Here is a 57,671-nt window from a genome sequence, read left to right as displayed (position 1 = left end):
AATAGGGGATTCTATATCGCTATCAAGAAGAATCCTTGTAAAGATTCGCACATGCTTTCGGGAAATATCCCTTCCTCTTAACATCCAATTTTGAACCTCTTCATCAGGGGAGGTTTGGGCAAAACTAAGAGACAGTTTACTTCCGATATGGTTCGTTATACTGTTCATGTATAAATGGGAAATCTCTATGGCGTTTAATGGTCGTTGTTTGCCCAATAGAGAAAATCCACTTAAATATTTATGACTATTTACAAAATCGGTTTGAGTAGGATACGGGATAGAAGGGGCTCGAATATATAATCCCTTTTCGAGTAATAAATCGGTACTCTGGTCAAATAAATCAGAGGTTTCTCGAAGTCCTTTTATAAAATACGTTTTGAGATCTTTCCTCGCCCCCATAGAGGTGAATCCACTATATCCAAGCATCCCTACCCTGGTCATATGGGATAGATAGTTAAGCATAAAAGCATCAGTATATAAACGAGGGGCATTTACATTCACATCCTCATCTGTAAATCCTGTTGGGAGTGGAATCTGTTCCGTTTGAAATAGAGTGGTTAACTCTTCGATATGAGTACAAGAGATGTCATACGCCCACTGAATAAGGGGACGAATATCTTCATCTTCTACCGTTTGTAGGAAATAAGATAATACACATTTGGACATACTATCTTGCATATAGTTAGTCCAAATACAAGCTATTTCGGCTGAAGTCAGCTGTGTAGGATGTTTCGTCATAATTTAGATACCTCCAGAGAATAATGGTGCAGGGTATGGATATATTCTTTGCAGGTTGAATCTAAATTATGACGAAGGCCAAGGGATACTATCCCTTGGCCTTTATTGATAAAGTTATGTTTAATAAGCTTTCTCTGTTTAATGGTGAATGCTTTTTCATGTAGTCCCTAATGAGCAGTAGGTGAATCACTAAAGTAATTATCATCTTTTCTAGTTCACATAATAGGCCTTATTAGAAGAGAAAAATATTTATTTTGTTAAAAAGTATTATATTTTAAGTTTCATCTTTAGCTTTTAAGGGTAAAACACTAGGTGGATTGGAATTCCTCAAGAAACAGATCTGAAAAGACGGTTTCTTTTTTTATGTATATGAAATACAAACTAGTTCACATAATGGTGATTCCAAGAAGTGAAAAAGTGCAAGTCTGTTCAGTAACAGTGAGTTTGCACTTTTTCTTTTCTCTGGATACCATCCAACATCATCAAAACCCCTAACGCAGTGTTTTTTAAAATCGTATGTCAACCGGTTGACGTATGAAAACGATTGACATATAATATTTTGAAGGGGCTTTCATTGATTGTTCTTTTAAGTTTTAAATTCCTGTCCTTATAAATCATGATTTAAATTAGATACTATCAGGAGATGCCTAGTATGAAAGACTATATGCTTGAATTTTTTCCCTTTTCTTATTTTAAAATAAATAGCAAAGGTTCAATTTTAGATAGTTCTAAACGAGCCCATGCTCTATTTAATATCCCGTTAGATCTATTAACCATTATTCATATAGATGACCAGCCAAGGGCTTTAGAACTTCTAACATCATTTGCTCATAACGAACCATTAACAACAAGTTTGCGTTTGCGAATGGTCAATGGTTCATTTATTGATTTTACGTGTACAATTAACTGGGAACAAAGTATAGGGCATTTAGTTTGTATCGAAAAAACACCTCTTGTAAGTTAATTTATTGACCTAAGTCTAAAAAATAAAGAACCGCAATGATTCATTAATATTTCTTATAAACAACTCTATATTAATAATAAAGCCTTTTGCATGGGGGACTCTTAATAATTACATCTTTTTTGGAGTGAAAGGTTCCTCCTTTTTGTATAAAATAAAGTGTTATATATCTTTTGAAATTAAATATATATTATTTCACTCTTTGAGCAAACTATTCAAGGTGTGTAATATATCGCTCTTAAAAGTTGATGTGTATTAGAAAAAACTACTGACTCGCAGTAGTTTTTTCTGTTTTTACGCTTTATAAAATCCTTATTTTTAGTTCACATAATGTTGATTATAGGTAGTACCTATGAGTGTTAAATTTTTATATTTAATAATAAAATAACCAATTGAGATACATTATTTATTTTTGCATGAGAAAAATATAAGGAGGCATAAAAAATATGATCCATTCTTTTTTACTAGTTGGCCAATCAAATATGGCTGGACGTGGATTTCTAAAGGATGTTCCAATGATTTGCAATGAACGTATAAAAGTTCTACGAAATGGAAGATGGCAAATCATGATGGAACCTATAAACTACGATCGAGCTTTTGCAGGGGTTGGTCCTTCGGCTTCTTTTGCAGCTGCATGGTGTAGAAAAAATGAAGATAAAGAAATAGGTTTAGTACCTTGTGCTGAAGGTGGTACAAGTCTAGATGCTTGGTCAGTAGAAGGACCACTGTTTGAACATGCTATCCTACAAGCAAAACTTGCAAAGCGAAGCAGTAAGTTGGAGGGAATTTTATGGCATCAGGGTGAAAATGAATGTTCTTCAGGACTTTCTAAACTTTATCATGAGAAATTTTTAAAAATTGTTGAGGCATTTCGTCGTGAACTTTGTGAGCCAGATATACCTATTATCATAGGTGGAATTGGTAACTATTTAGGAAGTGGTTTTCTTGGTCATTACTTTCCAGAACATTCTGAGGTTAATCAGGAATTACTGGAATTTGCTAAAAAGGAAAAGAACTGTTATTTTGCAACAGCATTAGGACTAACATCTAACCCTGACGGTATTCATTTAAATGCAGTTTCGCAGAGAATATTTGGTCTTCGATATTTTGAAGCATATGATAAACGAAAGCATATATTAGAACCCCTAGAAGGTGAAGAAAATGCTATTAATATCGATAGTGAAAGACCTTTAACAAAGGCTGAAAAGACTGCAATACTAGAAAAACAATTTGCTGGAGGAGAGATATCTTTAGAAGAGTATCAATCGCAGTTGATGAGTTAAAATCCAGAAAACGGATATTTTAATTGAGTAAAGGGGGAGGTTTTTCTGTTTTTAGTTTATAAATGAAATACAGATTAAGTTAACATAATAGATCTTATCAGTACTAATAAAAAAAGCTCTTCTTAAGAGCTTTTTTTAGATATAACATATATTTTTCTTTTACCATCCTTTTTGATTTCTTAATGTTGTAATATGGGCAATATGATGCTTCCCATGCCAAGCATAAGTAGCTATCAACTGCTCAACAGTTACTTTACCGTTTTCAGGATGTTGAACAATTTTCTTTAAATCCTTTTCTTCAAGTGAGTTTAATATTTTATGAAGACGTTCATGTAAAGCAGAAAGAAGGTGGAGGGATACTTCAATAGATAAATCATTATCAGGAAGCTTTGCCCAAGACACCTCATCATATGTATTAATAATAGGATCTCGCTCTGTTAAGCCTAATTTAAAACGAATATAACCATTTAAATGTGAGTCAGCTAAATGGTGGACAACTTGACTCAATTTCCACCCTCCTTCACGGTAGGGAGTAGCTAGTTGCTCTTCTGATAGCCCTTTTACGGCTTCTGATAATTGTTTTGGAGCATTTCCAATGTCACTAATCCAACCTTGGATATCTTCTTTTTGGATATTTTCTTTTACTGTAAACTTTCCAATAGGATATTGATTAAACATATTTGTTCATCCCTTTCTATTTTTACCACTATCTATTATAACAACTATATCTACTTATAATTCGAAAGATTTGGAACAGGATTTCCAATAAAGAATCTAAAATTATATATACATCCTAGTTAACATAAAATATGTTCCAGATAGTAAAAAAGCGCAAACCTGTTTAACAAAAATCATTTGGCTCTTTTCCCCATTATGAACAAGCACAATTAACGTACCCATTAAATTCCTTTTCCCTCTATAAAAAGTAAAGATAAGCAGATAGTTCGCAAAATGAACGTCCGTAAAAGTGTGCTTTTACGGATGTTTCTTTTTTATAAGGAATCTAGCAATTTTGATGTTCATTTAAGTTAGAAAAAAAATTACGAACGTCCTCTGAAATTTATATACTTTAGAAATTTATATACTTTAATGGATGCTTTTAAAGAAAAATAAGTAGTGAAGTACAAAAGTATAATAACGGAGAATAGAAAGTTTGCATACATACTAGTAGGCAATCGAAATGAAGATCTTCAACTTTAACTCATAGAGGAAGCTGGAAGACCTTCTCGAGATATTTTTATTGATAAACAACGTGAGAAGAACTTCAATCGAGAACAGTATTAACTTATGAAACGGAGGATCTGGAAAGGGAATATTTTTTATATTCACTTCTTAAATTTTTTTGGACGCACAAAGAAAAATTTTATAATAATGGAATGATATAATTCAGGGGATTGAGGGGGATATCGTGATTATAGATAGGCCATTGCTGGACACTACTCAGTATAAAGACAGTTTTGGGACCTTTATTGCAGATTCGGTTTTACAAATCCTTTCTTGGGTGGCACAAGAGGAAGGAGATCATATCCGTAAACCTCAGCATAAGGGAATGGATGCTGCGATAAAAAATGGTGTGTTTTTTGGACGACCTAAAGCTAAGATTAGTCACGAATTTATTGAATCTTATAAAAGGTGGAAGACTAAAGAGATTACGGCTGTTCAAGCGATGAAAGAAGCTAAGGTAATCAAGAGGTAGAGAATTAAATATTCTATATAAAAACCTCCTACAACTACCATAGGTGTCCTTGTTATACTGTGGCCTAAAACTCATTAAAGATAGTAAACACAAAAAAGATAGTTGGGTTCTAGCCAATCTTAATCTAGGTTTTAAGTACAATTGATTTTCTGGAATGAAATAATAAACCTCCTTACAAATACATTAAAGTATAAAAGTGTGGTGGCATAATAATAACTACCAACAGGTTGGTAATGTTTCAATTTAAATAGATTTTGCTTCTTCATCCTAATTATATTTTTGAGTACTAGTATTAGTATGTCCAAGTTTTGGTGAAGTGATTTGAAGTTTTTACACCAGAATTTTTTATCCTTTCTTACATTATCTTTCTCCTAGAATCAAAGTTTAACCTTAACTGCATTATGTTTTCTTTTTGTATGGTTAATGATATGATTTTCACAAGTCTGTTTTACTTGAGAATTTTTTTACACTTACAAAATACCTGAAAAAGAACTCTTTATAATATATAAAGGATCCTATCCTCTCTTAATCAACAATAGGAAGTGATACAAATGGATAAAACAAAGCAGCCTTATGGAACGGTTCTTATTAAAGCCTCCCATATCTTAGATTTTTTATCGAGTTGCGATGAACCACAGTCTTTGAATAAGATTGCCAAAGAAACTGGTTTAACGAATTCTACAGCTTTAAAAATACTAGACACTTTACTCATGATAGGTTATGTCCAAAAAAACGCGGAGTTAAAGAAGTTTAGTCTCGGTTTATCAATTATTAAATATGCTAATAAATCAATAAATAATTTAGATATTAAAAAAATTGCACAACCGCATTTAGAAGAGTTACAAAGAGTAACAAATGAAACAGTTCACTTAGGTATTCAAGATAAAGATAGTATTATTTATATCACAAAAATAGAGAGTAAAAATCCTATATGTCTCTATTCAAAAGTTGGCAATAGTATTCCTATGTATTGTTCAGCAATGGGAAAAGCTATTTTAGCCTATTCATCAGATGAAGAGATTAAAAATTATTTAGATCGTAATCCATTAAATAAATTAACGAACAATACCATTACAAATAAGTCTGAATTTATGGAAGAGATTTTGAAGGTTAGGGAAATGGGTTATGCTTATGATAATGGTGAACATGAAGAAGATGTATTTTGTATTGGAGCTTCTATTACTTTGAATCACAAAAATTATGGGGCGTTTAGTGTTAGTATTCCTAAATATAGACTGACTGAAGAGTTTCAAAAACAAATTATTGAAGCAATAAAAATTTGCGAAAATAATATCTTAAACGATCTTCGTTAACAGAGAAATTGAATTAGAGTTAAATTTAGCCAAGGATTTCCTTATAGAAATCCTTGGCTTTTATATATTTGTAAATTCTTTGTCATAACATACGAAAACTTAGTTTATATAACCTAGTTTCTTGGAGATACACTCACTGCATTCTTTTGCATATTTGCCGTAGATGTTGATTTCTTTTTCTGGAAAGCGAAGTGTTGGCACAGAAATACTGAGGGCACCAACCACATTCTTAGAAAAGTCAAAAATGGGAGCTGCCACACATCTTATCCCAATTTCAGTTTCTTCATTATCAATTGCGTAGCCATTTTCCCTTATCGATACTAATTGCTCTAAAAAATCATCAATTTTTGTAATCGTGTAAGGGGTATTTTGCACAATTTCACTTTTATTCCATACATCTATTACTTTTTCCTTATTAGAAAATGCAAGAATGGCCTTCCCTACAGCTGTACGATACATCGGATTCTTCTTTCCTACCCATGTATGCATTCTTATTGTGTTAGTAGATTCAACTTTATGTATATAGACGATCTCAGTTCCTTCTTCAACAACAAGATGGATTGTTTCCTTTGTTAATTGAGCCAATTTTTCAAGATCAGGTTTTGCCTCCTCTAATAAATTAAGGTCTTGTATTCTTTTATTCCCCATTTCAAATAATTTGAAAGTACATCTGTATTTATTTGAATCTTTTACTTGTTCAATATATCCATTACTCACAAGCGTTGATACTAATCGATACACTGTTGTTTTATTTAAATTTAAAGATTTACATATATCAGTAATACCAATTTGATTGTGTTGAGACACAATTCCTAAAATCGCTAACGCTCTATCCACAGATTGAACAGTGTCACTCTTAATCAATATTGCCACATCCCATAATAGATAATTTGTTTAACGTTACTATTAATTATAGAGCTTTCCTACTTAAAAATCTATTACTCATTATCAATGGGAAGAGGGAGTATCTATTTCAAAAAATCAAATTCTTAATGAATCTATGATTATAAGATAAAAAAATATCCATATTATGATGGTTTGATGCAAAAATATAAAGTGATAAAAATGTCTGTTTTATTTTGATTATATTCCATATATATGTTTATGTTTTTGTTTTTTGTGTATAATCTTTTGAAAATATGAAAAACATATTGATATCCAATGATTTTTTTCGTATAATGAAATAAGAATTCACAATGTGAAACAAAAAGTTGGTTAATAAATTATAGTAATCTAGATTAAGAGATAGGCATGGAGTGTCAGAATTGAAAGCGCGTTCAGTATTTCGGACGAATATTCTTATTTATTTCATAATTGTGAATCTAGATACTTTTTGTAAAGAACAAAACGAGTAAAGAGATAGGTCAAACTATAAAAAGTATGAGAGGTATCATTTATTTTTGCTTGGAGGGAACAGCATGATTCAAAATAAAGCATTTATTGAAAAAGAAGAAGTAGTAAGCTATATCCATTTACTAATGAATAATCTTTCACAGATTAAAGATAATACTGGGGAATTTTTGCTGCATTTTGATGACGTAGTAGTAGATGACAAGAGTTGGGCAGTGTGGAATTGGCCACAAGGTGTAGGATTATATGGAATACATAAATATTCAAGACTATCAGGCGATCAAAAAGCTTTAAAGATTGTAACAGATTGGTTTAAAGATAGATTCGAAGAAGGAGTTCCGCCTAAAAATGTAAATACAATGGCTCCGCTTTTAACATTGGCCTTTTTATATGAAGAAACAAAGGATAAATCACTTATTCCCCATCTTGAAGAGTGGGCAGAATGGGTAATGCATGATATGCCACGTACAAAAGAAAACGGACTGCAACATATGACATATGGGCCGGAAAATAAAAATCAGCTATGGGATGATACGTTAATGATGACTGTATTACCATTAGCAAAGATAGGGATGCTTTTCAATAAACAGGAATATATAGAAGAAGCTAAAAAACAATTCTTAATCCACATTAAATATTTAAGTGATCGAAAAACAGGCCTATGGTTCCATGGATGGACGTTTGAAGGAAATCACAACTATGCAGAAGCCTTATGGGGAAGAGGGAACTGTTGGATTACCATTGCAATTCCGGAAATCATCGAAATATTGGAGTTAAAAGAAGGGGATTTCTTTAGAGAATTCTTGATTGATACGTTAAAGAGACAAGTAGAAACATTGACTCAGTACCAAGATGAAAGCGGTTTATGGCATACATTGATAAATGATAAAACATCTTATCTTGAAGCATCTGCCACAGCAGGGTTTACCTATGGAATTTTAAAATCTGTTCATAAAGGCTATATAAGCCAAGAATATAAGGACGTTGCTTATAAAGCAATTCAAGGAATGCTAAGAGAAGTAAGTAAAGATGGAGCTTTACAAAAAGTTTCAGTTGGAACAGGTATGGGAGATACCTTAGATTTTTATAAGGAAATCAAAATAACAACAATGCCGTATGGACAGTCACTAGCAGTTCTCTGCTTAGCTGAATTTTTACATTCCTATAGTTAATTAGAAGAGGGGCATTACGAATACTCATTAGAAGTAATACTTCATGAGTATTCGTAATTTAACTATACGAAGTCAATTTTATCATTAAATTCAAAGTAGATATTCAGTTCACATCTATATGAAAGCGCTTCTAATATATGACGGGGGAGAAAATGGGGATGGAGAAGAGAAAGATAAAACTTGTTAATTATTTAGCGTATGGATCCACCGATTTTTTAGGTGCAGGTGCTTTTGCTTTAACAGCAGCTTGGCTATTGTATTTCTATACAACATTTTGTGGGCTAACTCCAGTTCAAGCCGGATCTATTTTTGCAATTGCTCGTTTTGTCGATGCTATAGCAGCTCCGGTAATGGGCTATATAACAGACAACTTTCATAAAACTAAACTTGGGAAGAAATTTGGAAGAAGAAGATTCTTTCTATTGATTTCCATTCCTTTAGTGCTTTGTTATTCCTTAATTTGGGTCAGTGGAATGAGTTATTGGTACTACTTACTTACATATATCGCCTTTGAAATTGTGTATACAATGGTGTTAATTCCTTATGAAACATTAGCATCAGAAATGACGACAGATTTTAAAAAGCGTGCAAAGTTCACTGGTGCCAGAATGTTTACTGCTCAGCTATCAGCCGTATTTGCTGCATTTATTCCAGGAAGGCTAGTTGAAGCATTAGGAAAAGATGATCCTATGACTTTCCTTTATGCAGGAACTATTTTTACAGTCATTTTTGTTTGTGTATTAACATTTGTTTACAAATTCACATGGGAAAGACCTTTAGAAGATATATTAAATGAAGAAGTACAGGGAGAAAAAATCCCATTTTTTGAGAATGTAAAGAAGGTATATATAGATCTAATTTCAACCTTGAGAGTCAGAGTATTTAGACAACATTTAGGGATGTATTTAGGGGCTTATCTAAGCCAAGATATCTTTAATGCAGTCTTTACATATTTCATTGTTTTCTCCCTTTCACAAGATGCAGTTGCAGCCTCAAATTTAATGACAGTTATGTATCTGCTGCAAATCTTTGGGGTATGGCTGGCTATGACTATGACTCTAAAATTAAATCCAGCTCCAGCATATAGATTAGCAATTTCTCTGTTTATGATAGGTGTCATTGGATACTTAGTTGTTTATTATGCTAATCCGTCTAATTTGATGTTAATGTTGTTTATTTTGATAGGTGTAGCGGGCCTTGGAAGAGGTGGATTGAACTTTATTCCTTGGAACAACTATCCTTTCATTCCAGATGTAGATGAAGTACTTACAGGGCAAAGAAGAGAAGGAGTATTTGCAGGTATGATGACATTTATACGCAAAGCTTCTCAAGCACTTGCTGTGTTCCTTGTTAGTTTTATTCTACAAGAAGCTGGTTTTGTTTCAGGAAAAGATGTTCAATCAGCTTCAGCACTCAATGCTATCGTAGCAATTTTAACAATAGGAACTTTAATTTTTCTTGTTGGAGGTTTTTTAATCTCTTACCGTTACAAGTTAACAAAAGAGAATCATACGATCTTATTAAATGAAATTAGCAGGTTGAAAAGCGGGGGTTCTATGAGTCACGTTGATGCTACCACACGTAAAGTAGTTGAACAATTATCAGGGTGGCAGTATGAAAAGCTTTGGGGGAATAATCCAGTTGGATATAAAAATAGAGTTGCTTATAGAAGTCTTCAAGATAAAAAGAAGTCAAAAACAAGTTAAACAACCGTTTTTAATGTGAAATTCCATTATAGAAGTTTTAAATAGCCTTATTAATGATTGAAATTTCAAATATTTTAATATATAATTAGAATCGTTAATTTCCAAATAGGAAATATAATTTCTTATTTGGAAATATTGATATCCTATTTCTCTGGAGGATGACTCAAAAATGAATATATTATCTAAACTTTCTGATTGTGGAGTAGTTGCAGTTGTAAGAGGCGATTCAACAGAAGAAGCTATCCGTATTTCTGAAGCATGTATAAAAGGAGGCATAAAGGGTATCGAAGTTACCTTTACTGTTCAAGATGCAGATACCGTAATCAAAGAGCTTGTCTCTATCTATGATAACAATGACAACGTCATTATCGGTGCGGGAACAGTACTTGATGCCCAAACAGCACGTATTGCAATTTTGGCTGGGGCTGAGTTTATTGTAAGTCCAAGCTTTGATAAAGAAACGGCAAAACTATGTAACTTATATAAAATTCCTTACATGCCTGGTTGCATGACAATTACAGAAATGAAAACTGCATTAGAATATGGCGCAGACATTGTGAAATTATTCCCAGGAAGCGCCTTTGGTCCTGATTTTGTTAAAGCAGTAAAAGCACCGCTTCCTCAAGTCAATATTATGCCAACAGGAGGTGTAAACTTAGAAAATATTAAAGAATGGATTCAAAATGGTTGTACGGCTGTAGGAGTAGGAGGCAATTTGATTGCTCCAGCGAAAACAGGGGACTTTGAACAAATTACCTTACTTGCCCGTCAGTATGTAGAAAAAGTGCAAGAGGCAAGGGTGGGTTAATGATGAAAAAAGTGGTAACACTTGGTGAGATTATGCTTCGTCTTTCTACTGATACTGGAGAGCGCCTTTGGCAGTCAGATAAGTTGACAATGCACTATGGAGGCGGGGAAGCAAATGTGGGAATTTCACTTTCACATTTTGGACACGATGTTTACTTCGTTAGTAAAGTACCAGATAATGCGCTTGGCCGTGGAGTTAATCGTCATCTCCAATCTCATGGAGTTTATATGGATTATGTTCTAACAGGGGGAGAAAGGTTAGGTACTTATTATCTAGAGAGTGGTGTAGGAGAACGGAGTGCGAAGGTGATGTACGATCGAAAATACTCTAGTTTTTCTACTCTAACAATAGAAGAGTTGAATTTAGAAGAAATTTTTCATGAGGCAACACTATTTCATGTTTCAGGAATCACTTTAGCTCTGTCTCCTAGTTTACGAGAATTAACTCTTCTAGCTTTAAAGAAGGCGAAAGAAAAAGGGATCAAAACAAGCTTTGATTTTAATTATCGCGCAACTCTTTGGAGTCACAAAGAAGCATCTGAAGCCATTCAGTCTCTTTTGCCTTATGTAGATATTTGTTTTTGCGGGGAACTGGATGCTATTCATTTACTTTCAATAGAGAAAGCAGCCGAGTCTTTATCAGAAACAGAAAGGATTAAATACTATTACGATAGAATCAAAGAAATGTATCCGAATATTCAGTATACGAGTTCAACTGTCCGTCATGTTATTTCTGCTTCAGTAAATACATTACAAGGGAATTTGTATGGGGATGGAAAGTTGTATCAAAGCAAGGTTCATCACATCGACCAAATTGTTGATCGAGTTGGCGGTGGAGATGCATTTGCAGCAGGTGTACTTCATGGAATAATCAATCAATCACCTTTACAACAAATCATTTCATTTGCAACAGCTGCTTCTGTGTTAAAGCATACAGTTCATGGTGATTGTAATGCTTTTTCTGAAGAAGAGATTCTAGAATTTGTAGCTAATGAAAAAGGAAAGATTGTCCGATAAGAAGAGAATTAAAAATTTTATGACTAAAAAACGATATTAAATGATAAAGGAGAATGAATAATGGAAACTCGTTACGCTCATCATCCCGAAGATGTAAAACATCAAACAACAGAGGAATTAAGAAAGAACTTTTTAGTTGAAACTCTTTTTGAGAAAGATCGTGTTCACTTAACATACACACACAATGATCGAATGATTTTTGGCGGGGTTACTCCTGGAACAGAGGAACTAACAATTCAATTAGACAAGGAACTTGGCGTAAACTACTTTTTAGAACGTCGAGAGCTTGGCATTATTAATATTGGAGACGAAGGTACTGTTATTCTTGACGGAGTAGAATATGAAATGAAAGGCCGTGACGGTTTATATGTTGGACGCGGTACAAAAGATGTTCGATTCCGTTCAAAAGATGCTAACAAACCAGCTAAATTTTATATCAACTCAACACCAGCACATCATACTTATCCAACAGTGAAAATTGATATAAAAGAAATTGATCCGCTTCATAAAGGTGAACAAGCAACATTAAATGAGCGCAATATTTATCAATATATTCATCCAAACGTTTGTGAAAGTTGCCAACTTCAAATGGGATTAACGATGCTTTCACCAGGAAGTGTATGGAATACAATGCCTTGTCATACTCATGAGCGACGTATGGAAGTCTACTTATATTTTGATATGGAACCAGATACTCGTGTATTCCATTTTATGGGTAAACCAGATGAAACAAGACATTTGGTTATGAAAAATGAACAAGCAACCATTTCACCAAGTTGGTCTATTCATACTGGAACAGCTACAAGTAACTACACATTTATTTGGGGCATGTGTGGAGAGAATATTACTTATGATGATATGGATCATGTGGAAATGGAAGATCTAAGATAAGTTAGTTAATACCTAACTAAGAGAAAACAAATAGTATCCTAACATACGCGATACTATTTGTTTCTCTTTAATGTAAAATGTAAGTTTTTGATTTGTGAAGCTAAAAATATGAGATTGAAACATCAAGAATACATAAAATTGGGGGAGTTAAGCAATGTCGAATAATTTGAACTCATTTTCAATGGACTTCTTCCGTCTTGACGGGAAAGTGGCAATCATTACTGGTGGGAACAAAGGGCTAGGTCAAGGATGTGCGGTGGCACTTGCTAAAGCAGGCGCGGACGTGTTCATTGTAACACATGGAAAAGAGTGGGATGAAACACGAGCTCTTGTGGAGGAAGCTGGAGGAAATGTTCACTTCCATCAAGCAGATTTATCAGATCGCTCCTCTATTAAACAAGTAGTTTCAGAGTGTCTTAACGTATATAAAAAGATTGATATTTTAATTAATAATGCAGGAACAATTCGTCGTGCCCCTATCTTTCAATATAAAGAAGAAGATTGGGATGCAGTAATGGCGATTAATCAAGATGCAGTTTATTTCTTAAGTCAAGAAGTCGCAAAAGTAATGGCTGAACAACAAAGCGGTAAAATTATTAATATCGCTTCCATGCTTTCTTTCCAAGGAGGAAAATTTGTTCCTTCCTATACAGCAAGCAAACATGCTGTAACAGGTTTGACAAAATCATTTGCTAATGAGCTTGCTGAACATAACATCCAAGTGAACGCCATTGCACCTGGATATGTAGAAACAGCGAATACAGCTCCTATCCGTACAGATGAACAGCGTAACAAAGAAATTTTAAGCCGTATTCCTGCTGGACGCTGGGCAACTCCAGTAGATTTAATGGGAACAGCTGTATTCTTGGCAAGTCAAGCTTCTGACTATATGAACGGGCATATTTTAGCCGTTGATGGCGGTTGGTTAGCTCGATAACTCTATTTCTATAGAGTAGATCATTAAAAATTATATGAGCTGTATCGCATTAGTGATACAGCTTTATTATATTACATCTGATAGGATGGACACTAAAAATAAAAAGGATGATATAAATGAATCTAGGCATAAGAGGTCATGATATTGAAAAGAATGGTTTAGAGGAATTAGTAGAAGAAATTGAAAAAAAGGGGCTTACATCTGTACAGTTAGCTTTAAGTAAATCTTTAGATTATGTAAATACAGATTTAGGAAGTTTAAGCCCTGGTCTTGCTCATTATGTAGGAAGTACCTTTCAGAAACACGGTATTCAAATTGCTGTATTAGGCTGTTATATTAATATGATTCATCCTGATAAAGTGGAAAGACGAAAAGGCTTAGAAAGATTTAAAGAACATATAAGATATGCAAGAGATTTCGGATGCAGTATTGTAGGAACGGAAACTGGTAATGTAAATGCTGAAATTTTTTATACTACAGAAAACTTCAAAGAAGAACCATTCCAAGAAGTAGTCGAAAGTGTCCGTGAACTTGTAGAAGAAGCGGAAAAATTTGGCGTAATCGTAGGAATCGAAGCGGGAGTAAATCATCCTATTTATTCATCAAAAGTGATGAGAAGACTTTTAGATTGTGTGAATTCCAATAATCTACAAGTGATTTTTGATCCCGTAAATTTACTGACAATAGATAATTATAAAAAACAGGACGAGATTTTTGAAGAAGCATTTAACTTATTTGGAGATAGAATGGTCATCCTACACGCCAAAGACTTTATTATAGAGAATCAAATGTTAAAACCAGCTGCTGTTGGTAAAGGATTATTAAATTATGACCTAGTGATGAAATTAATAAAGGAGAAAAAACCGTTTATAAATATCTTAATGGAAGATACAAAAGAACCTTTTATAGATGAAAGTATTGTTTTTTTAAGAGAGAAGTATAATCAAGGTTAAGGAACAATAGGCGTAAATATTTTTTGATCTAGTTTTTATTTTCGTATTTCTAGGTAGATTTTAAAAGACTAAATAAAACTTTAAAGTGAAAATGAACTCATCAAAGGTCCTTTGTTTTGGCAAAGGACTTTTTTTATTGATGAAATCTAGATTACTTTTATCAACAATTTGAAGTATATTTGTATTAATATAGGGATCTTAATGAATTTCAAAAATTTTACTTTAGTTTATCCAAAACATTTTTACATTATCATTTTTAATTGTTAATAATAATAGGTAATCAAAACTCCAATGTAAACTCTAGAATAGTTAGAAACCCATACTTTAAAATGAGTATACAAAATGAAGAAAGATGGTAAAAAAGGAGAACTTCTATGCAGGATGAGCTTTTAAATGAGTTATTAAAGATAACAGAAGAAGAGGAAATAATCTTACAAAACAGAAGAGAGATCAAAAAAGAGCTTTATACAAATCAGTCCAATTTTATTATTGAAAGTGAAAAATTTCTCAGTAAAGATAAGATGATTATGGTCCGCCAACATACACGCTTTGTTGATTTTCCTAAACATAAACACAATTATATTGAAATCAATTATGTTTATAATGGAGAATTAAATCAAAAGGTAGGGAATCAAAAAATAAGTTTAAAACAAGGAGAGCTGTTATTTTTAAATCAGCATATTGAACATGAAATTGCCGCATGTGCAACAGAAGATATCATTATTAATTTCATTATTCAACCTCAATTTTTTGATTTCATCTTCTCTTTCTTAACAACTGAAAATAGAATTAGTAATTTTCTAATCAACAGCTTATATAATAGCACTCAAAACGGACAATTTCTCTACTTTAAAGTTTCAGAAGTGGAAAGTATTCAAGAGTTAATAAAAAAAATTATTATGGAAATTATGTCTTCTGCCTTTATGTCTGAATCAACGGTTAAATTATATATGGGTCTTTTAATCGTTGAGTTAATTAAACACGCTGATAAGGCTGAACATACAGAAGATTATCCTGTCCATCACTATTTAATCGTTGAGTCTTTAAAGTATATCGATGAAAATTTTCAAAAAGCTTCGTTATATGAGTTATCTTCTCAATTAAATCAACCCCACTATGCTTTAAGTAAAGAAATTAAAAAGGCTACAAATTATACCTTTAAAGAGTTACTTCAAGAAAAACGTTTGAGCAAATCAAGAGAGTTATTAGAAAGTACAGATATGCCAATTACGACAATAATAGATCAAGTTGGGTACGATAATGTTAGTTATTTCTATCGAATTTTTAAAAATAAATATAATCAGACACCAAAACAATTTAGAGAACATTTAGCGAAGAAATAAAGAGCTAAATGTTCTTTTTATGGAGTTTTTATCCAGGTGAACACTATCATCATAAAACGGAAACCTTTTTATATTATACGCTTTGATTCTAAAAGAACGTGTCCCATAAATTTATTTAGGATAACAGAAGACATCTATAACAATTAAAAGACGAATGTAATGTATTTTTGCAAATAAGGACAATAAATAAATAATTTTAGTCATTATTTACTCTTTCAATCTGTTTTAAGATAAGAACATAAGCAAACGCTTTCAGATGAAGGGTGATAGTAATGAAGAAATGTTGTTTAGCTGTTGATATTGGTGCATCTAGTGGTCGATTGATTGCCAGCCACCTCGAAAATGGACAATTAAAACTAAATGAAATTCATCGTTTTGAAAATAAAATTGTCCGAAAAGATGACCAATTTTGCTGGGAACTTGATCGATTATTTTTAGAAATAAAAAAAGGGATTAAAAAATGTCAAGGCAAAGGTTTGAAGCCTGAAAGTATAGGGATTGATACGTGGGCAGTTGACTTTATCCTACTGGATGAGAATGAAAAACCTTTGACTAATTCCGTTGCTTATCGGGATCCACGAACAGATGGAATGATGGATGAAGTCTTTAAAATCATAATGAAAGAACGACTATATTTAGAAACAGGTATTCAGTTTCAAAAATTTAATACGATTTATCAACTTTATTCTATTAAACAAAATAATCCAGAGATATTAGATAAGGCAGCATCTTTCCTTATGGTTCCTGACTATTTTAATTATCTACTGACAGGAAAAAAGGCAAATGAATATACAAATGCTACGTCGACTCAATTAGTTAATGCATTTACAAAGAAATGGGATGACGAAATTCTAGATCAATTAGGCATTAAAAGAGAGATCTTTCAGGAGATTCACAATCCTAAAACAGTGTTAGGAACGCTGAAAGAGGATCTCAGAGAGGAATTTGGCTTTGATATGAAAGTTATTCTGCCTGCAACACATGATACAGGCTCAGCCGTCATCTCGGTTCCAGAGCTAGACGAGACCATCTATATAAGTTCAGGGACATGGTCTTTAATCGGAGTCGAAAACTATTTTCCGATTTGTGTTACAAAGGCTCTAGATTACAATTTTACGAATGAAGGCGGTATTGATTATCGCTATCGATTCCTAAAGAACATTATGGGACTTTGGATGATACAGGAAGTAAAAAGAAATTATCAGGATCAATATTCGTTTGCCGAGTTAGTTGATTTAGCTCGCCAAGTTCAAGAATTCAAATCTACTGTTAATGTAGATGATCCAAGGTTTTTAAAGCCAGAAAATATGATTGAGGAAATTCAACGCTACTGTCAAGAGACAAATCAAGCGATACCAACTACACCTGGCGAAGTAGCCAAGTGTGTATATGATAGTTTGGTATGCAGTTATCAACAAGCTATTAATCAAATTGAAGAGATATTTGAAAGAAAATTCGAAAAGATTAATGTCATCGGTGGCGGTTGTCAAAATGAAATGTTAAATCAACTAATTGCTGATACAACAAAAAAAATAGTATACGCAGGTCCAGTAGAGGCAACGGCCATTGGAAATATTGTCTCACAATTAATGGCAGTGGGCGAAATTGAAGATATAAACGAAGCAAGAACAATTATTAAGCATTCCTTTGAAGTGAAAAAGTTTTCACCTTCAATCATTACAGCATAAGAAAGGAAGAATATAAAATGACACTTAATGAAAAGTATGAGATTGCGAAAAAGGAATATGAAAAATGGGGAATCGATGTTGATCATGTATTGGAACAGTTAAAAAATGTACCTATTTCGATTCATTGTTGGCAAGGAGATGACGTTGCTGGATTTGAGGTAAATAAAGGAGAGTTATCAGGTGGTATTGATGTAACAGGAAATTATCCAGGTAAAGCAAGAACACCTGAGGAATTAAGAGCAGACCTTGAGAAAGCGCTATCTCTAATTCCCGGAAAACACCGTGTGAACTTACATGCCATTTATGCGGAAACAAATGGAGAAGCAGTAGAAAGAGATCAATTAGAGCCGAAACACTTTGAAAACTGGGTGAAATGGGCGAAAGAACATGGCTTAGGCTTAGATTTCAATCCAACGTTATTTTCACATGAAAAAGCAGCAGATGGTTTAACATTATCACATCCTGAAGAGGAAATTAGAGAATTCTGGATTAACCATTGTATTGCTAGCCGTAAAATTGGTGAGTATTTTGGTAAAGAATTAGGCACGCCATCTTTAACAAACGTTTGGATTCCAGATGGCTATAAAGATGTTCCAAGTGATCGCCTAACGCCTCGTCAAAGACTAAAAAAATCACTAGATACGATTTTTAGCGAAGAAATAAATGAAGAATATAACCTAGATGCTGTTGAAAGTAAGTTATTTGGAATTGGCTCTGAGTCTTACGTGGTAGGGTCACATGAATTTTACTTTGGATATGCATTAAAAAATAATAAGTTATGTTTATTAGATACAGGACATTTCCATCCAACTGAAACGGTATCAAACAAAATTTCATCTATGTTACTTTATAGTGATAAACTTGCCCTACATGTATCTCGACCTGTTCGTTGGGATAGTGATCATGTTGTGACATTAGATGACGAATTACGTGAGCTTGCTCTTGAAATCGTTCGAAATGATGCATTGGATAAAGTCATGATTGGTTTGGATTTCTTTGATGCTAGTATTAACCGTGTAGCAGCATGGACAATCGGCACAAGAAATATGATTAAAGCATTACTATATGCAATGTTAGTGCCAAATGAACATTTAAAACAGTTACAGGAAGATGGAAACTTTACAGAAAGATTAGCATTAATGGAAGAATTTAAAACCTATCCTTTTGGTGCAATCTGGGATTATTACTGTGAAAAAATGGGAGTTCCAGTGAAAGAAACATGGTTAGAAGACGTGAAGCAATACGAGCAAGATGTATTAGTAAAAAGAGACTCTGTTTTAGCCTAAAATATTGATTAAAAACGATATAGTAAATTTATAAATAGGTATAGCCAGGGGGGAGGATCTAATAGATCAATTCCCCTGTTTTATATTTTAACAATTCTTTCTTATATAAATAAAGAGCAAGACTAAGCTTTTTTATATTAATAGAATAAGAACAATTTTAAAGGTGTTAGGATGATGGCATGTGGAGTATAAATCAATTCGCCCAAAAAAGATATATGAAGAAATATCAGACCTTATTCTTTCTATGATACGAGAAGGGACGTTAAAACCCGGGGATAAGCTGCTTTCTGTTCATCAGCTTGCAGAACAATTCGGAGTTGGAAGATCTGCTGTGCGTGAAGCATTAAGTGCTGTTCGTGCGATGGGATTAATTGAGATGCGACAAGGAGAAGGGACCTATGTAAAAAAATTTGATCCTTCTCATTTACTAATACCTCTACATTCTCACCTTTTATTGCAACAAGAAGATCTTGTTCACTTATTTGAAGTTCGAAAAATCGTTGAAGTGGGAGCTGTACAAGCCGCAGCTATAAAGCGTACTAAAGAAAATTTAAAGGAAATGGAACACTGGATTGACAAAGGAAAAGATGTGGCGGGTGATAAAGAAGATGAAAGTTCTATTGATTTTCACTTTCATCTAACAATTGTTAAGGCTTCTCATAATCCGATTCTATTAGAACTTATGAGCCATATCTCAAAAATAATCGAAAAAACGATTCATGAAACCTATCATTCCATTTTATATGAAGAACAAATAACCAAAAATTTATTCTATGGACATCTAGCTATTTATGAAGCTATTAAAAAACAGGATGTTGAGAGTGCAAGCAAGGCAATGATGAATCATTTAATAGAAAGTGAAAAACTACAGTCTGTTTTAAGACATCATAAAGATGAATATAGCGCGATCTGAAGAACTTTTCTAGATTGCATGTATCATTTTCATCATTACCTTTACCTTTTATCTATTAATAGTCAGATGACCAGATGAATTTAAGTATATGTTGAGAGGAGATTTAAAAATGAAAGTGAGTCTATTTATCACATGCTTAGTCGATACCTTCCAATCAAATGTTGGTAAAGCAACAGTCGAGTTACTTGAGCGTCTTGGTTGTGAAGTTTCATTCCCTACCTCACAGGTTTGTTGCGGTCAGCCTGCTTATAATAGCGGCTATGTTGCCGAAGCTAAGAAAGCCGCAAAAAATATGATTCAAACTTTTGAAGATGCGGAGTACGTAGTGACGCCTTCTGGGTCTTGTGCAACTATGTTCCATGAATATTCACATATGTTTACAGGAGATGTTCAATGGGAGGAAAGAGCTAAGCGCCTTGCCGAAAAAACATATGAACTAACTCAATTTATTGTAGACGTTTTAAAAATTACCGATGTGGGAGCACGTTTAAAAGGAAAAGCAACTTATCATACATCTTGTCATATGACACGTTTGTTAGGCGTTAAAGAAGCACCTTTTACGCTACTTTCTAATGTAAAAGAATTAGAAGTTGAGCAACTTCCGAACTCCCAAAACTGCTGTGGATTTGGTGGAACTTTCTCTGTCAAAATGATGCCAATATCTGAACAAATGGTAGACGAGAAAGTAGCGAGTGTTAGGAAAACAGGAGCGGACTATTTAATTAGTGCAGACTGTGGGTGTTTAATGAATATCGGGGGAAGAATGGAGCGTTTAGGAGAATCAGCAAAAGTATTGCATATTGCGGAGGTATTAAATAGCCGTTAAATACAAGAAGGGGGAATAAAAAATGAGCATGAAAATCAGCGATAAAAAGTTTAATGAACGTGTTAATAAAGGTATCCAAGATTCTACAATGCGTGAAGCCGTATCTACAGCTCAAGAGCGCTTGTATACACGCCGTTTGGCAGCTAGTGATGAGCTTGGAAACTGGGAAGACTGGCGTGAGCTAGGAGAGCAAATTCGTCAACACACATTGGAAAATCTAGACTATTACTTAATGCAATTAAGTGAAAGTGTTACAAAACGTGGGGGCCATATATTTTTTGCAAAAACAAAAGAAGAAGCAGCTCAATATATTAAGGAAGTAGCAGAAAAAAAGCAAGCTAAAAAAGTTGTTAAGTCTAAATCAATGGTAACGGAAGAAATTGAAATGAATAAAACACTCGAAGGTATAGGATGTGAAGTAGTAGAGAGTGACCTTGGTGAATATATCTTACAAGTTGATAATCATGAGCCACCTTCTCATATTGTAGCCCCAGCTCTTCATATGAAAAAAGAACAAATTCGAGATGTATTTCAAGAAAAATTGGGTTATAAGCAATCAGAAGACCCTTACGAAATGACAAAATTTGTTCGTGAAATCCTGCGTGAAAAATTTCTTGAAGCAGAAATTGGTGTAACAGGCTGTAACTTTGCAGTTGCAAATACCGGTTCTATTTGTCTAGTAACAAATGAAGGAAATGCAGACCTTGTTACAGCTATTCCTAAAACGCAAATTGCTGTAATGGGAATGGAGCGTCTTGTACCAACAATGGAAGAACTCGATGTACTTGTTGGATTGCTATGTCGAAGTGCAGTAGGGCAAAAGCTAACAAGCTATATTACGACAGTGGGGCCTAAATATGAGGAAGAAGCAGACGGTCCAGAAGAATTTCACCTTGTTGTAGTGGATAATGGCCGTTCTGAAATTTTAGGATCTGAGTTTCGCCAAGTTTTACAATGTATTCGTTGTGCAGCCTGTATTAACGTATGCCCAGTATATCGTCATGTAGGGGGGCATTCTTATGGCTCTATCTATCCAGGGCCGATTGGTGCAGTGTTAAGTCCATTATTAGGCGGTTATGACGATTATAAGGAGCTTCCATATGCATCGAGCCTTTGCGGGGCATGTACAGATGCTTGTCCAGTTAAAATCCCATTGCATGAACTGCTTGTAAAACATCGTCAAGTCATCGTTGAAAAAGAAGGGCGTGCTCCTCTCGCTGAGAAACTTGCCATGAAAATGTTTGGCATGGGAGCTTCATCTGCTGCTCTATACAAATTAGGAACAAAAATGGCACCTACAGCTATGAAGCCTATTGTATCAGGAGACCGAGTGTCTAAAGGAATTGGACCTTTAAAAAATTGGACAGAGATTCGTGAGTTTCCAGCTCCAAGTAAAGAACGTTTCCGGGACTGGTTTGAGGATCATAAAAAGGACGGTGAAAAATAATGAAAGGAACATCTCAAAATCAAGAAGTTTTTTTAAATCATATTGCTGAACAACTTGGGCGTGAAAGACGAAAGAGTGGGGTTACACGGCCAGATTGGAAGAATAACGTGAATTGGGAAGTAATGAAAGGAGCCACAGAAAAAGAATTAATCGCTACGTTTACAGAGCATTGCAGTAAAATTCATACTGTTGTGCTTGAAACAACAAAGGCTAACTTATCCGAAACATTAAAACAAATTGTTTCTGAGCATGGAGGTGGTCCTGTGATGACTGCTGATGATTCACGCTTTGAAGAATATGGATTAACCAATTTGCTTGAGGAACAATGGCCAAAAGAAGAAATAGAAGTAAGCGTTTGGGATTCAACTAAAGGGCGCGAAGAGAACCATGCCTTAGCTGAAAAAGCTAACTTCGGTATTGTATTCAGTGATTATGCACTTGCAGAATCAGGAACAATTGTTGTAAAAACTCATATAGGACAAGGACGTGCCCTACACTTTTTACCAACTATTTATGTGGCTATTATTCCACGCGAGACTATTGTGCCACGGATTACGCAAGCCGTTCATGATCTAAATCAACAGGTGGAAAAGGGAGAAGATATTGCTTCTTGTATTAACTTTATCTCTGGACCAAGTAATTCTGCAGATATCGAAATGAATTTGGTCGTGGGGGTGCATGGCCCCTTAAAAGCTTTTTATTTAATTGTGTAATAATAGGTTAAATACAAATAGAGATTCTAACTAGAATCTCTATTTGTATTTGTAAGGCGATAGATAAAGGGAAAATAAACGAGCAATTAAAATCAATCATGTATATAACTCGACTGAACAAATAATACATACAGAGGGATTCATAAAGGAGCGAATGTTTAAGTTAGAAAAAGGTAATGGTTTGTTTAAAGAAAGGAGACAGGCTTGCAAAGCTGTTCAATTTATAAAAAATGATAGAAGCTAAAAATCCGATGCACATCATATATATAGGAATTCAAGAAGGTGAAGAAGGGACTCTCTGTGTGAATAGAGTAGATGATAAAAAGCTCTGGGAGACTTTTTTAGATGCAGAGTAAATCAATAACCTAGAATAAAATAGCCAAGCTCCGTTTAGGGGCTTGGCTATTTTGGATTCTATTCCTTATTTAGTGTATTCTTTTAAGCACTGTATCGTTCTTCTTCAATTTCTTTTAATGATTTTCCTCTTGTTTCTGGAGCCATTACTAATCCAATGACTGCTGCAATTAGTAGGAATCCAATCATAATAGAACCTGATACTTTAAATCCTAATGTAGAAATCATAGTTGGAATCGCAAGTGAAATAATACCAACAGCTACACGTGCTGTACAAAAAAGAAATCCTTGTGCTTTTGCACGATATTTTGTATGAAATAACTCACTTGCCCATAGGCCATAGAAGGCTTGAGCACCAAAGCCTGCTGCAGTTCCCCAAAGTATGACAAATATAAGCAGTTCAGTCATTCCCATTCCACCATATGTGAGAACAGCCCAAGCGGCAATCCCCATGGCAGCTCCTACTCCATATAATATACGTCTGTTTACTTTATCCCCTAATTTAATAAAAACAAAGTATGATCCTAGAACGGTTAGAATCCATAAAAATGCTTGTAATAAATTTGCTTGTTTTGATGAAAGCCCTCCAACAGTTTCATAAATATAAGGCATGAAGTACCCCATTACACCAGCTACGAGGTTCCAGAAGCAATAGATGCCAAGCAATAAAACAATGGCATGACGATTTGCCTTGATTGTGAATAATTCTTTAATTGGGCTTTCTAGCTTTTTACCTTTTGCTTTTTGGCTTACTTCTTTTTGTTTTTCTTCTTCCCAAATTTTTGATTCATTGATTTGCTGTTGCATAATCCACGTAATTAAAGCGATTACAAATAACTGACCAAAAATAATTCTACTTCCTAATAGACCTAATGGAGCTAATGCTACAGAAAGAAGTAACGAGATAGCGGGACCAATAGACCACGCTAACTGTCCCCATCCTACACGAGATGCACGTTCATTTTCAGGTGCTTCTTCTGCTATATACGTCCAAGCAGCAGGAATGGCAGCCCCTACAGCTAATCCTGTAATGACATAGCCTATTAATAACATCGGAAAGTTAAAAGATAGAATCGTTAATAAGACACCAAACATATATACAAGTAAATCATATTTATAAATTAACTTACGACCATACTTATCAACCAGAATGCCTCCTAATAATGCTCCTGCTGCTGAAGCGAAACCATTGGCACTCAGTGCTCCTAGTAACCCTAGTTTAAAGTCATCTAGATTTAAATATTCCATCCAAAGCGTTAGCCCACCAGCAGCAGCTACAATGGATCCTGCTTCTAAATAGTTAGACATTGCTACAGTAAGAGTAGACTTTAATCCACCTTTAGTATTACTGGCCATATTCAAAACTCCCCTCAAATTCATCCAAACAATGATATAAATGTTTGGATTACTGTGATTTTCTTGCTGACTGTATCTTCTTAAAGAGTTATGCTAAGTAAAACAATTCATCTAAGTCCACAGAACGGGGACTATTATCAGAATTTGTCTCCATTAAAGGCTCCATGTAATCCCACCACTTTTTACAAATGGCGCTTTCAGCCATCTTGTTCCATTTATCTTCATCTTCAACTTCTAAATAAGCAAACAATTTTCCAGTTTCTTTTTCTAAGAAAATTGAATAGTTATGAGCGCCATGTTCTTTTAATGCTTCTACCATTTCTGGCCATATCTCATCGTGTCGACGTTTGTATTCGTCAAATTGATCTTTATAAACAAACATAATACTTGCTTTTCTAATCATTACTATCACCTCAAATAATTTATATCGCTATTAAGATAGCGCTTACAACGAATATGTGTTATGACATGGATATTTTCAAAATCATACTTATTAAATTGAGCTAGGGATAGGGCTTTGAATTCGGTTACAAATCCAAGGGTTCTTAATACCTTACTTACTAGTTTTTACTTGTTTAAAAATAATTTTCTACCTAATAGGAATAAATGGACTCAAAGTATAAATTGTCACTCTCCTTAAGAAAAATCTTTAAATAGTTTGTTTATAGTATACATATTAACACAAAAACAAAATGAAACAACAATTATTTTTGTTTTATTTTTGTTTTTTGTTAAAAATTGTTTGTTTATAAAGAAGGCAAACTTACTTATGGATAAGTTTGCCGAATAAAATAGCTTATAGAATTTTACTTAACTGTGTACAGTAGCTTCTTTAAAAAAGTAAGAAGCAGACTCATTACCCCAATTTACGGCTGTTACAGCTATATTTTTCTCCGTAAGTATTTCTTTTAAAGTGTTGTCTAATTTGGCATCTACAATAATTTGATTAATATTGTGTAAGGAAGTAATATGAGAAAAATCTCGATGTCCAAACTTACTTGAATCAACCATCAGTATTGTCTCAGCTGATCTTTCAATCATTTTCCTTTTTAATAATGCTTGCCATTCATTTGAATCGCTTAACCCATTCTTTAAATCAAGTCCCTTACAAGAAAGAAAAGTTTTGTCAACGTGATAATTATCAAGGGAACGTTCTGCTAAAGGTCCAACGTAAGATAATGATTTAGGAAGCAGTATGCCTCCTGTTGATATAACTTCAATTTTTTCTTTTTTACTAAGTTCCATTGCTACTTTAATCGAATTTGTAATAACGGTAAGTGGGAAATCAGGAAGGGATCTTGCCATATACCATGCAGTAGTGCTAGCGTCAAGGATAATCCGATCTCCACTTTTTACTTGATTAACAGCTTCACGGGCAATTATTTTCTTTTCTATTACATTTATGATTTCTCGTTCAGAAAAATCCACTTCTAGATTTTTTTCCTGAATACTGAGAGCCCCTCCATGACTTCGTCGCAACTGCTTTTCTTTTTCAAGCTTCTCAAGATCACGTCGAATTGTTTCTTCTGTTACGGAAAATATTTCACTTAGTTCAGAAACACGGATGGTCGTTCGTAAGTTTACTAAGTCCACTATCTTTTTTTGTCTTTCAGCTACTAGCATTTCTAACTTCCCTTCTTTTTTACAGTTTTAAAAAATCATGAATATTAAATCAGAAACAAATATATTGATTGTTTTTTGTTTGTTTTTGTTTCATCATATCATATTTCTTAAACGGAGAGAGATTCCCTATAATTAAAAGTATTTTTTCTTATATAAAACAGATTAATTACTACTATTATTTATTAACCAGCTAATATTACAAGTTGGAATACTCTATAAATAAATGTTTAGTATATAAAAAACAAAGATGAAATGATGCTTAAAAAATAAAAAAACAAAACAAAACAAAAAAATATTGTTTATTTATGTTGACTTTTTTCTTTGGAAAACATATCATGGTTTTGTAAATACTTTGATTCAAATATCTAAAGTAGTAGTTATTATATATAAACCCCAGAATTAAAAAGCTATTTATAATATCTCTTAAAGAGAATAAAAGGAGAGATGATGAAGTGAAAGAGGTTATGACAAAGAAAGACATATTAAAAGCTCCTTTCCTCCAAGAAATGATGAAAACTACCGCAAATCTTTACCGATTAGGGTGGGATGAACGTAATGGGGGAAATATTAGTTATCTATTGGAAGAAGAGGAAGTAGCTACGTATTTAAACATTAATGATATTAAGCGTACAGTATCAATGATCTTTGATGGTTCTCCTTTAGCTGGAAAGTATTTTATTGTAACTGGTTCAGGTAAATACTTCAAAAATGTAATCGATAACCCAGCTGAAAATCTTGGTATCATTCGTATAACTGAGGATGGGAGATCCCTTGATATTCTATGGGGATTAGAAGACGGGGGAGTACCAACAAGTGAACTTCCTTCCCATTTAATGAGCCATATTGAACGATTGAAAGTGGATCCAGATCATCGTGTTATTATGCATTGCCATGCAACTAACCTTATTGGAATGACTTTCACTCATAGCTTAGATGAGAATGCCTTTACGAAAACATTATGGCAAATGTGCACAGAATGTATTGTTGTATTTCCAGAAGGAATTGGTATTATTCCATGGATGGTTCCAGGAACTGATTCAATCGGGGAAGCAACTGCAGAAAAAATGAAAGATGTTCGTTCTGTTATCTGGCCTCATCATGGGGTATTTGGAGCCGGAACTACGATGGATGAAACATTTGGTTTAATTGAAACAGCTGAAAAAGCTGCAGAGGTATATACAATCGTATGTGCACAAGGCGGAGTTAAGCAAACGATTACAGATCAACAGCTTCAAGACCTAGCAGATGCATTTAATGTTGTGCCAAAACAGGGAATTTTAAACTTATAAAAATAAACGTAGATAAAATTCACAATTAATAGGGGGACTTGGGAAATGAGCACACAAACAGATGTCAAACAATATCAAATGTATATCAATGGAGAGTTCACGAATTCTAGTTCCAATGAATTCATCCAAGTAATAAATCCAGCAACAGAAGAAATTATTTCAGAAGTACCAAGCTGCACAATAGAAGAAGTTAAAGAAGCTATCAATTTTGCAGAAGAAGCACAAAAAGAGTGGAAGAAAAAACCTGCTGCTGAAAGAGCAAAATATTTCACTCGTTTAGCTGAAGAAATTCGAAATAATAAAGATCATCTAGCACGTGTTATTTCAGAAGAACAAGGAAAAGTACTTGCTCTCTCTACTACAGAAGTTGAATTTACAGCTGACTATATTGATTACATGGCAGGATCAGCAAGAACTTACGAAGGAGAAATTCTTCAAAGTGACAGACCAAATGAAAACATTATGATTTTTAAGGAACCAATTGGTGTTGTAGCTGGATTTTTACCATGGAATTTCCCATTCTTTCTTGTAGCTAGAAAAGTTGCTCCTGCATTAGTGACAGGTAATACAATTGTCATTAAACCTAGCAGTGATACGCCAAATAATGCGATTGAGTTTGCGAAATTAGTGGAAAAAGTAGGCATTCCAAAAGGTGTATTTAACCTTGTAACAGGACGAGGTGGCACAGTCGGCAATGAACTTGCTTCAAATGAAAAAATTGGTTTAGTAAGCTTAACAGGTAGCGTAAATGCGGGTGTAAGTGTTATGGAAGCAGCTGCTAAAAACGTAACAAAAGTAAGTCTAGAGCTTGGTGGAAAAGCACCAGCTATTGTAGCAGAGGATGCAGACATCGATTTAGCAGTTAAGGCGATTGTGGACTCACGTATTATTAATACAGGGCAAGTGTGTAACTGTGCTGAACGTGTATATGTTCATGAAAATATCGCGGATACATTTATTGAAAAAATCGTTGCGGCAATGAAAAAGGTGAAATTCGGTAATCCACTTGAAGATAAAGACTTAGATATGGGGCCACTTACGAACAAACAAGCAGTAGAGTCTGTTGACTCAATGGTGAAAAAAGCAGTGGAAGAAGGGGCTCAAGTATTAACAGGTGGAAAACGCGGGGATGCAAAAGTCGGCTATTATTATGAACCAACTGTTCTTGTGAACGTAAAGCAAGATTCACAAATCGTACAAGAAGAAGTATTTGGACCTGTTCTTCCAATTCTGACATTTAAAGATCTAGACGAAGCGATTGAACTTGCAAATGACTGCCAGTATGGCTTAACATCTTCTATTTTTACACAGAATCTAGATACAGCAATGCGCGCTGCAAATGAATTACTATTTGGTGAAACATATATCAACCGTGAAAACTTTGAAGCTATTCAGGGCTTCCATGCAGGTCGTAAAAAATCTGGAATTGGTGGAGCCGATGGTAAGCATGGTTTAGAAGAATTTTTACAAACTCATGTTGTTTATCTTCAACATAATCCAAATAAAAAGTAATATAAGAGAAATATAATTTAATATTGAGAGCAATATTAATAACTTGCAACATATTTTAGGACTAATTCACAAATCTGTGAATTAGTCCTTTTTTTCATGTGGATGATTTTAATGGAGAATCCTTTTAATCAGAAAATGGCAGTAACCTTCCCCTAAATATAGGTTGAATAACCTGCTTTGTTTCGATGACATTAGATACAAAGAAGAAAAAAGCCCAGAGGAAACTTCTATTGAAGCTTCTTCTGGGCCTATTTTAGTTTTCTTACTGACTGATATCCTATATTAAAGTTTTTAAATCTTCTTTTGTAAAGGCCGTTAGCTCTTCCGTTTTACCGTCACGAATTTTAGTTACCCATGCAGGGTCATTCAGTAGTGCTCGACCAATTGCTACAAGGTCAAACTCTTCGTCTTCTAGACGTTGAACTAATTCATCAATACTTGCAGGTTGACTTCCTTGGCCTTTTGTAAGTAGATCCATAAATTCAGAATCTAATCCAACAGAGCCAACTGTAATAGCAGGTTTGCCCGTTAGTTTACGAGTCCAGCCTGCCAAGTTAAGGTCAGAGCCTTCAAATTCTGGTTCCCAAAATCGACGAGTTGACGCATGGAAAATATCAACGCCAGCTTCCACAAGTGGTGTGAGAAAACGTTTTAGTTCGTCAGGGTTTTTTGCTAGTTTGAAATTGTAGTCGTTAGCTTTCCATTGAGAAAATCTAAAAATGATAGGGAAGTCAGGACCAACAGCCTCACGTACGGCTTTAATAACTTCTACTCCAAAGCGAGTGCGTTGAACTAAATCCCCGCCATATTCATCATTACGTTTATTAAAGGAATCGGCGAAGAATTGGTCAATTAGGTAGCCATGAGCTCCGTGAATTTCAACTGCGTCAAAACCAATTTTTTTAGCATTAGCAGCAGCTTGCCCATAAGCATTCACAATGTCCTTAATTTCTTGCACACTAAGCGGTTCAGATACTTGTTCACCACTAAAGTTGATGCCTGAAGGTCCAACAGGAGTGGCATCTGAATCAGGGAAATGCTCTTTTTGACGAGCCATTCCTGTATGCCAAATCTGTGGAGCAATTTTTCCGCCAGCTTCATGCACTTCTTGAACGACACGTGCCCAACCGTTTAACGCTTCTTCTCCGTAAAAATGGGGAACATCATGTTCCGCTCCTGCAGCAGGATGTTCAATAAGTACTCCTTCAGTAATAATTAATCCAACTTCATTTTCTGCTCTGCGACGGTAGTAAGAGGCAACATCAGATCCTGGAATTCCGTTTGGTGAAAAACTACGAGTCATAGGTGCCATTACGATACGGTTTTTAAGTTTTAGATTTTCAAGTTCAAAAGGCTTAAACAAAGGTTCAATAGATTTTTGCGAATTCATAATTTTTCTACTTCCTTTACTTGTTAATTTAAGTTTGCGTTTTTTTGAAAAAATTCATTTGTTGGTAGAAAATCAATATTACGATTTAGTACATAAGTAATTTATTGCATGCGCACGCATATAAATTATCATCCCTTTAGTTATCCTGTCAAATAATATGTTTAGTGTCTAATTTTACTATTTAATATGCCTCGTATTTAAACATACTTAGTGTATTGGAGTATAAATTATCACTATATATCTTTCTTTGTCAACATATATACTCTTAACCAGGACGGTAGAGTAGATGAACAATCTATACTTGAGCAGTTGTGAATACGTATATGGAGTGAAAAAGCCGATTCCGTAATAGAGGAATCGGCTTTTTATTTATGCAGGTCAAATATTAATCAACCCACTGAACAACTTCATCTTGGCTCTGTCTAGATTTTTCGCGGTGTGGTTCTTCAGCTCTGTATCCGAATGCTGCCATAACGGATACACCAAAGTTTTCACGATCTAGCAAGCCTTCATTCTCTAAGACTTCATTTACTTTTTCCATATGGAAGCCTTCAATTGGACAAGAATCAATTCCAATTAATGCTGCAGCTGTTAACATATTACCGAGTGCAATGTATGTTTGTTTGCTAGCCCAGTCAAACAGCGCTCGTTCACTTTCGTATAGGTTAAGGTTAACACCCTGGAAGTGTTGATAAGCTTTGACCATTTGCTCCATCTTATCCTGAGGAACTTTTTTCACATTTTTTAAAATATGTTGCCCATAATCTGACTCAGGAGTGGCATTTTTGCGTGCAAGAATAATAACGAAGTGACTAGCTGTTGGAAACTGACCTTGAGCTCCGGAGCTTACTTCACGTAATTTTTCACGAATTTCGCGATTTTGAACGACTAAAAATCTCCATGGCTCATATCCAATTGAACTTGGTGATAAGCGGCCAGCTTCTAGAATGATATTAAAGTCTTCTTCTGAAATTTTTTTCGTTGGATCGAATGCTTTTGTCGCATGACGAAAGCTAAAGGCATCCATAAGGTCTTGTTTTTTTGTTGTATCATTAATCATAATAAATCCACCTTTCTTAGCTTTTTCATACATCATCCCATAAGTAAAAAACATAACTAACAGTAATCTTCAATACGTGTATATTGTAATGGACTAAACCATTTTAGTAAAATAAATACAACTGGATAAAGGTTTTAGAAAAAAGGAATGAATAAGAGAAGTCAAGCTACAAAACCTTACAAGCTAATGTTCGGCGGGATTCTGGAGCTATGTGAAATGGCTTAATAATTAAGAAGATAGCTTTGGAAGAGCAAGGAAATTGTTAGTATGACCTAACCTTTAAGAAAACTAAATCTGTTATGAAAATAGTGGTGATAATGATGGGGAAAAAAGTAGACAAAACAAACGTCATGCGGATTCTTGATCAGAAAAAGATTTCGTATCGCGATTATTCTTTCGATAGTACAAAGCTTCAAGGAATTGAAGTTGCCAACTATTTTAAAGAAAATTCTGAACAGGTATTTAAAACGCTCGTTACAGTAGGGAAATCAAAAGAACATTATGTCTTTATGGTTCCAATTGCAAAAGAGCTAGATTTAAAAAAAGGGGCAAAAGCAGTAGGAGAGAAGTCAATTGAGATGATTCTGCAAAAAGACCTTCTACCTCTTACAGGATATGTACATGGAGGCTGTTCCCCTATAGGAATGAAAAAACAGTTTAAAACGTTTATCGATGCCACGGCGAAAAACTTTAATACCATTTATTTTTCTGGTGGACGTGTAGGACATCAAGTCCAAGTATCACCAAGTGATCTGCAAAAAGTAATCAGAATTACTTTTGCGTCAATTACAAAAGATACGTGAAACTAGGACAAGCTAAGTGGAATGATAAAAATTATACAAGCTGATTATTTAAAAAATCGTACGTAGTGTCTTTAGTAGTTCGATTTTTGCGGAAGTCTAAGTGTAATGAAAGTTCGGAATGTGTACCTTTTAACAGAAGGTTGCTTGTGAATAAAACAAAACTATTCCCGTTCTCGTTACTGCTATGAAATGCAGCTCAAATAATTTCATAATGAATAATCTACTAAAGGAGTTAACTTAAAAGTTAACTCCTTTACGTTTGTTATAGGAAAACTTAAAAATAGGTCTGCTGTCATATTTACATGATATATAAAGGAAAACAGGGAGTTTGTTTAGAAACTAGAAGAGAAAGGGAAAAAGATGTATACGTATGAAGAATGATTGTTTTAAATAACCCTATTTCATTGTTAAAAGACCTTCTGTCTTAGAAAGCTAGATTCTTTGATTATTTATGAAAAAGGAGCGAGTATAATGAAACAAAATACAGCGGGATTTTTTTCAAGACATACATTTTCTACTCCAGAGGAAAATTGGAACGGACGGTTTGAATGGTATGACAAAATGAGAAAGACTTCTCCTATTACATACAATGAAGAAGAGAAGTGCTGGGATATATTTTTATATGAAGATATTGAAGCAATTATTAAAAATAAGGAAGTATTCTCTTCCCAGCGACCTGTTCAACAAGGAGAACCAAACATTCTCAGTCTTGATCCTCCTCGTCATACTCAATTACGTTCACTTGTGAGCAAAGCTTTTACCCCAAGAGAATTAAATTTATGGAAACCTCGAATTGAACAAATTACGGAAAACCTTATAGATGATATGAAAGGAAAAACAACGTTTGACTTAATTAAAGATTTAGCGTATCCATTACCTGTTATGGTTATTGCTGATATTCTTGGAGTCCCTGAAGAAGATATGGGGGACTTTAAACGCTGGTCTGATTTATTAGTTGCAGGACCAGAAGATTCATCAGCAGAGGCACTTCAAAGATTACAAAAGCTTCGTACGCAAAGTATTACTGAAATGGATACGTATTTTGAGGAGATTATTAAATACAAAAGAACTCATCCTAAGGAAGACATTATTTCTATTTTAATAGATGCTGAAATAGAAGGGCAAAAGCTAACAGACGGTGAGATTGTCTCATTTTGCCGCTTGCTGTTAGCAGCAGGTAATGAAACAACAACAAATCTTATTGGAAATACCCTGTATGGATTGTTAGAAGAACCGAGCCATTATCAAGAGATCCAGCAAAATCCTGAACATATTACATTAGCCATTGAAGAAGGATTACGTTACCGTTCACCTGTTCAAGCCCTTCATAGAATTGCGAAAGAAGATAAGGAAATAAGAGGGCAGAACATAAGAAAGGGAGACTCTGTGACCCTATGGATTGGATCAGCTAATCGTGATGAAAATAAGTTTGAAAACGCCGATCAGTTCATTATTAATCGAAAACCTAATCCACATCTATCATTTGGAAAGGGAATTCATTTCTGTTTAGGTGCCCCTTTAGCTAGAATGGAAGGCCAAATTGCTTTTGAACAATTAACAAAGGAATTTTCAAAAGTCTGTATCCCACATAATTTTGAATTATTGCCTATTCAAAGTGCATTTGTGTTTGGACTTAAAGAATTTCCGCTAGAAGTACAAGAGCATTAGAGTTTTGGACAGTTTCTATATTTAGGAATACAATGTAGCATATGAACTTTGATAATTATTTTTTCTTAATCTAGGGGAAATAGCCTGTTTTCAGATTAAAAATGAATATGAAGAATTCTACAATTTTTTGTTTAGGTTTTGATAAATATAAAAGTTGATGAAGAGGGATTAAAAGAGAATTCTTTATGATAATAATGAAAAACACAACTGGATAACAAGCCTATTAAATAGAAGATGTTCTCGCTTAGAGGAGTTGCTGTAGCAACTCCTCTAAGACTGTAGACAAAAGCCGGAAATCGACGTTCCGGCTTTTTGTCTTACACTCTCCAATTTTTAGTATCGCTCATCAAGAAATTTCACTGCTAGTTCAAAGGCAGCAATGCGTCGCTGTATTAACGTATGCTGTGAGCTGCCTGGTTTTGCCTTATCATAAAACTTACCCAACATCGGAAGCATTCCTGCTAAAACATTTCGTGCTTCCTTGCTTTCTGTCATATCGTATTCAAAAGACTTTTCCCGCCAAACAGACTGCAAAACCGCCAATCCCACCTTTGCGGCTTTTAATCGTTTTATCAACGTCTTACGGGCCGGAACATTTGGTGCCATACTATCTAACGCATGCTCAGACTTTCGGATAACGGACTCGAATGCTGCGATTGCATGGTTTTGTTCTACTGCACTTACTTCTGACATCATTTCCTCCTAACATAACCTAATCTATGAAGCTGTTAGGTTCACAGACATTCTAACTTTTTTTAGAGTTATTGCATTAGCGATTATATATTCAATTATATAAGCTGACAAGGAGGAATCCATCATGAATAATGTGTATTCGATGGAAAAACAGATGAATAAGAATTTCCTAAGATTCGTTTTTCAAAAAAGATAAAAGTTATATATGATACGAAAACAGGAGGAATTAAAGATGTTATTTAATGAAAAAGGTGACGCTAGGAATTACTCGAGAGGTAGGAGATCAAGAAGTGATTTTATCGGTCTAAGGAGAGAAAGTGACCGTTTCTCTCTCCAGGAAGGACGCCAAAGAGCTTTATCAATATGTGCAAGTTCAGGAGAATTGGTTAGTTCCAATCCATACTGAGACGCAGGAGCTCTTTTTAGAATATAAGGATCCATGGAATGAAGAAGAAATGGAGGAACTAATGGAGATTAGTCGATCTCAAGAGGTGAATGGGGATGAGTAAAACATATTTTTGCAATTAATCCATATTGTTAAATAAGCTTTTAGAACAAGACAGATTTGCGTGGGAAGATTATTTAGTAAAGGGATTTTAGGGGGGAAGCTGAAGATTAGATTTATAAGAAATTTAGGGGGGAAAATATGCAAAATATAGTGGAGAGCATCCATCATTGGATAAAAAGATTACCAGAGGAGTACAACTCTATGTCTGAAGAGGAAATTTCTAACCGACCATTACCAAATAAATGGTCTAAAAAAGAGATTTTAGGTCATCTATGTGACTCTGCCATAAATAACATTGGAAGATTTATAAAAATTCAATATGAAGAACCAGTATATAGGATTCAATCGTATAATCAAGACCAATGGGTAAAGGTTCAGGGCTATCAAGATCGACCACTTGATGAAATAGTAAACCTTTTTCAGGCGTTAAATAAGCAAATTGCTACTATTATTAAGAATATACCTAATGACAAACTATCCAACCCTTGTGATATAGGAAATAATTGACAACAGACACTAGAGTGGCTTATAAAAGATTATCTTGAGCATATGGAACACCATATTCACAATGGAATCTTAAGTAAATATTGAATAAATCTTTAGTGTTCCTTTATGAAAAATGGCTGTCAAATCATGAATGAGTATAAAGGGGGGAAGGTAAATTAATATTGACATGAAACCAAAAGGTTTTATCGCAGAAGACCAGGAAAGTTAATTGCCGATCTTTTTTGTTCCTCAACTAACGATTGCGTTAGTTGAGGAACATCTATATAACCCAAATAAGAAGAACAGCAATTATAAGACTTTGAATGAGATGAATTACATATACTGTTCCTCTGTTTTTTCCCTTTTTTGAACTGCATCCCCATTGTTAGACACCACTTACTTTAACGAGTTGGTCTTATTAAAATGCACCTTTCAATGTTAACGATTAACTAATTCCTTTCATCCTAAAACGTTCACCTTTATAATGAAACAAAAGGATTCAAAAATCAGCGACACTATTATTAATATCAGTGAGGAAATTTGGATAGTGCCTGTAAGTACTTGGATGGCGCCTGTCGTCTTCTAAGATATGGAATGATATAAGAGGTGGAAGTAAGTGAAAACAGTTGTTGTGATTGGTGGCGGTATAACGGGATTATCGGCCATGTATGAATTACAAAAATGGAAAAAGGCGAATGGAGAAGATATAAGGATAGTTCTCGCTGAAGCGTCCAATCAGCTTGGCGGGAAAATCCGAACAGTCAAACGAAATGGGTTTTTGATGGAAGCAGGTGCGGATTCGATTGTGTCCCGTAAATTGGAAACAATGCCTGTGATTGAAGAACTTGGTTTAGAAAAGGATGTTGTTTACAATGCGACAGGCCGTTCTTATATATACACTGACGGAGAATTGAAGCCCATTCCGGATGATGCTGTCTTCGGAATTCCTGCAAGCATAGAATCGTTGGCGAAGAGCACGCTCGTTTCTGCCGAAGGAAAAGTAGCGGCATTGAAGGATTTGTATACAACCAATAAAATATTTACGAAAAACGATTCTATCGGTGCCTTTCTTGAGCATTTTCTTGGAACAGAGTTGGTTGAAAAACAAATTGCCCCTGTTCTTTCCGGTGTCTATTCCGGAACACTCAGTGACTTAACCATTGCCTCTACCCTTCCGTATTTGATTGACTATAAGGAAGAATACGGAAGTATTATAAAAGGGCTTGAAGCTAATAAACAGAAATTTAAAGGAGGGGAAAGAAAGTTTCTTTCTTTTCAAAATGGCTTAGATACATTGATTGATGCGTTTGAAGAAAATCTTGTTGATGCTGAGATTTTGAAAAATACCAAAGTCCATAAAATTGAAAAAGAAAACAGCCATTATCATGTGTCTCTAAACAATCAGGAAAGGATCGAAGCGGACTATATCATCCTTAGCATTCCACATACAGCTGCTGAATCTTTAATTAATGATCCGGGTCTTAAAAGCGAATTTACTGGATTGAAAAGCAGTTCACTAATTAGTGTGTATCTTGGCTTTGACGTGCCTGACAGTATCCTTCCCGCGGATGGAACGGGCTTCATCACTGCGAATATTAATGAATTGTTCTGCAATGCCTGTACATGGACAAGCCGAAAATGGGGCCATACCTCAAAATCCGGCAATCTGCTAGTCAGACTTTTTTATAAAAGCAGTCATCCTTCATTCGCTTCATTAAAGAACATGAACAAAGAAGAATTGCTTGATATTGCCCTAGGCGATATTCACAAAAGCTTAGGGATTGACGCTGAGCCAATAGCCAGTGAAGTAACCAATTGGACGGACCAAATGCCGAATTATTTGATTATCCATCCGCAAAGTGTAGAAGCTCTGGAAAGCAAAATGGCAGCCGACTATCCTGGAATCATCCTTGCCGGTTGTTCCTATTACGGAGTGGGCATCCCTGACTGTATCAAAAATGGAGCAGATTCAGCAAAGAAGCTTATACAGATGTTTTAATATAGAAAAAGGAGGTGCCCCTAAAAGGTATACTTTTGAGGCATCTTCTTTTTTTGTTTATGCAAAATTTAATTACTTTACCCAATTAGAAATTATAAGTGGGTTTTAACCAATTTTGTTTTAAAGTTACATTCGCATAAAATTTTAAATTTGTAGCAAAGAAAAAATTCAGAGCGTGTTCCTGTACATTATTAAAGGAAATTTCTATATGTATTGAGTGCATAAACCTGTTGGTTTTTATGTGCTTTTTTTATGTTGGGGAACAAAAGAAAGCTTGCTAACTCAATGATGTATAAAATCCTACATAACAAGAAAAAGAAAAGGTTATGGAATCCTTTGGAGGACAAGGAGTTATGAAATGTCCACCTTCTCCTAAGATCGATTATGTTAACTAACCTTGTATATCATATACAATCTATAAAATAGAAAAACCTACTGTTTCCGAGACAGTAGGTTTTTTTCTGCTTTTTCAACATCTGAAATTTTAATCTACATAAATATTGAATTTGGTAATAGGACAAGAAAAATGTTCATTAAATAAATTGAAAAGATTATAAAAAGAGAGAGATTATTGAGGATTGAAAGGGGGAAAAAGTTTGATTAAAAAAGGATTTATACTCTTTATTTTGGTTTTTCTTGTGTTCTTTAGTGCGGGGGGAATTACTAGTTCTGCAGCAGGCAGTAAATTTATCATTGTTAATAAGGCAAACAATCAGCTTGCTTATTATGAAAATAGCTATTTGAAGAAAGTCTTTAGAGTAGGAACAGGGAGAACTCAATCTTTAACACCGGAAGGTACATTTAAGATTGTGAATAAGATTGTGAATAGACCTTACTATACGGGAAACATCCCAGGGGGCGATCCAAGAAATCCGCTTGGGAACCGATGGCTTGGTTTGAATGCGCGCGGAACATGGGGTACAACTTATGCGATTCATGGTAATAATAATCCGAGTTCAATTGGTTATTATGTAAGCAGTGGATGTATTCGTATGTATGATAATGATGTAGAGTGGTTATTTAGCCAAGTGCCAACCAATACAACTGTTATCATTACAACTTCTGGAAAATCATTCGATTCTATTGCAACAGCATATGGACTTATAGGATCAGGCAATAATAACAATGGATCAACCCCAGGACCTTCTACCGGAACTATTTTAAAGGAAGGTAGTCGAGGTAGCGAAGTGCAAATTCTTCAGCGTAAGTTAACATCTCTTGGATATAACACTAAAGGAGTAGACGGAATTTTTGGTGCGAATACCGATCAGGCTGTTCGTCAATTTCAAAAAGCACGCCATTTAGCAGTAGATGGAATTGTGGGTCCTGCAACAAAAAAAGCACTTGGGATTTGATAAAGTGAGGAGATAAATAACTTTTTGAAAAGGAATAATGAATCTCAACCAATGAGAAAAGATATTGAAAGAAACAAAAGGTTATATTGTGTATTCAGAAAAATTCACTTCTCTTTTATTATATTCAATTGAGGTTGGGTAACCAGACGCCTAACCTTTTTTAATGCTTATAATCTTCATTATGTAAACTGAAATTGTATAGAACATAGATTATATAAGGAAGAATAATTTAGTTTATATGGGATTATATTGTGTTTTCATGGAGTGAGAAGTTTATTGATAAATGAACCAATATTTAGTCTTCCATTTGTTTCTTCTCTCTTTGTGATAGGTGGTCTTATCGAGGTTATTTACCTCAATTTACAACTTTATACACTTTTGACGAGTTTCTTCTTAATTATATTGTCCTTGCTAAAACTAATCTCATGTTCCTTCATTAATTTATAATAGGTTGTCTTTAAATAACTAAAAGGACATTTATTTGCTTCTCTCAATAGAGACAGTAAAAGAAACAGGCTTATTGTTATGTTTTTTTACTGTCTTTTATTTTAGTAACAATATCTGTTCTAAAAATGTTTGTAAAAGTGCACTTTTACAAACATTATTTATTAAACAAATTTATTTTTGCAAAATGCTTTTTCCCTGAAAGTGAATAGCTGCTAAATAAAAACAAAAAGAAAGTATTCATTCAATCCTTACCTTATACAAGGTGGGGTTCTTTTTATTCATAAAGTCTATGAGCAAATGATAGGGAATAGATTAGAAAAAATTCTTTTGACAAATCGTATACATTTGTATACAGTGGAAATATAAGGAATGTATACAAGTGTATACGAAAGGGTGTCTATGAATGAAGGATTTTAAGGAGCATATGAAAGGTGAAAAGCATCGAGGAGGTCATAAAAGAGGGAGTCATGGTGCTAAAACATTTCGAAGAGGTCGAGCGTTAGATTTTTTAGAAAGACTACATATAAAACGAACAACATTAAAACAACAGCTTGATTCACCAGAATACGCAGAAATTAAGCAAGTTATTCTTGGTGAGTTGAAAGCGATTGAGTTAGTTATTGATGAATTTACGAGACATTTTGAGCTCCACGAAACAGAGGAGAGAGAGCTCTCTAGAGAGAAAATAGAGAAAGAAGAAAAAAAATGACTTTATTGAAAAAACAAATTTTTGCTCAAGGAGACGAATGAAAATGAGTGGAATAAAAGGATATATAAAACCTTATTGGAAATTCGTTATTCTCGGCCCTCTTTTTATGTTGTTTGAAGTGTTTTTTGATTTACTACAGCCAAGATTAGCCGCTTATATTGTAAACAATGGAGTAGTAGAGCGAGATTTCAATGTTATCGAACATACAGGAATACTCATGGTTTTGGTAGCATTGCTTTCCTTAATAGCGGGGGTCGGATGTAACATCTTTGCAAGTCGTGCGTCGCAAAATATAGGGGGAGATATTCGAGAAGCTCTGTACAAGAAAGTGCAAACCTTCTCATTTCAGGATATAGATAAGTTTAAATCAGGATCTTTAATTACGCGCATGACAAATGATGTTGTGCAAGTCCAAACATTAGTACAAGTTGCGCTTCAAGGTCTTGTGCGAGCACCATGTTTACTCATTGGTAGTGTCATTATGGCATTATTGATGAACCTTCGGCTTGGTCTTATTTTGCTTGGGACTCTTGTTGTACTCATTGGCGTTCTCATTGTCCTTATGCGTTTTTCTTATCCGCTGTTTTCAAAAGTTCAACAAAAACTAGATATGGTAAATACGAGAATACAAGAAAACCTAGCAGGTATTCGCGTTGTAAAAGCTTTTGTACGATCAGGTTATGAAACAAAGAGATTTCACAATGTTAATAGAGGTTACACGCAAAGCTCTATAAAAGCTTCACGTTTTATTGCCTTGAATGCTCCTATTATGACGCTCATTATGAACGTTTGTCTTGTTGGTATTCTCTTATATAGCGGTCCTCTTGTTTGGAGAGATTCTGTTAAAGTAGGAGACTTGGTTGCTTTTATTAACTATGTAGCGCAAGCTCTTTCTTCGTTAATTATGGTAAGCGGCCGATTGGTGGACGTGTCTCGTGCGAATGTATCAGCACAACGTATCCAGGACGTTTTGTCTACTGAACCTAGCATTGTAGACGCTAAAAGTGAGGGGGAATCTGCACTTCTAGGAGAACATATCTCATTTAAACATGTAAACTTTTCGTATAATAATAGTAAAACAGCAGAGGATTCAATATTACGAGATATCAACTTTGAGGCTTCTCGGGGAGAGACTGTTGCTATTATTGGATCTACAGGGGCTGGAAAATCAACGCTTGTGCAGTTAATTCCAAGGTTGTATGATGTGACATCAGGATCTGTTGTCATCGATGGGAGAGATATTCGAAATATTCCGCTTGCAGAACTTCGGCACAATATTGGAATGGTTCTTCAAGATTCCTTTTTATTTACGAGATCTATAAGAGATAATATTTCACTTGGTAAAGTAGATGCAAAAGAAGAAGACATTATAGAGGTTGCTAAAATAGCCCAAGTACACGATTTTATCTCCAAACTACCTCATGGTTATGACACAAAGGTTGGCCAAAAAGGGGTTAATTTATCTGGAGGCCAAAAGCAACGTATTTCAATTGCTAGAACACTGCTAATTAAGCCTTCTATTTTAATTATGGATGATAGTACAAGTGCTTTGGATTCTGAAACAGAAAGAAAATTGCGCAATGCTTTAAAAGGATTAATAAAGGATAATATAACATTCATCATTGCACAGCGAATCTCATCTTGTATAGATGCTGAAAAGATTCTCGTAATGGATGAGGGAACGATTGTAGGAAGCGGTGCACATCAAGAGCTATTAGAGAATTGTACTGTTTACCAAGATATTTATCGCTCTCAGTTTGGTGAAAGGGAGGTGTCTTATGAGCACAAATAATCATGGGGGGTCCAAAGACATTACTAACCTAGCACAAATGGGGCTTCAGCCTGGTAAAGGTCCACGACCAGGCACAATTAAAGGTGAAAAATCTAAGGATGTAAAAGGGACATTACGTAGAATATGGCAGTATTTAAAAAAGCAACGCCGTAGTTTGTTGTCAGTTATCATCTACACGGCGATAACTTCCCTTTTGCTGCTTCTTGGTCCATATCTTATCGGTAAAATGATTGATAACTATATTGTTCCACATCGATGGCACGGGCTTGTAAAAATGAGTTTTGTCTTGTTAGGAATTTATGTCCTTGGAGCAGTATTTACATGGCTTCAGCAATATACGGCTGCAAGTTTATCACAAGAAACAGTACGAGAAATGCGGCAAGATTTATTTGAGAAATATCAAGCATTGCCAGTTAAATTTTTTGATCAGAAGACACATGGCGAACTAATGAGCCGAACAACAAATGATATTACAAATGTGTCAAATACCCTTAATCAAACAGTCATTCAACTTATTTCAAGTATCTTTATGTTAGTTGGTAGTATTGTAATGATGCTTAGTTTAAGTCTTTGGATGACACTTGTTACAATGCTTACTGTGCCAATCATTGTGTTCATTACAAAGCAAATTACCAAATATACGCGTCGCTATTTTTCAGAGCAGCAAAAAAGTTTAGGAGAAGTGAACGGGTTTGTGCAGGAAAGTATTTCAGGATTAAGAATTGTTAAAGGATTTGGAAGAGAAGATAAATTTATTGAAGAATTTCAAGACATGAATGAGAACCTAAGATCAATTGGTGTTAAAGCTCAAAGTCTTTCTGGCTCAATGGGGCCTATTATGAATACAATGCGCAACTTAAGTTTCTTAATTATTGCGGTAAGCGGTGGGGTTTTTGCTTATCACGAGATGATTACAATTGGTATTATTGTTAGTTTTCTTAACTATTCCAATCAATTCAGTCAACCGCTTAACCAGCTCGCTAACCAATATAATATGCTTCAATCCGCTATTGCAGGAGCTGAACGTGTATTTGAAATACTAGATATGAAGTCTGAGGATGGAGAAAAAAGTAATGCAGGATCTCATTCGGAATTTAAAGGGGACGTTACGTTTAACAATGTGTATTTCAGTTACAATGAGGATGTAGCAATATTAAAAAATCTTTCGCTCCACGCTAAACCCGGTCAAAAGATTGCTCTAGTCGGACCAACAGGGGCAGGAAAAACAACGATTATTAATCTATTAACCCGTTTTTACGATATTCAATCAGGACAGATTTTAATCGATGGAAAAGACATATATACATTAGACAAGAAGGAGATGAGAAAACAAATTGGTCTTGTTTTGCAAGATGCTTATGTGTTTTCTGGGACGATTCGGGAAAATATTCGGTATGGTCGTCTAGAGGCAACAGACAAGGAAGTAGAAGACGCTGCAAGGCTTGCTAATGCAGATTCCTTTATAAGAAAGCTGCCAAAAGGGTATGACACATCTTTAAGCGCAGAAGGAAGTAATTTAAGTCAAGGACAAAGACAGCTGTTGACAATTGCTCGAGCCCTGCTTGCGAATCCTTCTATCCTTATATTAGATGAGGCAACAAGCAGTGTTGATACAAGAACAGAGCTTCATATTCAAGAAGCAATGGAAACTTTAATGAAGGGTAGAACAAGCTTTGTAATTGCTCATCGACTTAGTACAATTAAAGATGCAGATACTATTCTAGTTATTAACAACGGCAAGATTATGGAAGAGGGATCACATGAAGAGTTATTAGAGAAGAATGGGTTTTATGCTAACCTCTATAATAACCAGCATGGTCAAGGTCATGTGAGTTGAAATAACTGAGAAAGCGCAGAAGGGGTATTAATCTGCCGGACAGTTGAAAGAAGATAAAAAGACAATCTTACAAGTAAGATTGTCTTTTTATGGTTCAGTTCATTTTTTAATACCTCTAGAAAGTATCATGTGAACATTTTCTAATAATATAACATTAGTTCTACGAGTGAAAAATTTTGAGGGATTCATTTATGTTATCTTTTCAGCTGGCACATTGTCATGTAACAAAAGTAACAAGCTTTAGTTTATTCCACCTAAAGCCTTTTTGTTTTACCTAAATAATAGATATCATATAAGTTCAAAAAACTAAGTCTATTTCCAAACCCGTTTTAATTTGAACATTTCTTGTAAATAACCCCAAACAGATACTGGAGACATAATCATCTGATAACAAAGAACAAATAAGATAAATCCTAATGTGTTCCTCCTTACTTTTAAGCCAAGATTTTTAAATACATAGTTTCTTTGATAAGTATAAAGCAAACTATAACTAATGATAGTTAGGGGTAAAACTAAGAGAGTTAAGGGTCCTACAATCCAATAGAAACCAAAGAAAGCGAGAATCAATCCCGGAATCCAGCAAAAAGTATAAACAAAATCTAAATACGGCATCATAAAGTTGATTCCTGTGAGATATTTTGTATACAACTGTGGTTGGTTCCATGGTTTAATTTCGATTAAGCCTTCAATCATTCCTCTTGCCCATCGTGAGCGCTGCTTAACAAAATGGCTAAGCGTAGGAGGGGCATCTGTAAAAGCTACAGCTAAAGGTTCGAAATATACTTTCCATTGATTGTGTAAGAGTCTCCACGTTAAGACGATGTCTTCTCCAATAGCATCTGGCCAGCCTTGAACTTCTCGTACACACTCCGTTTTATATAAGCTAAAAGCACCTTGTGCAACAAGTGTACCTTGGTATAATCCTTGCAGTCTTTTTATAGAAGCGATCCCTAGAAAATAGTCCCACTCTTGTATTCTAGTCCAAATGGTTTCACGACTGTTACGGACAAGCATAGATCCAGCTACTGCAGATACGTTAGAAGGGCTATTTTTAATTCTTGATACAAGATAACGAATAGAAGATGGATGAAGCAACGTATCCGCATCTAACGTAATTACATATGGAGTCATCACATGCTGCAAGCCTTTGTTCAAGGCATGAAATTTGCCAGGCTTATATTCATGTAACAGAGTAATATCTAAGTTTAATTCTTTTTTTGCTCTTATAATTTCTTGATCTGTATGATCTGTTGAATTATTATTAATCACAATTATATGTATTTTTCCCAAATAATCTTGATTAGCTACATATTGTAATGTGTTGAAAATAGACTTTTCCTCATTATAAGCGGCAATGAGCATTGTCACTGAATCAGAAGGATATTGATCCCTTAAGACAGGTTGTCTATCTAATAATAAACTCGCTATAAGAAAAGCATTCATATAACCTGGGACATAGGCTATTCCTCCAATAATTAAGATTGCTAGTGGAAGAGAAACGATAGAGGATAAGTCTCTTAGCCATGGCAAGGAAAGGTACAAAGCAAAAATAGTCCATCCAATTGCTAGGGCATGACTTACCCAAAATTTCGTAGTAACGGTTACATAAAATCGATTATTTCTAGGTTTGAAACTAGGTTTTATAGGTGATAAATTCGGTTGCATTTGTTTACCTCTGATATTGATAATTTTACATAAGTAGTATTTTACTCCTACTAATTCTAAAAATCTATCTTTTTTTTAGGTAAAAATGTCCAGGGGATTTCTATTGAAAAGTAAGGTGTGAATATATTTAACTTCTTATTAACTAGATATTGACAAGAGAATAAATGAGATATAACATAAATATAGTTTAGTTAACTTAACTTAATTATTTTAATTTAAAGAAACAAACCTGAAAATAACGTGTTTATACAAGGAGATTTCTAATGTATACTTTGTCAAAAAATAAAAAATTTATGTTTCTTTTAGGTGCTGAACTTTTTTCAGTATTAGGTTATTCCATGTTTCTCCTCACTATATCTTGGTATATAGTTGATCAGTTAAAACAACCGCAATATATGGGGCTTCTTTTAGCCATTGCCTCGTTGCCACGTATGTTCACAATGATAGTGGGGGGAGTAATGGCCGATCGCACCCAAAAGTCTAAAATCCTTTTTAGCACAGGAATAGCAAAAACCATTCTTATAGGGGTTCTCCTTTATGCTTATCTTGATGGAAATCTTACATTTCCTATCCTCTTAGTTGTTTCGTTTCTACTTGGTTGTTTGGATGGACTGTTTTTTCCTGCTTTGTCTTCTTTAATACCAGTGCTAGTAGAGAAAAAGGAGCTTCAAGGCGCAAATACAATGATCCATAGTTCTCAAGAGTTAGTTTTTTTAATAGGACCAGTCATTGCGGGAGCTTTAATTAACTACTATTCCTTTTCTGTTACTTTTATCATAAGCATGATTAGTATGTTAATTTATTCATTGCTTGTTTTTCCCACTATTATTAAGGATGAAAAACCTTTGTCTACTGGGGAAAAAAGTACAGTTTTTAGAGAACTTCAAGAAGGGTATAATTATGTTCGGGCTTCACCTTTATATATAGTAGGAATCGGAATTATCATTGTCATTAATTTCTTCATTTTTGGACCTCTTTTTCTAAGCTTACCTCTCTTAGCGAAAGAAGAGGGGGGGACAGCTCTTCACTTAAGCTTTCTAGAGGCAGGTTTTTCAATAGGTTCTCTCGTAGCTACAGTGATGTTACTGATCGTTACACTTCATAAAAATCGCGGGAAGTTAACATTAAATTCATTAATAACAAGCGCAATTCTTATGTGTGTGTTCAGTCAAATCCCTTCTATATGGGGCCTCATTCCAATGGTGAGTTTAATTGGTTTCTTAGGTTTCATGACCTTTATACCAACAGATGTGATGATTCAAGAGCACACAGATCCAAAAATGATGGGAAGAGTTATGGGAATTGTTTTCTTAGCTCAAACAGCCTTCGATCCTATTTCTCAGACGTTGTTTTCCTTTTTAATGACATTAGGTATTTCTGTTCGCTACTTATTATTTGGATTTGCTGCTATGGGAGTGGTTTTTTCTCTCTTTATCTTTATGAAGGCTAAGAATTGGCGTATGATGCATTAATTATCTTATAGCTAAAATGGTTTTAGTGAATGGGGGGTAACAGTTGTAAGCTAAATTACACTGTTGGGAAAGAGAAAAACCTTAATTAGTTTATATGAAGGATAGAGTGAAAAGATATTTTGAAATTTCTATTGTATACTATATCCAAAGTGATGGAGGGGATAAGCAGTGTTAAATATCAATCATATCTGTTTTTCGGTTTCGAACTTAGACTCATCTATACATTTCTATGAAAATATACTTCAAGCTAAATTACTTGTTAAAGGAAGAAAGCTAGCTTATTTCGATTTAAATGGTTTATGGATTGCCTTAAATACAGAGGAAGATATTCCAAGAAATGAGATTCAACATTCCTATACTCACATTGCATTTACGGTGAACGATAAAGAATTTGAAAATTTTAAAAAGCTGCTAATAAAAAATAATGTCCATATTTTATCTGGAAGGGAAAGAGACGAGAGAGACAAGAAATCCATATACTTTACAGATCCTGATGGACATAAATTTGAATTTCATACAGGGAGTCTACAAGATCGTTTAGAGTATTATAAAGAAGATAAAGCACACATGGAATTTTACATTTAAATTGCTAACTTTCTTAGTGGAAATCATTTAAGAAACAAAGGATTATTCTATATATTTCTTCTTTAGAAAGAGAACAACTATATTGAGCTATATCAAGAACCATAATTCTGGGATATAAAATAATAGAGGATAATGTTCTCCTAGTTAAAACGAAAAGCCTTACTACCATGAAAATGGGGAGTAAGGCTTTTTTAGTGATCTAATGTTTTTTCATGGAAAACTTTGTTGCGTAGGAGACTTATGCGTTTATTTTTTGAGCACGTATACGTTTGATATCTTCTCTTGGTGGAAATCCAAACATACGAGAATATTCCCGACTGAACTGTGATGGACTTTCATAGCCGACTCTGAAGGCTACTTCACCGGCATCTGATGACTCTGCTAATAGTAGGAGTCGGGCTTCTTGTAGTCTCAACTGTTTTTGAAACTGAATAGGACTCATAGCTGTGACTTCTTTAAAATGGCGGTGAAATGACGAAACGCTCATATTTGCTCTTTCAGCAAGATCTTGAATGCGCAGAGGGGAATCATAGTTATGGATAATATGTTCAATAACATCTCTGATTTTGTAAGTATCGCTGCCTTCTATTGCGATTTGTTCGAGTGTAGCACCATGCTTACCTTTTAGAATCTTATACAGAATTTCCTTCATGAATAGGGGAGCAAGCGTTGGAATGTCTTCTGGACTGTCTAATAGACGAACTAGCCTTGTAACCGCATCTAATAGGGATGGTTCTGTTTGACTAACAAATAATGCTCGCTTTGGATCTTTCCTATGACGAACTTGATTTTCGCAGCTATTCAAAACATCTAAGATTTGATTTGGCGTAAATTCAAGTTTGAGAGCTAAATATGGAGCATGCATGTGAAGAAGCTTTTATAACTTGCCCTGTCACAGGTAAGTCAACAGATGACACAAGGTAATCAGCAGGCCCGTATTTAAAGCGTTCTTGTGCTAGAAGCACTTCTTTTTCACCTTGAACAATAACGCAAAAAGAAGGCTTGTAAACAACATGAAGCGGCTCAGTAATATGAGATTCGTTAATGAAAAATAGCGATGGGATAGCGGTCTGATAAATACCGTCTTTCTTAGAATAATGCTTAATGACTTTTGCAAGCTCATCGTTTTGTTTATATACGTGTTCAAACATAGCATTCTCCTTATTCCTTCATTCTTACTAGCTTTATTATAAGGTATATTTGTTTATTGTATAAATAGCTGTGAGAGGATTAGGCAAACATTTGCAATGAATGTGATAACGGTTTCTCTCTTGTTTATTTCATAATAAGAATACGAAAACAGATAAATCGTGTGAAAGTTCAAAGTAACAATCATACAAGGGAAAGGAAGATGAATCATGAGAAAGCGTACATTAGGAAATAGTGGTCTAGAAGTTTCGTCTATTGGACTCGGTTGTATGGGGATGAGCTATGGATATGGACCTCCTTCAGATAAAAAGGAAATGATTTCGGTTATTCAAGATGCTGTTGAACGCGGTGTTACTTTCTTTGATGCTGCTGAAGTATATGGACCATATACAAATGAAGAGCTTGTAGGAGAAGCTCTCCTTCCTTTTAAAGATCAAGTTGTTATTGCTACAAAGTTTGGATTCCATATTCAAAATGGAAAACAGGTTGGAATGAATAGTCGGCCAGAACAGATTAAGAAAGCGGTAGAAGACTCGTTAAAACGCCTTAGAGTGGAAGCTATTGATCTATATTATCAGCATAGAGTAGACCCGGGTGTTCCGATTGAAGAGGTAGCAGGAGCTGTGAAAGATTTAATTCAAGAAGGAAAAGTAAAACATTGGGGATTATCAGAGGCCGGCGTGAAGACGATTCGCCGCGCTCATGCTGTTCATCCGCTTGCTGCTGTTCAAAGTGAATATTCCTTATGGTGGAGACGCCCTGAAGAAGAGTTATTACCTTCCTTAGAAGAGCTTGGAATAGGGTTTGTTCCGTTCAGTCCATTAGGGAAAGGGTATTTAACAGGGCGCTTTAACGCTAATTCAACGTTTGAAGGTGACGATTTCCGCAGCATTCTTCCTCGCTTTACTTCAGAGGCTCTCCAAGCAAACGAAGTGTTAATCCAGTTACTTCAAAAAGTTGCCGAGCGGAAGGGAGCTACAATGGCTCAAATCGCCCTTGCTTGGTTGCTTGCTCAAAAAACATGGATTGTGCCTATTCCAGGGACAACAAAGTTAAATCGACTAGAAGAAAACTTAAATTCCGCTAACATTAAACTAACATCTGAAGAGCTGGATGATATAAATTCCGCAACTTCAAAAATTACGTTGATGGGAGACCTTTATCCAGAAGAGCTAGAGAAGAGAACAGGACTTTAAGTCGGAATTAAGATCATAATGAATAGAAAGTGAAAGAGGAGTTACGGAGTTTATGGAGAGGCTTTTACGTTTTATTTAGTAAAGAGACCAAAAATAAAATACACTAATCCTCTATCTTTCTAGCTTATATAAATGAAAGTGATAAATATAGCTATAGAAATAAGGTGAGAGAAGATGTTAATGAAAAAGCTTACTGTTCAGCTTCCTCGTGGACTTCAAGCTAGACATACAGCAATATTTGTGCGTAAGGCTTCATCATTTAAAAGTGAAATAATGCTTTCTAAGAATGGAAAAACAGCAAATGGAAAAGATCTTATGGAAATCATGGATTTAGTTATTAAAGAGGGAGATGAAGTCACCTTAATGGTAAACGGGGGAGATGAATGGGAGGCAAACCGAATTTTAGAAGAATTTCTTTTAAATAGTAACTCACAAACTCCTATGCATAGAAGTTAAAAAACAAAGTAAAAATCTAACCGATGAAAAGCTTGTTAATGTAGGAAATAGTGAGGATAATAGAAAAGGAGATCAAGAAAGTAGAACTTCTCTTAGATCGTAACTTGCTGGATTTTCGTTCCACTACTTGCTTCAATTAAACAAAGAGAATATCTTCTTCTTTACTAAATTGATGATAAAGAATGCTGTGACAATTACTAGGATGCAAATTTTTCATATAGAAAGCCTGAAGATAACTCATGGACAGTTTCTTTCAGGCTTTTTTCTATTGCGACATAGGATAAACACCAATTAGCTTTTTCCGTAGAGCAAACCTAACGTATTTCTATATGTATATATAATACATTTATTCAAAAATATGTTGACAATACATTGGTTACCATTTTATATTTTAGTTAATTAAAATATGGTGAATAGGAATGGATCTCTTAATGTAGGGCGTTGAATCTAGGCTATTATCTTTAAGAAATACAGAAATATAGCATCACGTTTGATAAGAAACGGTACTCATGTATATGATATTCATCTATTTCTTACTTATGTACTCAAGTTAGTTATATAACTAACTAAAGCGTTTTTTGAAAATCCTGATATTTATCCTTTTTAGAGAGATCACAACCTAAGAAGAAAGAAATGCTTTCTCCTTATAGGAGTGTTCGTAAGAAAATGCTTGATAGTGGAGGGGTTGCAAAGCAGTATAAGGATATAAAAAATAGAAGAATTTCTTGTTATTGCTTATCTCCTATCCTAGTTATTGGACTAACAATTAAATAAAGGAGAGGTTCATATGGCCGAGCCGAATGTGATTACAAAAAAAGATCTAATCCAATCTGCAAAGAAATGCATAGTAGAAAATGGGATAAATAAATTGACTTTAAAAGCAGTAGCAGAAGGTGCAGGTGTAACACAAGGCACTGTATATTACCATTTTAAAACAAAAGAACAGCTTATGATTGAGATTGTAAAGGATATGTGTGAAACATCATGGGAAGAGTTAGAGGAAAAGAAAAAAGTATCTAAAAAACAAGGATTAGAGTGGATTCAAGCTGCCATGAAATCTGCTTATAACAGAAATACGAAAGGTTCTTTCTATCATCCTTTATTTCTATCACTAATTGTAACAGGGCTACACAATGATAAAGTTAAAGAACTTATTAGTGAATTGTTGAAATATGAAAATAAATCTCTTCAACAACAGATGGAAGCATTAATAGGAGCAAATGAATTTTATGGCCTTTCAATAGAAGTATGGAGCACCCTCATGAATGCGTTAATAGATGGTTTGGCCATACAATCTTTAATGGTTGAAGATTTTGATGCAGAGCGTGTATTTAAAGGTCTTGAGTCCCTCTTCATAAAGCAAGTAGAATCTGTTCAATCTTATAGAGCAGAGGGTTAAACCTCAAAAGGAGAGTGAGAGAATATGTTTTTTCTAACTTGGGGATTTTTAGTTTGGTTAGGAGCCACAGCTTTATTTAGATTTTTAGGACATTTTTTCTTCTCGCTAGAAACCCCCGTATTGTTAGTCGCTTCATATATTTTGGTTATTCCTTTCATATTAATTCTTACTTTACCCATTTATAGATACAAACAATTAGATTCATATAATCGATTAAAAGCAGCCATTTTAATCGCTTTACCAGGTATGTTACTTGATGTTGTATCTTTAATTTATTTCTCAGATATCTTTATAAATTTGGATAGTAGAATGGATAGAATTTTCGGTTCTTGGCTTTTATTAGCTTATTCTTTCATTCTTCTTTCAGGATTTACAATAGAAAAACAAACGAATAAAGATAAAAGGTGTCAAAGCTAATTTAGAAGCTGTTGGAATGATGATTTCTTCTAACAGCTTCTATTTGTATAAGCGGTTGTAACGAAAAAGTGAAATAAGGATTAGTGGAATTAAATTTATTTTTAAAGAAAATAAACAGGTGATGAAGATGAGACTGAAGAATTCAGCAAAAGCTATATTAATACATAATGGAAAGTTATTAGTAACAACTTATAAAGAGGGGGAGGAGATTTATCATCTTCTTCCAGGTGGAGGACAAAGAATTGGAGAAACCTTAGATAATACGCTAAAGAGGGAGTGTATGGAAGAGACAGGCATTGAAGTGAAAGTAAACAATCTTTGGTTTATACGGGAATGTTTTATGGAGGAAGAGATACATAGAGTAGAGTTTATGTATTCTTGTTCGCTAGTATCATTTACTAACTTAAAGTTAAACGACTTTAATATGGATGATAATCAAACAGGAGTTTCTTGGTTGAAGATAGAGGAATTATTAACTCATCCTTTGTTTCCGGTTGGTATTAGAAAACGTATTATAGAATGTTATGAAGGTAACTTCTCAAGCTCAATTTATTTAGGAGAAATTCATTGAATGTAAACAATAAAAGTTTAAGAGGGGAACTTTTATACACTGGTTATTTTAAGATAAAATCATGTGTGATGAGTGGAGGTATGAATAGTGGAGGGTATACCTGAAAAAGTAGAAGCTTGTTTAACGGACTATATAAAACATATAGAGAAACAACTTCCAAGAGATCTTTTAGTAGGTGTGTATCTTTATGGATCGATTTCTTTAGGTGCTTTCGATGAAGAAAAAAGCGATATAGACTTTATCACACTATTAAAAAGGGACTTAACGAAAGAAGAAGGAAAATGTGTAAAATCCATTCATCAAAGTTTGAATGTAAATTCTTTAGGACAAAGAATGGATGGTATGTATCTTTCAATAGATCATATAGGTAAAACTAATGGTGAATTGTCTCCTTATTTTTACTGTTCAGACGGAAAAGTAAAGAAAGGGTACTGGGATATAAATGCTGTTACATGGTGGATGTTAGAAAACAACGGAATAAAAGTGCAAGGAAAAAGAATATCCGATTTAAGCATTCGTTCGAAATGGAATCATGTAGTAGAAAATATGAAGTTCAATATTGATACATATTGGCTAAACAAAGCGAAACATAAAATCATGTTTGTTTTTGATGATATGGTTGAATTTTGTGTTTTAACACTTAGTAGAATTTTAAGTACGTTAGAAGTTAAAAAAATCTTAACAAAGGTAGAAGCCTTAAAAAAAGTGAAAGAGATTCTTCCTCAAAGATGGCATTTGCTCTTAGAAGAAGGGTGGCGTTTGCGACATAACCCTAAATCAACCTCTTTGTATCAGTCTAGAGTGAAAAGAGCAGTAGAATGTAGAAAGTTCATTTTTTTTGTTTATCAATTTTGTCATGACTGCTATTTTGATGATGTTAGGGAGATGAAAAAAGGGTGGGAGAACAATATCTGAAAAATAGTAAGGTGATATTTTAAATATTGGGCACTGTTTATATAGATAAAATACCCCTTTATCAAAATAAAGGGGTTGAAAATCATCATTTTGTAATATAGAATGAAATTATTCTAAAATAAGGAGGATTATTAAAAAATGACAGCTTCTATGAGACTACGTATCCATGCTTTGAACAAATAATTGAATATGTTCAAGGACTCTGTTTAATAATGGCAGAGTAAACAGGATAAGTCTGCTCATTTTTAATAATCTTCAACGGAGACTGTAATATGCGACATTAACAACAAGGATGATTTATTTGTCTTTCTTTTGTTATGTTTAAAAATGTGCTCTTTTCCATCCAATGATATATGAATTGGATTTCTCACTGTGTTATAGAGTGTAAAACATAGTTGAGGAATGTTTACTTCAAGCTGCAGACAGAGAATTCTGCAGCTTTTTTCATGTTTAAAAACCCAATTTATATCCGTTCATAACCAGTAAATTGTGTTATTGATTATAAGAATTCGGGCTGAATAGAATAGAAAGAGCAGCGGAAAAACTTAAAAAGGTATGGAGGAATTTATATGAATAAAGTAGAGATTAAAGCATTAGCAAAACGTAAAGGCTTAAATATAAACGAAAAAACAATAAGATTAAATGAATCAGGTCTTGATTTTCAGGTTGCACATGTAGAAGATGAGCAAGGACAAAAATGGATTTTACGAATTCCGCGAAGACTGAATTCTATGGCAAAAGCAGATCAAGAGAAGACGGTATTAGATGCTGTTAATCAATATACAACAATTCAAGCACCATATTGGGAGATTTTCACTGATGAGGTTGTAGCGTATAAGTCGCTAGACGGAGTGCCTGCTGGAACTATTAACCCTGAAATTCAAAATTATGAATGGGTTCTAAATATAGAAGACATTCCATCAGCATACCATGAATCATTCGGACGTACGTTAGCGGAAATACATCAACTGCCAATAAGTTTAGTGGAAAACACTGGTATTCAAATTTATACAGCGTATGAGGCAAGAGAATTAATGAAAACGAGAATGCATAAAATAAAGAATGAATATGAGGTTCGGGAGGATTTATGGAATCGTTGGATGAAATGGGTGAATAACGATAATATATGGCCAAAGCATACTGGACTTAGTCATGGAGATGTTCATCCGGGACATATTTTAATTAATCGTCAATCAGAAGTTACTGGCTTAATTGATTGGACTGAAGTAGCGGTTACAGATGTATCGCGTGATTTCATTGTTCACTATTTATTTGCTGGAGAAAAAGGATTAGAAAAAGCTATTATGGCTTATGAAAAGGCAGGCGGGAAGACGTGGCCGCTTATGAAAGAACATATTTTAGAATTGGAAACAACCAGGGCAATTTCAGTTGCTGAGTTTGCTGAAATCTCTGGACTGCAAGAGTATGAAGAAATGGCTAGACAAATGCTTGGTTCTATTCATCAATAAAAAGTTTTTCATAAAAGGAGACTTGGTTAGCCAGGTCTCCTTTTATGAAGGATTTAGATAAAGGTTATTTTTTGTTTATACAATCTTCCATACAGAAGGAAATCAATCTAATAAAATAATAGTCTGTTTATTTCCTTATTAAATATTAACCTTCTAGAGATAAAGAAATACATTCTTTATTGAATAATTATTTGGAATCTAAACGAACATTGAAGGATAAAGGAGAGATGAAATGAATCTAATAGAATGGGCACAAGATGCTCCTGTTTTATGGCAGTATACAGTCTTATTTCTGCTTGCTGCAGCACCTTGGATGGATGTATCTATTGTTGTTCCACTTGGAATTGTGTGGGGGTTACCTCCTTTTAGTGTTGGATTAACAGCATTTTTAGGGAATTGTATTTTAATTTTATTGCTTGGGCTATTTTTTAAGCAGTTTTCAGCATGGAGAGCGAAAAGAAGAATGAAAAAGGGAATCAATAGCCCAACTAAAAAGGAAACAAGATCAAGACAAATTTGGGAAAAATACGGTATACCAGGCTTAGCTTTGCTTGCCCCTATTTTAGTAGGTACAGATATAGCCGCAGTCTTGGCTCTAACTTTTGGCTCTTCACGCCGGCATGTAATTGGATGGATGACAGTTAGTTTAGCAGTATGGACAATTTTATTTGCTGTTGGATCGATTTATGGTTTTAGCTTCTTGAACTTAATTTGATTCTTAAAAATGAGTAGGTTTACCTAGTGTGTTTTAGTTACTACGATTTTAACAGCAACTGCGCAAGGAGGTTTATAATAAGCACGAGTAATAGGGTATTGTTTATATTACTTTTTTATCAGTTTGTACTTTGTATTTTTTAACCTGAAAGATAACAAAACTAATAATCTATAATTTGTTTTTTACATAAAGTTTATTAAAAAAAAGCGCAGATCTCTTGTTTTTCAAGGAACTTGCGTTTTTTCTTCATCACATCGTAATAAATGGACTAAGTGGAGATGAAAGGAAAGTGCCTAGGAATAAACGATATAAACTCGTTAATAAAAACAAAAAATGTTGACAATAAGTAAATTTATAGAATAATATACAAATAGTTACACTATTGACTGATTAGTCAATCAAAAAAGGAGAGTTACTAATGCCTAGACAAGATCAACAAAATAAACAAATCCGGGATGAAAGAAGAGCACAAATATTACAAGCAGCTTTGCGAGTATTTGCGCGAAGAGGTATGGTAGCAGCAAAAATTAGCGATATTGCAAAAGAAGCCGGACTTAGTCATGGACTTGTTTACCATTACTTTAAGTCAAAAGAAGAGATCTTCATGACGTTAGTACAAAAAGCGTTAGATAGTTCCCTTAACGTCATTCATTATGCTCATGAACGAGTGGGAACTCATTTAGAAAAGTTACGTTGGATGACAGAACAAATTATTAAAAGTATTGACAACGGTGATGAAATTCTTCTTTTTCTCATTATGATTCAAGCTAGCACTTCAGATATTGTATCAGAAGAAGTAAAAGAAATGTTAACAGGAGAGCATGCTGTTTCGCCTGTTATGGCTACTATCCCGCTAATTGTGGAAGGACAAAAAGTAGGCGAAATTAAGCAGGGAGATCCAGTACAGTTAGCTGTTACGTATTATGCCTTTATCCAAGGGTTAGCCATAAATAGGATTCAATGGGAAGGGTGTCCAATGCCAGAGGCTAATCTTATCATGAATATATTTAAGAAAACTCCCTAATGTAAAGGAGCTCTCGCCATGATATTAGAGATTAGTAAGAAAAAAAGAATACTTATTTTACTATCCCCGATCAATGTTATCTTACTTGGATTTATCACAGCTACTGGCTTCTCAAAACTTATAGACGGATGGGCATGGACGCCTTTAGCAATTGTGTATTGGAGTTCTCTTGGATTTTGTATTGTATATTTTAAAGAAAACAAACATATTAAAGACTGGTTAAAGAAACCCAAAATCTCCATATTCCCTATTTTCTTGTCTTTACTTCTTGGCATGTTTCCTCTCTCTATATTAATCATGAATTACAAATTATTTGACTCAATTTTACTGATCGTTCTTTGGATCTTGTTTGCTTTAATCAATCCTTGGTTTGAAGAGCTATATTGGAGAGGTGTATTATTAGATGCTGCGGTTGACTGGTTTCCAAAGTGGATGAGCGTTTTGTATACTACAATCTTTTTTGTACTAAGCCATCCGCTTATGTGGGGAGTATTTTCAATTGCAAGTACATCTTATCACCTTTATATTTACTTAACGGTTATGGGGATCGTTTGGTCCCTAACGTATTTTAAAACTAAGAGTTTAAGATGGGTGATCCTTTCGCATTTTATTGTAGATGTAGGAAACTTGACTGTCTTAACTTTTCTTAATATATATGTACCACCAATTATGTAAGAAGAATGATTTGAAAAGATAGGAAAAGACGATGAGCAAACA

51 protein-coding genes and 1 pseudogene (1 of these 52 cut by a window edge) are annotated in these 57,671 nt (G+C 34.4%); 41 read left to right on the top strand and 11 right to left on the bottom strand.

The genetic code is table 11. The features are described 5' to 3' along the window. A protein-coding gene (locus BM012_RS08880) for a DUF3231 family protein (RefSeq protein ID WP_061804979.1) crosses the window boundary here: on the bottom strand, positions 1–738 show its 5' portion. The gene continues 285 nt to the left of window position 1, outside the view; 738 of the gene's 1,023 nt are visible here — the first part of the coding sequence; the start codon lies at positions 736–738; its stop codon lies beyond the left edge, outside the window. A gap of 652 nt (positions 739–1,390) precedes the next feature. Between BM012_RS08880 and BM012_RS08875 the strand changes: the two genes are divergently transcribed. Both BM012_RS08875 and BM012_RS08870 read left to right on the top strand, forming a co-directional pair. Beyond that, positions 1,391–1,702: a hypothetical protein gene (locus BM012_RS08875; protein ID WP_061804980.1), complete on the top strand. Its 312-nt coding sequence runs from the start codon at positions 1,391–1,393 to the stop codon at positions 1,700–1,702. Positions 1,703–2,145: 443 nt separating this feature from the next. Then, the gene (locus BM012_RS08870; protein WP_061804981.1) at positions 2,146–2,982 is read left to right on the top strand and encodes a sialate O-acetylesterase; all 837 of its coding nucleotides are present in this window, start codon (positions 2,146–2,148) and stop codon (positions 2,980–2,982) included. A 159-nt stretch (positions 2,983–3,141) separates the two neighbouring features. Here BM012_RS08870 and BM012_RS08865 read toward each other — a convergent pair whose 3' ends face one another. Continuing rightward, complete coding sequence (locus tag BM012_RS08865) at positions 3,142–3,660, bottom strand: YfiT family bacillithiol transferase (RefSeq protein WP_061804982.1); 519 nt, start codon at positions 3,658–3,660, stop codon at positions 3,142–3,144. 730 nt (positions 3,661–4,390) lie between these two features. On the opposite strand from BM012_RS08865, the gene BM012_RS08860 reads away from it, so the two are divergent. Both BM012_RS08860 and BM012_RS08855 read left to right on the top strand, forming a co-directional pair. Continuing rightward, on the top strand, positions 4,391–4,678 hold the full coding sequence (locus tag BM012_RS08860) for a hypothetical protein (protein ID WP_321170004.1): 288 nt from the start codon (positions 4,391–4,393) through the stop codon (positions 4,676–4,678). 551 nt (positions 4,679–5,229) lie between these two features. Then, on the top strand, positions 5,230–5,991 hold the full coding sequence (locus tag BM012_RS08855) for an IclR family transcriptional regulator (RefSeq protein WP_061804983.1): 762 nt from the start codon (positions 5,230–5,232) through the stop codon (positions 5,989–5,991). A gap of 99 nt (positions 5,992–6,090) precedes the next feature. Here BM012_RS08855 and BM012_RS08850 read toward each other — a convergent pair whose 3' ends face one another. After that, positions 6,091–6,864 (bottom strand): IclR family transcriptional regulator, encoded by a 774-nt coding sequence (locus tag BM012_RS08850; RefSeq protein ID WP_235862809.1) that lies wholly within the window; start codon positions 6,862–6,864, stop codon positions 6,091–6,093. A 545-nt stretch (positions 6,865–7,409) separates the two neighbouring features. Between BM012_RS08850 and bglB the strand changes: the two genes are divergently transcribed. From bglB to BM012_RS08780, 14 genes are all read left to right on the top strand, one after another. Next, positions 7,410–8,513: a beta-galactosidase BglB gene (gene bglB / locus BM012_RS08845; protein ID WP_061804985.1), complete on the top strand. Its 1,104-nt coding sequence runs from the start codon at positions 7,410–7,412 to the stop codon at positions 8,511–8,513. A 158-nt stretch (positions 8,514–8,671) separates the two neighbouring features. Next, positions 8,672–10,219: an MFS transporter gene (locus BM012_RS08840; RefSeq protein ID WP_061804986.1), complete on the top strand. Its 1,548-nt coding sequence runs from the start codon at positions 8,672–8,674 to the stop codon at positions 10,217–10,219. A 169-nt stretch (positions 10,220–10,388) separates the two neighbouring features. After that, entirely contained in the window at positions 10,389–11,027 is a 639-nt protein-coding gene (locus BM012_RS08835; protein ID WP_061804987.1) for a bifunctional 4-hydroxy-2-oxoglutarate aldolase/2-dehydro-3-deoxy-phosphogluconate aldolase, read from the top strand. Between the two features lie 2 nt (positions 11,028–11,029). Next, positions 11,030–12,043, top strand: coding sequence for a sugar kinase (locus BM012_RS08830; protein WP_061804988.1), 1,014 nt, complete (start codon positions 11,030–11,032; stop codon positions 12,041–12,043). 60 nt (positions 12,044–12,103) lie between these two features. Further along, entirely contained in the window at positions 12,104–12,934 is an 831-nt protein-coding gene (gene kduI / locus BM012_RS08825; protein WP_061804989.1) for a 5-dehydro-4-deoxy-D-glucuronate isomerase, read from the top strand. 154 nt (positions 12,935–13,088) lie between these two features. After that, the gene (gene kduD / locus BM012_RS08820; RefSeq protein ID WP_061804990.1) at positions 13,089–13,871 is read left to right on the top strand and encodes a 2-dehydro-3-deoxy-D-gluconate 5-dehydrogenase KduD; all 783 of its coding nucleotides are present in this window, start codon (positions 13,089–13,091) and stop codon (positions 13,869–13,871) included. 116 nt (positions 13,872–13,987) lie between these two features. After that, on the top strand, positions 13,988–14,824 hold the full coding sequence (locus BM012_RS08815) for a sugar phosphate isomerase/epimerase family protein (protein ID WP_061804991.1): 837 nt from the start codon (positions 13,988–13,990) through the stop codon (positions 14,822–14,824). A gap of 374 nt (positions 14,825–15,198) precedes the next feature. After that, positions 15,199–16,167, top strand: coding sequence for an AraC family transcriptional regulator (locus BM012_RS08810; protein WP_061804992.1), 969 nt, complete (start codon positions 15,199–15,201; stop codon positions 16,165–16,167). Positions 16,168–16,439: 272 nt separating this feature from the next. Continuing rightward, entirely contained in the window at positions 16,440–17,855 is a 1,416-nt protein-coding gene (gene rhaB / locus BM012_RS08805) for a rhamnulokinase (RefSeq protein WP_061804993.1), read from the top strand. Between the two features lie 17 nt (positions 17,856–17,872). Beyond that, positions 17,873–19,141 (top strand): L-rhamnose isomerase, encoded by a 1,269-nt coding sequence (gene rhaA / locus BM012_RS08800; protein ID WP_061804994.1) that lies wholly within the window; start codon positions 17,873–17,875, stop codon positions 19,139–19,141. Between the two features lie 223 nt (positions 19,142–19,364). Then, positions 19,365–20,054: a FadR/GntR family transcriptional regulator gene (locus BM012_RS08795; protein ID WP_268801487.1), complete on the top strand. Its 690-nt coding sequence runs from the start codon at positions 19,365–19,367 to the stop codon at positions 20,052–20,054. 109 nt (positions 20,055–20,163) lie between these two features. Continuing rightward, positions 20,164–20,880 (top strand): (Fe-S)-binding protein, encoded by a 717-nt coding sequence (locus BM012_RS08790; RefSeq protein ID WP_061804995.1) that lies wholly within the window; start codon positions 20,164–20,166, stop codon positions 20,878–20,880. 22 nt (positions 20,881–20,902) lie between these two features. Beyond that, entirely contained in the window at positions 20,903–22,327 is a 1,425-nt protein-coding gene (locus BM012_RS08785) for a LutB/LldF family L-lactate oxidation iron-sulfur protein (RefSeq protein ID WP_061804996.1), read from the top strand. Continuing rightward, entirely contained in the window at positions 22,327–23,040 is a 714-nt protein-coding gene (locus BM012_RS08780; RefSeq protein WP_061804997.1) for a LutC/YkgG family protein, read from the top strand. The genes BM012_RS08785 and BM012_RS08780 overlap by 1 nt, the downstream gene beginning before the upstream one ends. 438 nt (positions 23,041–23,478) lie before the next feature. Here BM012_RS08780 and BM012_RS08775 read toward each other — a convergent pair whose 3' ends face one another. The 3 genes from BM012_RS08775 to BM012_RS08765 all read right to left on the bottom strand — a co-directional run bounded on the left by BM012_RS08775 (position 23,479) and on the right by BM012_RS08765 (position 26,373). Further along, positions 23,479–24,750, bottom strand: a complete 1,272-nt coding sequence (locus BM012_RS08775; RefSeq protein ID WP_061804998.1) for an MFS transporter — start codon at positions 24,748–24,750, stop codon at positions 23,479–23,481. Positions 24,751–24,838: 88 nt separating this feature from the next. After that, positions 24,839–25,153, bottom strand: coding sequence for an L-rhamnose mutarotase (gene rhaM, locus BM012_RS08770; RefSeq protein ID WP_061804999.1), 315 nt, complete (start codon positions 25,151–25,153; stop codon positions 24,839–24,841). 407 nt (positions 25,154–25,560) lie between these two features. Further along, positions 25,561–26,373, bottom strand: coding sequence for a DeoR/GlpR family DNA-binding transcription regulator (locus tag BM012_RS08765; RefSeq protein ID WP_061805000.1), 813 nt, complete (start codon positions 26,371–26,373; stop codon positions 25,561–25,563). 464 nt (positions 26,374–26,837) lie between these two features. Here BM012_RS08765 and rhaD point away from each other — a divergent pair, with 464 nt between their 5' ends. Beyond that, entirely contained in the window at positions 26,838–27,662 is an 825-nt protein-coding gene (gene rhaD / locus BM012_RS08760; protein ID WP_061805225.1) for a rhamnulose-1-phosphate aldolase, read from the top strand. Positions 27,663–27,707: 45 nt separating this feature from the next. Next, on the top strand, positions 27,708–29,174 hold the full coding sequence (aldA, locus tag BM012_RS08755) for an aldehyde dehydrogenase (protein ID WP_061805001.1): 1,467 nt from the start codon (positions 27,708–27,710) through the stop codon (positions 29,172–29,174). A 277-nt stretch (positions 29,175–29,451) separates the two neighbouring features. Here the strand turns inward: aldA and BM012_RS08750 are convergent, their stop codons facing one another. Together BM012_RS08750 and BM012_RS08745 are read right to left on the bottom strand one after the other, a co-directional pair. Continuing rightward, positions 29,452–30,564: an NADH:flavin oxidoreductase gene (locus BM012_RS08750; RefSeq protein WP_061805002.1), complete on the bottom strand. Its 1,113-nt coding sequence runs from the start codon at positions 30,562–30,564 to the stop codon at positions 29,452–29,454. Between the two features lie 385 nt (positions 30,565–30,949). Then, positions 30,950–31,624, bottom strand: coding sequence for an NAD(P)H-dependent oxidoreductase (locus BM012_RS08745; RefSeq protein WP_061805003.1), 675 nt, complete (start codon positions 31,622–31,624; stop codon positions 30,950–30,952). A gap of 320 nt (positions 31,625–31,944) precedes the next feature. On the opposite strand from BM012_RS08745, the gene ybaK reads away from it, so the two are divergent. After that, the gene (ybaK, locus tag BM012_RS08740) at positions 31,945–32,427 is read left to right on the top strand and encodes a Cys-tRNA(Pro) deacylase (RefSeq protein ID WP_061805004.1); all 483 of its coding nucleotides are present in this window, start codon (positions 31,945–31,947) and stop codon (positions 32,425–32,427) included. Between the two features lie 471 nt (positions 32,428–32,898). Then, complete coding sequence (locus BM012_RS08735) at positions 32,899–34,095, top strand: cytochrome P450 (protein ID WP_061805005.1); 1,197 nt, start codon at positions 32,899–32,901, stop codon at positions 34,093–34,095. 333 nt (positions 34,096–34,428) lie between these two features. Here BM012_RS08735 and BM012_RS08730 read toward each other — a convergent pair whose 3' ends face one another. Next, positions 34,429–34,788 carry a hypothetical protein gene (locus tag BM012_RS08730; RefSeq protein WP_061805006.1) on the bottom strand — a complete coding sequence of 120 codons (360 nt, stop codon included), beginning with the start codon at positions 34,786–34,788 and terminating at the stop codon, positions 34,429–34,431. 317 nt (positions 34,789–35,105) lie between these two features. Here BM012_RS08730 and BM012_RS08725 point away from each other — a divergent pair, with 317 nt between their 5' ends. The 7 genes from BM012_RS08725 to BM012_RS08695 all read left to right on the top strand — a co-directional run bounded on the left by BM012_RS08725 (position 35,106) and on the right by BM012_RS08695 (position 43,921). Continuing rightward, the gene (locus BM012_RS08725; RefSeq protein ID WP_061805007.1) at positions 35,106–35,297 is read left to right on the top strand and encodes a hypothetical protein; all 192 of its coding nucleotides are present in this window, start codon (positions 35,106–35,108) and stop codon (positions 35,295–35,297) included. A gap of 137 nt (positions 35,298–35,434) precedes the next feature. After that, positions 35,435–35,803: a DinB family protein gene (locus tag BM012_RS08720; RefSeq protein ID WP_235606174.1), complete on the top strand. Its 369-nt coding sequence runs from the start codon at positions 35,435–35,437 to the stop codon at positions 35,801–35,803. A 595-nt stretch (positions 35,804–36,398) separates the two neighbouring features. Next, positions 36,399–37,781: a protoporphyrinogen oxidase gene (gene hemG, locus BM012_RS08715; protein ID WP_061805008.1), complete on the top strand. Its 1,383-nt coding sequence runs from the start codon at positions 36,399–36,401 to the stop codon at positions 37,779–37,781. A gap of 596 nt (positions 37,782–38,377) precedes the next feature. Further along, positions 38,378–39,136 carry a L,D-transpeptidase family protein gene (locus tag BM012_RS08710; RefSeq protein WP_082802609.1) on the top strand — a complete coding sequence of 253 codons (759 nt, stop codon included), beginning with the start codon at positions 38,378–38,380 and terminating at the stop codon, positions 39,134–39,136. An 850-nt stretch (positions 39,137–39,986) separates the two neighbouring features. After that, entirely contained in the window at positions 39,987–40,292 is a 306-nt protein-coding gene (locus BM012_RS08705; RefSeq protein WP_061805009.1) for a hypothetical protein, read from the top strand. Between the two features lie 43 nt (positions 40,293–40,335). Continuing rightward, positions 40,336–42,084 (top strand): ABC transporter ATP-binding protein, encoded by a 1,749-nt coding sequence (locus BM012_RS08700; RefSeq protein WP_061805010.1) that lies wholly within the window; start codon positions 40,336–40,338, stop codon positions 42,082–42,084. Further along, positions 42,071–43,921, top strand: coding sequence for an ABC transporter ATP-binding protein (locus BM012_RS08695; RefSeq protein ID WP_061805011.1), 1,851 nt, complete (start codon positions 42,071–42,073; stop codon positions 43,919–43,921). The genes BM012_RS08700 and BM012_RS08695 overlap by 14 nt, the downstream gene beginning before the upstream one ends. Positions 43,922–44,233: 312 nt before the next feature. Here BM012_RS08695 and BM012_RS08690 read toward each other — a convergent pair whose 3' ends face one another. Continuing rightward, positions 44,234–45,586: a glycosyltransferase family 2 protein gene (locus BM012_RS08690; RefSeq protein WP_061805012.1), complete on the bottom strand. Its 1,353-nt coding sequence runs from the start codon at positions 45,584–45,586 to the stop codon at positions 44,234–44,236. Positions 45,587–45,849: 263 nt separating this feature from the next. Here BM012_RS08690 and BM012_RS08685 point away from each other — a divergent pair, with 263 nt between their 5' ends. Next, a complete protein-coding gene (locus BM012_RS08685) occupies positions 45,850–47,058 on the top strand; it encodes an MFS transporter (protein WP_061805013.1) in 1,209 nt (402 codons plus the stop codon). 168 nt (positions 47,059–47,226) lie between these two features. Continuing rightward, on the top strand, positions 47,227–47,643 hold the full coding sequence (fosB, locus tag BM012_RS08680) for a FosB/FosD family fosfomycin resistance bacillithiol transferase (protein WP_061805014.1): 417 nt from the start codon (positions 47,227–47,229) through the stop codon (positions 47,641–47,643). A 238-nt stretch (positions 47,644–47,881) separates the two neighbouring features. Here the strand turns inward: fosB and BM012_RS08675 are convergent. Next, positions 47,882–48,794, bottom strand: a pseudogene (locus tag BM012_RS08675) (AraC family transcriptional regulator N-terminal domain-containing protein). Between the two features lie 207 nt (positions 48,795–49,001). On the opposite strand from BM012_RS08675, the gene BM012_RS08670 reads away from it, so the two are divergent. The 10 genes from BM012_RS08670 to BM012_RS08625 all read left to right on the top strand — a co-directional run bounded on the left by BM012_RS08670 (position 49,002) and on the right by BM012_RS08625 (position 57,629). Then, entirely contained in the window at positions 49,002–49,988 is a 987-nt protein-coding gene (locus BM012_RS08670) for an aldo/keto reductase (protein WP_201030249.1), read from the top strand. A 174-nt stretch (positions 49,989–50,162) separates the two neighbouring features. Then, complete coding sequence (locus tag BM012_RS08665; RefSeq protein ID WP_061805016.1) at positions 50,163–50,444, top strand: HPr family phosphocarrier protein; 282 nt, start codon at positions 50,163–50,165, stop codon at positions 50,442–50,444. 787 nt (positions 50,445–51,231) lie between these two features. After that, positions 51,232–51,843, top strand: a complete 612-nt coding sequence (locus BM012_RS08660; RefSeq protein ID WP_061805017.1) for a TetR/AcrR family transcriptional regulator — start codon at positions 51,232–51,234, stop codon at positions 51,841–51,843. 24 nt (positions 51,844–51,867) lie between these two features. After that, positions 51,868–52,260, top strand: a complete 393-nt coding sequence (locus BM012_RS08655) for a DUF5367 domain-containing protein (protein WP_061805018.1) — start codon at positions 51,868–51,870, stop codon at positions 52,258–52,260. A gap of 127 nt (positions 52,261–52,387) precedes the next feature. After that, a complete protein-coding gene (locus BM012_RS08650; protein ID WP_061805019.1) occupies positions 52,388–52,831 on the top strand; it encodes an NUDIX domain-containing protein in 444 nt (147 codons plus the stop codon). A gap of 87 nt (positions 52,832–52,918) precedes the next feature. Next, positions 52,919–53,746 carry an aminoglycoside adenylyltransferase domain-containing protein gene (locus BM012_RS08645; RefSeq protein WP_061805020.1) on the top strand — a complete coding sequence of 276 codons (828 nt, stop codon included), beginning with the start codon at positions 52,919–52,921 and terminating at the stop codon, positions 53,744–53,746. Positions 53,747–54,315: 569 nt separating this feature from the next. Continuing rightward, positions 54,316–55,215, top strand: coding sequence for a macrolide 2'-phosphotransferase (locus BM012_RS08640; RefSeq protein ID WP_061805021.1), 900 nt, complete (start codon positions 54,316–54,318; stop codon positions 55,213–55,215). A 232-nt stretch (positions 55,216–55,447) separates the two neighbouring features. Then, positions 55,448–55,930: a small multi-drug export protein gene (locus BM012_RS08635; RefSeq protein ID WP_061805022.1), complete on the top strand. Its 483-nt coding sequence runs from the start codon at positions 55,448–55,450 to the stop codon at positions 55,928–55,930. A gap of 418 nt (positions 55,931–56,348) precedes the next feature. Then, positions 56,349–56,954, top strand: a complete 606-nt coding sequence (locus tag BM012_RS08630) for a TetR/AcrR family transcriptional regulator (protein ID WP_061805023.1) — start codon at positions 56,349–56,351, stop codon at positions 56,952–56,954. Between the two features lie 18 nt (positions 56,955–56,972). Then, positions 56,973–57,629 carry a CPBP family intramembrane glutamic endopeptidase gene (locus BM012_RS08625; protein WP_061805024.1) on the top strand — a complete coding sequence of 219 codons (657 nt, stop codon included), beginning with the start codon at positions 56,973–56,975 and terminating at the stop codon, positions 57,627–57,629. The last annotated feature ends 42 nt before the right edge of the window (positions 57,630–57,671 follow it).

The sequence above is a fragment of the Priestia endophytica DSM 13796 genome, assembly GCF_900115845.1.
GTDB lineage: Bacteria > Bacillota > Bacilli > Bacillales > Bacillaceae_H > Bacillus_I > Bacillus_I endophytica.
The sequence above is the reverse complement of the archived record's forward strand: the minus strand, read 5'-3'. Positions and strand labels throughout refer to the sequence as shown.

Bases quoted from the DNA above. Each gene is read 5' to 3' on its own strand.
- BM012_RS08875 (WP_061804980.1), top strand. From the start codon at position 1,391: ATGAAAGACTATATGCTTGAATTTTTTCCCTTTTCTTATTTTAAAATA.
- BM012_RS08870 (WP_061804981.1), top strand. From the start codon at position 2,146: ATGATCCATTCTTTTTTACTAGTTGGCCAATCAAATATGGCTGGACGT.
- BM012_RS08865 (WP_061804982.1), bottom strand. From the start codon at position 3,660: ATGTTTAATCAATATCCTATTGGAAAGTTTACAGTAAAAGAAAATATC.
- BM012_RS08855 (WP_061804983.1), top strand. From the start codon at position 5,230: ATGGATAAAACAAAGCAGCCTTATGGAACGGTTCTTATTAAAGCCTCC.
- bglB (WP_061804985.1), top strand. From the start codon at position 7,410: ATGATTCAAAATAAAGCATTTATTGAAAAAGAAGAAGTAGTAAGCTAT.
- BM012_RS08840 (WP_061804986.1), top strand. From the start codon at position 8,672: ATGGAGAAGAGAAAGATAAAACTTGTTAATTATTTAGCGTATGGATCC.
- BM012_RS08835 (WP_061804987.1), top strand. From the start codon at position 10,389: ATGAATATATTATCTAAACTTTCTGATTGTGGAGTAGTTGCAGTTGTA.
- BM012_RS08830 (WP_061804988.1), top strand. From the start codon at position 11,030: ATGAAAAAAGTGGTAACACTTGGTGAGATTATGCTTCGTCTTTCTACT.
- kduI (WP_061804989.1), top strand. From the start codon at position 12,104: ATGGAAACTCGTTACGCTCATCATCCCGAAGATGTAAAACATCAAACA.
- kduD (WP_061804990.1), top strand. From the start codon at position 13,089: ATGTCGAATAATTTGAACTCATTTTCAATGGACTTCTTCCGTCTTGAC.
- BM012_RS08815 (WP_061804991.1), top strand. From the start codon at position 13,988: ATGAATCTAGGCATAAGAGGTCATGATATTGAAAAGAATGGTTTAGAG.
- BM012_RS08810 (WP_061804992.1), top strand. From the start codon at position 15,199: ATGCAGGATGAGCTTTTAAATGAGTTATTAAAGATAACAGAAGAAGAG.
- rhaB (WP_061804993.1), top strand. From the start codon at position 16,440: ATGAAGAAATGTTGTTTAGCTGTTGATATTGGTGCATCTAGTGGTCGA.
- rhaA (WP_061804994.1), top strand. From the start codon at position 17,873: ATGACACTTAATGAAAAGTATGAGATTGCGAAAAAGGAATATGAAAAA.
- BM012_RS08790 (WP_061804995.1), top strand. From the start codon at position 20,164: ATGAAAGTGAGTCTATTTATCACATGCTTAGTCGATACCTTCCAATCA.
- BM012_RS08785 (WP_061804996.1), top strand. From the start codon at position 20,903: ATGAGCATGAAAATCAGCGATAAAAAGTTTAATGAACGTGTTAATAAA.
- BM012_RS08780 (WP_061804997.1), top strand. From the start codon at position 22,327: ATGAAAGGAACATCTCAAAATCAAGAAGTTTTTTTAAATCATATTGCT.
- BM012_RS08775 (WP_061804998.1), bottom strand. From the start codon at position 24,750: ATGGCCAGTAATACTAAAGGTGGATTAAAGTCTACTCTTACTGTAGCA.
- rhaM (WP_061804999.1), bottom strand. From the start codon at position 25,153: ATGATTAGAAAAGCAAGTATTATGTTTGTTTATAAAGATCAATTTGAC.
- BM012_RS08765 (WP_061805000.1), bottom strand. From the start codon at position 26,373: ATGCTAGTAGCTGAAAGACAAAAAAAGATAGTGGACTTAGTAAACTTA.
- rhaD (WP_061805225.1), top strand. From the start codon at position 26,838: ATGACAAAGAAAGACATATTAAAAGCTCCTTTCCTCCAAGAAATGATG.
- aldA (WP_061805001.1), top strand. From the start codon at position 27,708: ATGAGCACACAAACAGATGTCAAACAATATCAAATGTATATCAATGGA.
- BM012_RS08750 (WP_061805002.1), bottom strand. From the start codon at position 30,564: ATGAATTCGCAAAAATCTATTGAACCTTTGTTTAAGCCTTTTGAACTT.
- BM012_RS08745 (WP_061805003.1), bottom strand. From the start codon at position 31,624: ATGATTAATGATACAACAAAAAAACAAGACCTTATGGATGCCTTTAGC.
- ybaK (WP_061805004.1), top strand. From the start codon at position 31,945: ATGGGGAAAAAAGTAGACAAAACAAACGTCATGCGGATTCTTGATCAG.
- BM012_RS08735 (WP_061805005.1), top strand. From the start codon at position 32,899: ATGAAACAAAATACAGCGGGATTTTTTTCAAGACATACATTTTCTACT.
- BM012_RS08730 (WP_061805006.1), bottom strand. From the start codon at position 34,788: ATGTCAGAAGTAAGTGCAGTAGAACAAAACCATGCAATCGCAGCATTC.
- BM012_RS08720 (WP_235606174.1), top strand. From the start codon at position 35,435: ATGCAAAATATAGTGGAGAGCATCCATCATTGGATAAAAAGATTACCA.
- BM012_RS08705 (WP_061805009.1), top strand. From the start codon at position 39,987: ATGAAGGATTTTAAGGAGCATATGAAAGGTGAAAAGCATCGAGGAGGT.
- BM012_RS08700 (WP_061805010.1), top strand. From the start codon at position 40,336: ATGAGTGGAATAAAAGGATATATAAAACCTTATTGGAAATTCGTTATT.
- BM012_RS08695 (WP_061805011.1), top strand. From the start codon at position 42,071: ATGAGCACAAATAATCATGGGGGGTCCAAAGACATTACTAACCTAGCA.
- BM012_RS08690 (WP_061805012.1), bottom strand. From the start codon at position 45,586: ATGCAACCGAATTTATCACCTATAAAACCTAGTTTCAAACCTAGAAAT.
- BM012_RS08685 (WP_061805013.1), top strand. From the start codon at position 45,850: ATGTATACTTTGTCAAAAAATAAAAAATTTATGTTTCTTTTAGGTGCT.
- BM012_RS08670 (WP_201030249.1), top strand. From the start codon at position 49,002: ATGAGAAAGCGTACATTAGGAAATAGTGGTCTAGAAGTTTCGTCTATT.
- BM012_RS08665 (WP_061805016.1), top strand. From the start codon at position 50,163: ATGTTAATGAAAAAGCTTACTGTTCAGCTTCCTCGTGGACTTCAAGCT.
- BM012_RS08660 (WP_061805017.1), top strand. From the start codon at position 51,232: ATGGCCGAGCCGAATGTGATTACAAAAAAAGATCTAATCCAATCTGCA.
- BM012_RS08655 (WP_061805018.1), top strand. From the start codon at position 51,868: ATGTTTTTTCTAACTTGGGGATTTTTAGTTTGGTTAGGAGCCACAGCT.
- BM012_RS08650 (WP_061805019.1), top strand. From the start codon at position 52,388: ATGAGACTGAAGAATTCAGCAAAAGCTATATTAATACATAATGGAAAG.
- BM012_RS08640 (WP_061805021.1), top strand. From the start codon at position 54,316: ATGAATAAAGTAGAGATTAAAGCATTAGCAAAACGTAAAGGCTTAAAT.
- BM012_RS08635 (WP_061805022.1), top strand. From the start codon at position 55,448: ATGAATCTAATAGAATGGGCACAAGATGCTCCTGTTTTATGGCAGTAT.
- BM012_RS08630 (WP_061805023.1), top strand. From the start codon at position 56,349: ATGCCTAGACAAGATCAACAAAATAAACAAATCCGGGATGAAAGAAGA.
- BM012_RS08625 (WP_061805024.1), top strand. From the start codon at position 56,973: ATGATATTAGAGATTAGTAAGAAAAAAAGAATACTTATTTTACTATCC.